The following is a 56703-nucleotide window of genomic DNA, read 5'->3' on the forward strand; positions in this document are numbered from 1 at the left end:
GCCAGCCCGCCAGCCCGCCAGCCCGCCAGCCCGCCAGCCCGCCAGCCCGCCAGCCCGCCAGCCCGCCAGCCCGCCAGCCCGCCAGAATTGCCGCATGCCGCCCTGTCAGGCCGCCAGCTCGGTGTCCTCGCCGCCCTGCCGCCCCGCCAGCTCGGTGTCCTCGCCGCACGCCGGCCCGCCCGGTTGGGGACCGCTGTCCGTGCGCCTCGCCGAACGCCGGTCCTACCGCCTCGCCGGACTACCTGTTGCGGGACGGAAGGGCTGTCATCCGGCGTACCGGAGCGGCGAGCATAGCATTCCTATCTGGTTACTAGGAATATCGATCGTGATGAAAGGCCCCCTGCTTTCAGGGTAGGTTCCTAGGATGCCTTAGGGGTTGTGGTGGGTGAACTAGGGGACGCGGGAGGGAAAGTACCGGACCCTGCGACCGCCCGATCCGTCCTATCGTCAGCGCATGCCATCGAAGAGCGTCACGGTGCGCCGCGCGGCGCCGGCCGCACCCTTGCTGCTGCTGGCCTACAGCCTGTTCCGGCTGTTCGACGGAGCGGATGGCGTGTCCGGCCCAGGCCCCGCCCAGCCCCTGGGGCACCTGGTCTTCGCCGGGGCGCTGCTGATGTTCGTGGCGCTGGCCGCCGCGGTCCACGCGTACGTCCCACGTCGCGGCCGTCACGTGGCCGCCACCGGCCTGGCCGCGACGATCTCCGGCGCCGCGTGCTTCCTCTGGACCGTCATCGACGTCCTGTCCCCGGCTCTGCGGGCGCCGCTGCCCACCCCGTTCGCGATCGCCGGCCCGCTGCTGTTCTCGCTCGGCATGTCGATCCTGCTCGGCCTGCTGGTGGCGGCGCGGCAGGCTCCGGTCTGGAGCCCGCTGCTGTTCGGCGCCGGTATCGCCACCGCCCTCATCGACATCGACTTCCTGCCGTTCGCGGCCCTGATCCTGCTGGCCGCCCTGGCCCCGCTCGCCCGCCCGGACCGGAACGTCACCGTCGAGCACGCGCTGTCGATCCCGAGCGTCGCCTACCGGCCGTCGCGCCCCCTGCTCACGGTCGGCGCCTCAAGTTACGACAGCTGACCCGCTGTCGTCGGCGGTTCCCGCTGCGGCGGCCGCGTTCCGGTGTGGGCGGGCGCGGTCAGCGGTCGAGGATGGTGGCGCGTTTGGCGGCGTACTCGGCGTCGGTCAGCAGGCCGGCGGCGTGCAGTTCGGCGAGTTTGTGCAGCAGAGCGGAGGTGTCGGGGGCTGCGGTGCGGCGCCGGTCGATGAGGTCGGCCAGGTAGGCGGCGGTGGGGCGGTCGGTGGTGAAGGAGACCATGTGGCCGCCGACGCCGATCTCCAGGGAGGAACGGAACAGCCGATCACGGGCGGTCACCGAGGTGATGTCGGTGAGGGGGATGCGTTCGCGGCCGGCGCCGGTGCGCATCAGGTTCCCGGTGCTGGCGAGTTCCAGACGGTCGGGGTAGACGAGCAGGTAGAGCTCGGCGCCGCCGTCGCGGGTGTGGGCGGCGGCCAGCGTCCCGGTGACGTCGAGGCCGTTGCGGCGGGCTTTGTCGAGGGCCCGTACGCAGTGATCGGGAAGCGTCATGCCGTCGTCGGAGGTCACAGCCGGTCACCGTAGCTCATCGACGGAAGTCCATCGGCTGCGTACGCTTGCCGCCGACGAGGAGAAGCCGACGACGAAGCCGACGAGGAAGCCATGGAGGAACGGGTCCTCACCGAACGCGGTGAGCTGGTTCTGCGGCGCCGGGACGGTCATTTCGAGCTGATCAGCAACGGTGTCTTCCTGATGGACACGCGGTCCGGCGAGTCGGAGCGGATGCTGATCCGGGCCGCGGTGGCCGCGTGCCGGCGAGAGCGGCCGCGTCTGCTGATCGGGGGCCTGGGTGTCGGGTTCTCGCTGGCGGAGGCGGTCCGCTCGGACGCCGGCGAGATCATCGTGGTGGAGATCGAGCCGGCGGTCGTCGACTGGCATCGCGGGGTGCTGCGGCCGTTCAGCGAGGGAGCCCTGGACGATCCGCGGGTACGGGTGGTGGTCGCCGACCTGGCGGCCTGGTGCACCGGGGTCAGCGACCGGTTCGACGCGATCTGCCTGGACGTGGACAACGGCCCGGGCTGGACGGTGTTCGACCACAACACCGGGCTGTACCGGCCGGCGGGACTGGCGATGCTGCGTGAGCATCTGCGGCCGGGCGGGGTGCTGGCGGTGTGGAGCGCCTCCCCGGAGCCGGGCTTCGCGGAGACTCTCCGCCGGCTGGTGGGGCCGGTGCGTACGGTCCGGATCCCGGTGCCGCGGGGCGGGCCGGATGTCGTCTACGTGGCTGCCCGCGCGGACGTGGGCCGCCCGTGAGGCAGTCGGTGTGTCCCGTACCCACCAGGAGCCCGGCTGATCGATGCCCGTCGCTGCATGTGACAGGGTCGCGCCGCTGACCATAATGGAGCGGGTGGAGCCCGCATCGATGCTGATGGTCGCCGCCAAGGCGATCCTGGTCCAGGCTGGTAAGGAACTCACGAAGACGTCGCTGAAGGGCGCCGCCGCGCGGATCGGTTCGGCGGCCGAGCGGAAGGCTCTGGCGGCGGCGCTGGGCCGGGCGTTCGCCGAGGTGGAGCGCAAGACCGACCACCGGTTCTCCGACTTCGACATCAACGCCGGGTTCTGGGAGCACGAGGGCGCGGCGGAGCTGGCCAAGGTGCTGATCCCGGGAGTGGACGCCTCGGCCGTGACCCTGGCCGGGGCGGCCGTCGACTCGCTGGGCAAGTGGCGGTCCGCGGACGCGCGGTTCGACCGGGTCACCGCGTTGCGGCCGGTGTTCGCGGTGCTGCTGGAGAGCCTCGCCGACGAGATCCGGTCGGAGCAGGCGCTGCGGGAGTTCCTGGGCCGTTCCGACGCGGCGGACACCGCGATCGCCGCGACCCGGCTGGCCCGGCATCTGGGCGCCGGAGCCGCCGGAGCCGACGACCGGTCGCACTATCTGAGCTGGATCATCGACCAGTCCCGCTATCTGAGGACCGCCGGGATGGTCCGCAACAAGACCGTGCCGCTGCGCCTCGCTGAAGTTTTCGTCGGCCTGCAGGCCGAACGTGACCGGAACCCCGGCGATCGGGCCCGCGACTGGTTCGAGCAGGAACGGGCCAGACTCGCCGCCCGTCTCGACGCCGGGGAACTCGACAGCACCCGCTTCGAGGCGGCGCTCGATCAGCTGCAGATCCGGTACGGCCGCAAGTTCGCCGCCGACCGGGACGGCTCCGCCGATCAGGTGCTGCCGGTGCTCGACGTCATCCGGGACACCGCGCACGTGCTGGTCCTCGGCGATCCGGGCAGCGGCAAGACCACCCTGCTGCACTATCTGGCCCTCACCAACGCCCGGGCGCTGCGCGAGGGCGAGCCGGGCCGGTTCCCGATCTACTTCCGGATCAGTGAGTACGCGCAGCACGGCTATCCCGGCACCGGGATCAGCGACTTCCTGCCGGCGTACCTGCGCCGGATGGAATGCCAGGCCGTCAACGGGGCCGACCTGCTGCGCGGTGAACTGGAGGCGGGCCGTTGCGTGGTGCTGCTCGACGGGCTCGACGAGGTGGCCTCCGCCGATCTGCGGCGCGGTGTGGTCGGGGCGGTGGTGCGCTTCGTCAACGCGTACGCCCGCTACGGCAACCGGTTCGTGGTGACCAGCCGGATCGCCGGCTACCAGGCGGCGCCGCTGCCCGAGCCGTTTCAGGCCGTGCGGCTGCGGGACATGGACGACGAGGCGATCACCCGGTTCCTCGACGTGTACTGCCGCGAGGTCGAACGGGCCGAGACGTCCGAGAAGGGCGAGGCGGCGATCAACCGGGCCGCCGCCGACGAGGCGGCGGCCATCGGCGAGGCCTTGCAGACCAATCCGGGGGTACGGCGGCTCGCGGCGAATCCTCTGCTGCTGACGGCGCTCGTGCTGGTGCACCGGGCCAGTGGCCGCCTGCCGCACCGGCGGATCGAGGCGTACGTGGAGGTGTGCAGCGCGCTCGGCCATACCTGGCGCAACGCCCAGGGTGTCGCCAAAGCGGACCTGCCGGACGAGCGGATCCTCCAGGAGTGGCTGAGCGCGCTCGGGCAGTGGCTGCACGCGAACCATCCCGAAGGCGCGGCCGGCAAGGTCGAGCTGCTGTCGGTGCTGGGGCCGCTGTGGGCCCGGCACGAGGGCCGGCCGTGGGATCCGGAGGTGCTGCGCAGCGCGGACCCGATGAGCAGCGACGCCGGGATCGCGGTCACCGAGTTCGTCGAGAAGGCGGACTACCACACGGGCCTGCTGGTGGAGAGAGCGCCGGGACGGTACGGGTTCGCGCATCTGACGTTCGAGGAGTTCTACACCGGGCAGGCGATCGCGCGGTTCGGCTCGGAAGCGGACCGGCTCGCGACGATCCGGCGGCACCTGCACGATCCGCGGTACGAGGAGCCGATCCTGCTGGCGCTCGGGTTGATCGGTTCGACCCAGTACGGGCAGATCGAGAACGTGGTCACGCAGGCGATCTGGCCGGCCACCGGAAACCCCAGCCCGTACGAGGAGATCCTCGGTCGCGACTTCCTGTTCATGCTGCGGGTCCTCGCCGACAATCCACCGCTCGCCGCCGGCATCATCAACGACGTCGTCGAGGCGGCGATCGACGAATTCCTGGCGCCGGAGACGAGCCGCTGCCGTTTCAGCGCCTATCGGGAGGCGCTGATCCAGCGCATCACCGGGCTGGCCGGGACCGAGGCCGGAAGACGTCTGCTGGCGGCGCTGGACGCTCGCGCGCCGGGGATCTCCGGCGCCGAGGTGCTGCCGTTCAGCGATCTGGTCAAGATTTCGGAGCCGATCGGGGAGCCGGGGCCCCACACCGTGTCGGCTCTGCTTGAGATCGTCGACAGCAATGATCCCACGCTGAGGATGGCGGCTGTGGAGGCGTTGCCGCTGAGCCTCTCCTCGTGCGAGGCGGTGACGGTCGCTGTCCTGAGGACTCTGGACTACGTGAGCGATGAGAACGTCTGGCACCGGGCGGTGAGGTTCGCGGTCCACAACGATCTCTTCACCGAGGCCACGAAGCTTGCCGTGGTTCGTACGGTGCTGGCACCGGAGCATCACGACGCCCTGTTCTCGGCGATGTATGACCTGGCGAGTGAGGACACGGCCACCGAGCCGGTGATCTCTCTGCTGGTCGCGGAGGCGACAGGTAACCCGGAGTCGGAAGCCCGGCTCCGGGCCATGGATGCGCTGCACGCTTTCCGGGGAGCCTCAGAGTCGGCCGAGGCGGCGATCCGCCGACTGGCGACCGAGTGTAAGGATCCGAAGGTGCGTGGGCGCGCATTGGCGTCCCTCACTGTGAACAGCGGACATACGGATCTGCTCGTCGCCGAGCTGACGCGGTTCCAGGAGAGCGGTCCGGTAGCCGGAGCCGACCCGGCGGAGCTCTTCACCTACATGGACGAGGCCGATGAATCCGTGAAGTCGATCGCGCTCTCGCTGGTGGTGATCGGGGAGGACGTCGACATGCGCATCCGTTTGGTGGAGACGATCACCTATAGATGGCCCTTCTCCGAGCAAGATTACGCCGCGCTGGCAGGGCTGGTGGCTAGCGACGACGACCCTCTTCTTCGGGCTCGGGTGGCCGGTGCGCTCCAGTACAACATCGCTCCGATCTCCGAGCCGGCTGCCGTTGTGCTGAGCCGGGTGGTGAACGGTGACGACGATGTCCAGGTCCGGGTTGCGGCGTTCGAGGCCTTGGCCCGGAGACGAGGAGGGCTCACCGGTGCGGCGCTCGCTGCGGCACTTCAGTTCGTGTCCAGTGACGAGGATGCCGCCATGCGGACGTCGGTGGTCGCATCGTTCGCCGCTGGCGTGGCGATCCCGGACCGCACGGCGGATACCCTGGCGCGCCTGACGACCGGCACAGACCACCCCCGGGTGCGTGCGGCGGCGGTTCAAGCCCTGGGGGTGGGTGGCAGGCTTTCCGCGGCCGTGGTGTCCGCCGCGATTGAGTTGGCCGAGCAGAGCGATGACGCCGAGGTGCGCGAGGCCGTGCTGGCAGGCCTGGTGACCCTGCCGGAGCCACCTGCGGCGGTGATCGCCATCGTGAAGAGATTGATCACCGAAAGCGCCAACTGGATCCTGCGGTGCGCCGCCGCGAGATGCCTGGGCCGGGCTGTTCCCGCGGCGGACGTCCTCGACTCACTGATCGGCCTTTTCCGCGATCCGGACAACGACGTCCGCCGTACCGTGGGGGAGGCCCTGGTGGAGATCGCACGCCGGGAGCCGTACCTGGCCGCGCGGATCCGGGACCGGCTTGCCGCGACGTGTGCCGATCCCGCGTTCGGCCTGCGAGACCAGTATGAGAAGAGACCCGGGTGGGATTACGCCTATGACGCGCTGAAGCTGCAGGTGGAGGTCACTGCGGAGGATGGGCCGGGATGGTGACCGGGGCGGGGCGCCAGGGGAGCAGGAGACAGCTGGCCAGGACGGCGACGCCGCAGAAGGCCAGTGCCGTGCGGACGTCGGTGAGGGCGGCGAGCACGCCGCCGAGGGCGATGCCGATCGGCTGGCAGACGCGGGACGAGATGCTCCAGGCGGAGATGACGCGGGCCAGGTAGCGGTCCTCGGTCTGTTCCAGGCGGTACGCGGCGAACGCCGGGTTGAACACACCGGTGCCGTACAGGGCGAAGAACTCGACGACGACGACCAGGATCAGGCCGGGGAGACCGGCGGGGGTGACGGCGAGGGCGCACAGCCACACCGCCCGCCACACGCCGAAGACGAGCAGGACGCGGCGCTGGCCGTACCGTCTGGTCAGTGGGGCCAAGGTCAGGGCGCCGAGGACGCCGCCGAGGCAGGGCAGGCCCCAGGCGAGGCCGTACTGCCAGGCGGGGAAAGAGAGTTCGTCGAGCATGAGGACGGCCAGCAGCGGCGACGACGCCATGATGCCGGAGCCGAACAGTTGCGCGTTGAGGAACATGGCGCGCAGGTCGCGGTGGGCGAACACGTACCGCCATCCGGCGGCGATTTCGGTCCACCGGTCGCCGGTGGGCGCCCGGACCGGTGGGGGCGGTTCGGGGCTGCGCAGCCGGCGGACGCCCGCGGCCGAGAGCAGGAAACTCAGCGCGTCCACGGCGATCGTCCAGGTCACGCCCACCCAGGAGGTCAGCGCCCCGCCGAGGGGTGGCCCGGCGCTGTAAGCGGTCCAGAACGTCGCCTCCATCCTCCCCATCGCCGCCGGCCGGTCGGCGGCGGGAACCAGAGCTTTGAGGTGGGCTCCGCCGGCGGCGGCGAACACGATCGCCGCGGTCGTCTGCACGGTCGCCACCGCGATCAGCTGGCCGTAGCCGAGCACCTCCAGCCACAGCGCCAGCGGCACGCTGAGCAGCGCGAACGCCCGTACCAGGTCGGCGCCGACCATGACCGGGCGTTTGTGCCGGAACTCCACCCACGGCCCGGCCGGCACCGCGATCGCTGCGGCGGCCAGCCCTGAGACGGTCGCCAGCATCGACACCTGCCAGGCCGGCGCGTCCAGGACCAGGATCGCGACCAGGGGGATCGCCCCGAAGCCGATGCCGGTTCCGGCCTCGCTCGCCGCGTACGCCAACCAGAGTCTGCGGAAGTCCGACCCGAGCGCCACCCGGCGCACCCTACCGGCGTACGCCCCACCCGTCCGCCCTCCGGCCGCGGTGCCGGCGGTCAGCGGCCCTGATGGGTGAACGCGGCCCTGGAGACCGGGTCGGTGGCGAGCGCCGTCGTCAGCCGCTCGATCTCCTCGTCGAGATCGGTCATCGGGGCACCGTGGTCAGCACGCCGAGGGTCGCGGTCGCCCACTCGTGGCCGTCCGGGCCCGCGTCGCGGGTCGACGTGCGGGGCTGGACCAGGGCTTCGTCCAGAGTGGGCTGCTCGAACGGCGTTGACGCGAACTCGTCGGTGGCCACGATCAGTTTCAGCCAGTCGTGGATGTGCGCGCCCGGCTCCGGCGGCCGGCCGGCCGGCAGGGTGAAGGCGATCCGGCGGCCGTCGGCCACCGCGGTGCGGTGCCGTGGCCCGACGAACGCGCCGGGCATCAGCCGGGCGTGGATCCGGTACCGGCCGGTGAGATCCAGCAGCGCGCAGTAGAGCGGCAGGTCGCCGGTGTTGTGCAGGCGCAGGAACACCTCCGGCGCCACCGGGCCGCCGGGCCCCGGCCGGTAGGCGAGCCGGATCAGGCCGTCGTCGTCCGGTTGCAGCGCGGGCCGGTCCGGCGGCATGATCCGTTCGCCGGGGTGCGCGGCGACGATCTCCAGCCGGATCAGGCCGGCCAGCGGCGACACCGGGTTGGCGAGCGTGCGGATGTGCCGCCAGCGGGCGATGTGCTCGCCGCCGCGGATCGCCAGCGTCGCCGCGGCCTCGTCGTCGGCGGCGGCCAGGTCGCCGGTGACCGGCAGGTGGTCGGAGCCGAGGATCCGGGCGCGGCCCGGCGCGGGTAGGTCCAGGCGCAGGTCGGGCACGGCCGGCTCGCCGGTCTCCGGCAGGCGCAGCCACGGCGAGCCGGCCAGCCGGTCGTGCAGCAGGTCCCGGTTGCGGTCACCGAGCGCGACGGTCAGCGCCGGGCGTGGCAGGGCGGTGAACACCACCGGGTACTGCACGGCCGGGTCGGGCGCCCAGCCCACCGGTTCCACGATCGACCGGCCGGTCAGCACCTCCACCACCCGGGCGGGGCGTTGCGGTCCCGGTCCGGCGACCGCCACCCGGACTGCGCCGGGCGACGGCACCCCGTGGCACAGGCCGGCGTCGATCTCCCACTGTCCGCGGTGGTGGCGCAGGGTGATGCCCGAGGCGGGGGTACGCAGCACGCCGCCCAGGAACACCCGGTCCGCCGGGTCGTCGCCGATCAGCTGGGGTGTCTGCTCGTACACCAGGTTCTCCACCTGGCAGCGGGCCGCAGCCAGCAGCTCCCGGTAGGTGGCGGCCGGTCCCAGCTGGTTCAGCGCCCCGAGCAGCGCCCAGCTGAACACGCCGTGCGGCCGCCCGCCGAGCGGCCGTTCCCGGGCCCGCTGATCGCTGCGGCAGGCGGCCAGCCCGGTGAGCCGGCTGTGGTCCGGCAGTGCCGCCCACCCGGACCGCAGCTCCGGGATCAGCAGTTCGGGGCGGGGCGCGGCGGCGGCCGGCGGCGCCCACCGGTCCCGGCCGGCGGGTTCCGGGATCTCACCGCGGACGGCGCCGGCGGCATGACAGCAGTCCAGCACGGTGACCACCCGGCAGCCGGTCGCGGCGACCCGGCCGAGCAGCACCGACAGTTCCTTGTCGTAGAGGTCGGGGACGTCGCCGAGCCGGGAGTCGGCGCAGATCAGGGTCTGCATGCGGCCGCTCGGCTCCAGGTGGGACAGCTCCGGCGGCAGGGGCGCCTGGGAGCCGTGCCCGGCGTACCAGAACAGGGCGGTGTCGCCGGTCCGGGCCCGGCCGAGATGGTGCCGGACGCCGTCGATCATCGCGTCGCGGGTGGCCTTGCCGTCGTGCAGCGCCAGCGGCCGCAGGGCGCCGCCGGCGCGGGACTCCAGGTACGCCTGGGCGGCGGTGACGTCGTTGACGCAGCCGCCCAGGCGGGGCGCCGCCTGGTACGCGTCGATGCCGGTGAACAGCGCGTAGACGGTGGTCATGCGTTCGGCTCGGGCGATTCATCCGTACGGGGAGAATCGCTCGGCCGGACGGTGGATTCGTCGTGCGTCAATTCCTCATCCCGTCCTGTTCGCGGCGGAGACGGCGCAGTCGCGGCATCGTCGCACGGCTCTCCTCCGGCCGACAAGAAAGCATTTCCGTTCCCATGATCGACCCGGTTTAGTGGAATTCCGCCTTACGACGGAATGTGCGCTGGTCGCGGCAGCATCGGCAAGATCAGCAGGCGGCACCCGTCCGGGGTACGCGACAACATCGCGACACGGCGACCTGGTGCCCGAGACAAATGCGCTGTTAGGCTCGCGTGCACCGAAGAGGAACTGATGAGAGAAACACTCCCGGGGGCGAAATGGAATTCGAGCGCCGGCGACGTGTGGAAACGCGCATAGAGGCGCGGGCGGTGGCCGCCGATAAAGATCGACAATTGTTCGGCCCGGCCGTCCGGCGCAGCCGCGGGCCCCGGCACGCCGGGCTGTTCGAGGCGGTCCGGCGGCTCGACGCGGGCCTCGACGCGGCCACCCGGGCGCAGCTGGCCGAGTGGATCCGCGCGGAGTACGCGAACGAGTTCGGCGACGTGCCGCTCGGCATGTTCGCCGTCTGCCACCTCGGCCCGCCGTTCGTGGACCACCGGCTCGACCTGTGGCAGTCCATCGTCGAGCACTACGCACCGGCCGACACCGTGCCGGAGCCGTTCGCCCGGGCCCGCATGATGGTCCGGTCCGGCGCCTACGAGTTCGTCGAGGTCTATGCGAGCGGCGAGCTCAAACCCGTCCTCAAAGACGGCACCGTCGTCGCCTGAAAGGTCACCGCATGCCGGAGCAGCACGATCAGCACCTGCGCGACCAGGTGGCGAAACTGGAGCGCATCGTGCTCCGGGTGGAGGAGGGCGTCGGCGACGTCGGCGTGCGGGTGGAGGGCGTCAGCCGGCGTGCCGAGGAGGTCAACGACCGTCTCCAGGCGCTCACCCGCGCCTTCGAGGACTACGTCCTGGTCGCCGCCCGGACCGCCAACGTGCAGCGGGCCGAGACCCGCATCGGTGTGGTGGAGGGCCGGCTCAACAGCGAGTTCGGCCACTACAAGGTGGTCCGCAACGTCGCCACCGGCATGCTGCAGGGCTTCGACACCGGCATCGTCTCCGACGACACCATGCGTGACGTCGGCGAAGAACTCATGATCAAGACGCCGCGGTACTGGCTGGCGCCCGTGCTGGTCGGGCTGCGCGCCTGGATCGCCGACGAGCCGGAGATCTGCGATCAGGCCCTCGGTGTCGCGTTCCAGCGGTCCCCGGACAAGACGTCGCTGTTCATGGCGCTGGTGCTGCGCCGGCAGGGCCGCGGCGAGGCGTCGCTGCGCTGGCTGCGGCACTATCTGATCGCTCTGGACCCGCTGGAGCTGGGCCGCGAGTTCGCGATGGTGCTGGAGAGCATCTCGCAGGGCGCTTTCGGCCCGGCCGGCGTCGCCATGGTGCAGGAACGCCTCGACGAGTGGCGGTCCCAGCTGCTGCGCGACGAGAGCCGGGAGCAGGCGCAGATCGACCGCTGGCGCGCCGAGCTGGAGCGGCATGTCGGCTCGTCGTCGGCCGACCGGTTCCCGCGGCTGGCCGCGATCTCCCCGCAGTGGCCACAGATGGACGAGGCCCTGGCCCGGGCCGCCGCGCACGGCTCGCTGATCGACGCGTACGCGACGATGGCCGGCGAGGTGCACGTCCCGCCCGCCCGCGTCGAGGACCACGTCGACGACATCCTCGACCAGCTGGTCCGCGGTTACGACGACGAGGAGCTGCCGCTGCGCCGCGAGCACGCCGAGCACCAGGCCGTGGTCGACAACGGCGGCGACCTCGACGCCGCCCGCCACGCGCTCGACACCGACCTGCTCGCCCTCGACCGGACCCACGACTACCTCACCATCCAGAGCGAGTCCGCGCTCAACCCCGGCAAGCTCGGCGTCAGCCGGGCCACCCAGCGGATGGCGGTCTCCTCCTGCCACGCCTGGTTCGACCGGGCACACGCCCTCTACACCCGCGACTACCGCGGCGGCGTGCCGGGCGACGTGCGGGCGGTCTTCGACCAGACGCACACCCTCGCCGGCGCCGTCTTCCGGCTGCCGTCCTGGACCGGATCGTTCGCCACCCCGATGGACGAGCTGGAACGTGACCTGGCCGCGCACTGGCGCCGCGCCGCCCAGCCGTTCCTCGCCAGTTTCGACTTCCCCTGGACCCGCCGGCTGATCCTGCCCGTCGCCGTCACCGCCGGGCTGGCCCTGTGCGCCTTCCAGCACCTCGGATTCCTGCTGGCCGCGGTCATCGTCGGCGGTGTCTGGGCACTGGTGCTGTGGTCGCAGTCGCAGACCGCCGAACAGCGCCGCGAGGCCGCCCGGAAACAGCTCCAGAGCGCCGAACAGGACTCGCTGCGGCAACTGCGCGGCGCCGGCGCCGAGGTCGTCGACTGGAGCACCGCGTTCCGCCAGGCCGACCAGCGCGAGCAGGAGGTCCGGGCGGTCATCGCCGATCTGGCCACCGCCGGCGTCCCCACCGCCGCCCACGAGCGGCGCCGCACCGAGACCGGCACGCCCGACAGGAGCTACACATGACGACGGAGTCCAACGGCCGGCGCCCACCGCAGATCCCGGCGCCCCGCGCCACCTTCCCGGACCGCGCCGAGGAGGACGTGCCGTGGGCCCGCCGCACCGACGGCCGACGGCCCGCCACCAGCCGCCAGCGCCGCATCGTCCGCGACCTGCCCGGCTGGGATCCGCTGCCGCCCGGCGAGAACCGGGTCCACCGCCGGGCCCGGGACTGACCGTGTGGGTCACCGGAGGAGCCTTCCAGACCTGGGCCGGCTTTCTGGACCGCTGGGCCGCCGGCGAGGCCGCCGACCCCGCCACGCTGCCCGCCCTGGACCCCGGCCACTTCGCCGGCGACAGCTGGGCCCGGCTCACCCAGCGGATCACCGCCGCCCTGGACCGGCGGCTCACCACCTGGTCGGCCACCCTGTCCCGCGAACTCAGCGCCGCCCGCGACGAGTTCACCGCCGCCCACGCCCTGCACCAGGCCCGCCGGCAACTCGCCCCGATCCGGGCGCTGGCCGCCGCGCCCGCCCTGCCCGAGGAGCTGCGCACCCGGCTCCCCGCCCTGATCGACAGCCGGATCCACAGTGTCCAGGACCAGCTGGAACAGCACGTCGACCGGATGCGCCGGGCCGGGATGCCGCACCGTGCCGTCGAAGCCCGGCGGCGCACCATCCGCGACAACCCGCTGACCGCCGCCCTCACCAGCCCGCCCGCACCCGGCCCCGGCGCCGGATGGGCGATCGACCCCGCCGCGGCGCCGCGGCGCCGGGTGACCCTCGACTGAACGGCCCGGGAGACCACCGATGTCCAACTACCACGAGGTCGTCAAGGACCTGGACAGCTACCTGTCCGCCCGGGTGCCGCTGATCGGCGTGCACAGTATCGAGCAGACCCGCGCGCTGCGCCTGATCAAACAGGTCGCCACCGACCCGCGCCGCGCCAATCAGGCGTTCTGGATCTACACCCGGGCGCTGGGCCTGCGCGACCTGCGCACCGGCACCCCGGCCCTGGACGACCACTCGCTGACCGGCGCGCTGGACTTCGCCGCCCAGCGGTTCAGCGCCCGCGCCCAGGCCACCGTCGTCTTCGTCGACCCCGACGACCTCAGTGACGACAACACCGCCAGCCGCCACGTCGCCGAGCTCGCCCGCCTCGCCGAGGCCAACTCCGGCAGCGTCGTCATCCTCACCGACACCCCGCTGTGGAACGGCCTGGAACGCCTCGGCATGAGCGTCACCCTGGACCTGCCCGACGCCGCCGAGATGTACGAGGCGATCTTCGACTTCCTCCGTGACCACCACGGCGTCGTCCCCATCGACTGGTCCGAGCAGGACGCCCGCCGCGCCGCGGAGTTCCTCGTCGGCGTCCCCGAGGGCACCGCGATCAACGTGATGGCCACCCTGGTCACCAAAGGTGCGGTGGAGAAGGCCGACGTCCAGCGGCTCGCCGCCTTCAAGGACAAACACTTCGGCGCCCTCGCCGGCCTGGAACGGGTCCGGCTCGGCCCCGGCGACACCGAGATCGGCGGGCTCACCAGCCTGCGCGCCTGGCTGCGCCGCAAACAACGGCTGATGACCGCCGACCTGCGCGGCACCCGGCTGCGGGCGCCGCGCGGCGTGTTGCTGGTCGGCGTCCCCGGATGCGGCAAGTCCCTGTCGGCGAAAGCCATCTCCACGGTGTGGGAGCTGCCGTTGTACCGCCTCGACCTGGCCGCGATCATGGGGATGTACGTGGGCCAGTCCGAAGCCCGGCTCCGCGAGGCGCTCGACACCGCCGACCGGCTCGCCCCCTGCATCCTCTGGATCGACGAGATCGAGAAGGGACTCGCCGGCCAGGACGACAGCACCGGCGTCAGCCGCCGTCTCATCGGGCAGTTCCTGTTCTGGCTGCAGGAGTCACAGCACCGCGTCTTCGTCGTCGCCACCAGCAACGACGTCCGTTCCCTACCCCCCGAGCTGCTGCGCAAGGGCCGCTTCGACGAACTGTTCTTCGTCGACCTGCCCGACGGCGACGACCGGCAGGAGATCATCGACATGTACTACCGCCGTTACGTCGACCAGGAGCCACCCGCCGAACTGCTCGACAAACTCGTCGGCCTCTCCGAGGGCTTCGCCGGATCCGACATCCAGGCGGCCCTGCACGAGGTCGGCGAACAGGTGTTCCTCAACGGGCCGGAGTCGCTGCGCCCCGACTTCGTGATCGACACGTTCACCAACACGTACCCGCTGAGCCGGACCAACCCGGAACAGATCGCGGAGATCCAGGCGTGGGGCCGCGACCGCGCCGTTCCCGCCGGGCGGGTCGCCGCCCGGGCCTCCGCCGACACCGGCCCGCAGCGCCGCCGCGTCGTGGTCTTCGGGGACTGATCACCATGACCGACGACGACCGGCCCCGCGGTGTCTGGGACCCGACCGCCCTCTTCCCCACGGAACCCACGGAACCCACGGAACCCACCGAGACCACCGAACTCACCCAGCCCGGCGAACCCGGCGCCGGCCGCCCCGCCGTGCCGCCCTCCTTCTTCCCGCCGCCCGCCTCGTCCACCCCGCCCGCCTCGTCCACCCCGCCCGGCCAGGAGCCCACCGCCCCCGCCGGCTTCCCGCCACCCGCCGTTCCCGGCTCGTACTTCACCTTCGATCAGCAGCCCGCCGCTCCCGGCCCGCCCTCTCCGGCCGACCACCAGCCCACCAGGCCGGTCAGCGGTCCCGCCTGGGGCGGTCCGCCGGCGGCGCCGAGCACCGGGCCACCGGCCTGGAGCGGCGAGCCGCCCACTGCTTTCGCCGGCCCGCCGGGGTACGCGGGACCCGCGCCCGAGAGCTGGCAACCGGCCGTCACCGGCAAGTCCAACCGGCTGCCGCTGATCATCCTGGCCGTCGCCCTGCTGCTCCTCGCCGGAACCGCCGGCGGCATCATGCTGCTGCGCCACCAGGACCGCACCGGCACTCAGGCCGCCGACCCCGGGAACCCGACGGTTCCCGACGACGCCCAGCCGGCCGACACCCTGCCGGCCGATGCGCAACCCACCGAGGCCTTCACCACCGAGCCCGGCCCGGCCACACCGGAGTCCACCGAAGCCGCCGACCCGCAGGCCGCCGCGCTGGCCCGGCTGGAGGAACAACGCCGGGAGGACGTCGCCACGGTCGTCCCGGCCGGCCAGTTCGTCGCCCAGATCGCCTCGAAACACCCCGGCATCCGGGACCCGCTGCAGACCGCCGCCGACGGCTCGCACATCTTCCAGGCCACCGACATCCTCACCGAACACGAGCAGCTCCGTGCCGAGCACGGCGACGCCGAACACCCGGTGATCCTGCTCAAGAGCACCGACTACGGCAAACGGCAGCTGATCAACGGCCAGCCGCTCTGGGTCACCTTCGCCACCGGTGACTTCCCCGACCGGCAGTCGGTGCTCGACTGGTGCTCCAACCAGTTCAGCGACCTCTCGGAAACCGAGCTGAAGAACCAGTGCGACGCCCGAACCCTCCGACCGGCCGGATGAGGCGACGACCCGATGACCGACGACCCACCCCCTCCATGGGCCGGCCCCCGCCCCGACCCGCTCCCGCCCGACGCCGATCAGCCGGACGCCGGTGGATCCGCCCCGAACCCGTCCGCACCCCGCGCGGCCGAGTCCCGGGCGGAGCCGGCAGCCGCTCCGGAACAGCCCCTGTTCGGCCACGACGACCGGCTCTTCCCCGCCGGTCCGGCGACCCGGCCGCGCCGGCCCTGGGCGACTCCACCCGGTGTTCGCCCCGGCCCGCCCGACCAGCCACGCACCCGCCGCGACCTGACCGGCAGCCGTGACCCGGGCGACACCGGCCGCGGCGAGCCACCGCCCGGGCGTCGCCCACCACCGGAACCCGCCCGGCAACCGTTCGGCCGTCACCCCGCGGGCCCGCCCGGACCGGACGGAGCCGCGTCCGGATGGCGGAGACCCGGACAGCCACGACAGGAGCCGCCGCCCGCGCGAAAACCCTCCGAACCCTCGGGGCCGGCGCCCGCGCGAGGTCCGTCCGGGCAGCCCGGAAGGGTGTCGCCGCCGCCCGGCGCGCCGGGCGAGGGGCCGGCACGGGATGAGGCGGATCCGCATGTCGGAGTGGTCGCGGGGCCGGTGCGGATCACGGCTGCGGCGTTGTCGAACCGGTCGGCTCCGGGAGTTCTGGCAGCGTCGGTGGCCGCGGGGATCAGCATCGCGGCCTGGACCGGCCGGTCGCTGGCCGGGGGCGTTGGCGGTGGCCTGGTCCTGACGGCCGTACTCGTACCGTTGTTGCTGGTCGTGATCCTGGCAGTCGCGCACCGGCTGCTTCCGGCGGGGGGCGGCTCCGCGGCTGTCTGGGAGTTCACCGTGCGGGCCGCGCACGGCGCCGGCCTGCGGGTGAGCATCCGCACCGGCGCGCCCCGCGACTCGCTGCGCCGCGGTGACCTGGTCCGCGTGGTGCCGGCCCGCCGTGCCCGCCTGCGGCGCAGAGCCCCGGACCGGCACGGGCCGCTCCGCGCGGTGGAGATCCTCACCGCCCTCGGCGGCCCGGTCGTGCGCCGTGTCGACGCCGACCCGTCCCTGCCTCCGGTCCAGATCGCCGGTCTGGCCCTCGCCGTCCTCCTGCTCGCCTCCGCCGCTGCCGCCGTGCTGCCGAGCTGACGGTTCCCGCAGTGCCCGGCTCGGGGAGGAACCGGGACGGCCCGCAAGTGCGCCTCCATCCAGTCGGCGATGTCCTTCGCCACGAGCCGGCGGCCGGGACGCAGCTCCGCGGACGGGATGGTCTCGCGCGGCCGCTCGCCCGAGCGGTTCCGAGTCGACGGGCCTTGGTATACAAGTCGGTACCACCGCAGGGGCGGGGCGGGCGTTTGAAATGTTTCAAGAGTCGTGATTGACTCATCGGGTGACTCTCCAGCCGCGCAACGGGCGCGCACCGTCGGTCAAGGACGTCGCCGCCGCCGCGGGCGTGTCCCTCGGCACCGTCTCCAACGTGCTCAACCGGCCCGCCGTCGTCAGCGCCACCACCCGTGAGCGGGTCGAGCGAGCGATGGCGGAGCTCGGTTTCGTGCGCAACGAGTCGGCCCGTCAGCTGCGTGCCGGGACCAGCCGTGCGCTCGCCTACGTGATGCTCGACGGGGGCAACCCGTTCTTCCACGACGTCGCCGAGGGCATCGAGACCGCCGCCGAGGACGCCGACCTGTCGCTGTTCGTCTGCAACTCCAGCGGCCGCTCCGAGCGCGAGGTCAAACACATCGACCGGCTCGTCCAGCAGCGCGTCCAGGGCATCCTGATCACCCCGGTCGACCCGGACGCGCCACACCTGCGCGACATCTCCCAGCGGGGCATCCCGTTCGTCATGGTCGACCGGTTCAGCCGGGACGGCGGGCACTGCTCGGTCGCCGTCGACGACGTGCTCGGCGGCCGGATCGCCGTCGAGCACCTGATCGACCGCGGCCACCGGCGGGTCGCGTTCGTCGGCGGGCCGGACAGCATCGGCCAGGTCCGCGAGCGGCTGCAGGGCGCGCGGGCGATCTGGGCCGAGTTCGGCATGCCCGAGGAGGACCTGATCCACCTGCCGACCGAGGCGCTGACCGTCGCCGAGGGCCGGTCGGCCGGTGAGCGGCTGGCCGGGCTGCCGACCCGGCGCCGGCCCACCGCCGCGTTCTGTGCCAACGACTTGCTCGCCCTCGGCCTGCTCCAGCACGCGGTCACCGCCGGCCTGCGTGTGCCCGACGACCTGGCGATCGTCGGTTTCGACGACATCGACTTCGCCGCGGCCGCGGCCGTGCCGCTCACCTCGGTGCGCCAGCCCCGGCAGGAGCTCGGGCGCACCGCCGCGCGCCTGGTGCTGGACGAGGCCACCAACCCGGATCACACCCACGAGCAGGCCACGTTCGTGCCGGCGCTGGTGGCGCGCGCCTCCACTGGTACCGTCCGGCGGTGATCCACGACCTGTACGAGGTCATTCACCGCCGCCGAGACGTCCGCGCCGAGTTCACCGGCGCGCCGGTCGATGCGGCGGTGCTCGACCGGGTGCTGACCGCCGCGCACGCCGCCCCGAGTGTCGGCCTGTCCCAGCCGTGGGACTTCGTGCTGGTCCGCTCGCAGCCGCTGCGCCACGCCTTCCACGAGCACGTCCAGACCGAGCGGGACACCTTCGCCGCGACCCTGGAGGGCGAGGCGGGCGAGCGGTTCGCCCGCATCAAGATCGACGGGGTGCGGGAGTCCAGCCTGTCGGTCGTGGTCACCTACGACCCGTCGCGGGGCGGGCCCGCGGTCCTCGGGCGGCACGCGATCGCCGACGCAGGGCTCTACTCGGTCTGCCTCGCCATCCAGAACCTGTGGCTGGCCGCCACCGCCGAGGGCCTCGGCGTCGGCTGGGTGTCGTTCTACCGCGAGGAGTTCCTGCGCGACCTGCTCGGCATCCCGGCGGGGATCCGGCCGGTCGCCTGGCTCTGCCTCGGGCCGGTCACCCACCTCGAAGAGGTCCCCGACCTGGAACGGCACGGCTGGCGCCGGCGGCGGCCGTTGAGCGAGGCGGTGCACGCCGACCGGTGGGGGTGCTGATGCGGCTGCACGTGGGGTGCGCGATGTGGCAGCTCAAGTCGTGGCAGGGCCGGTTCGTGCCGTCCTCGGGTGACCGGCTGCGGGCCTATGCGGGCTGGTGCAACGCGGTGGAGGGGAACACGACCTTCTACGCGACGCCGTCCCTGGACACGGTGCGGACCTGGGCCGAGCAGGCGCCCGCCGACTTCCGGTTCGTCCTGAAACTGCCCCGTGGGGTCACCCACGGCTCGCACCTCTCCGACGTCTCCGCCCTGCCGGAGTTCCTCCGGGTGATCGAGCCGCTCGGGGAACGCGTCCACGCCCTGTGGGTGCAACTGCCGGGATCCTTCGGACCCGGCGATCTGGCGGTCCTCGCACGGTTCCTGCGCCATCTGCCCGATCATTTCCGGTACGCCGTCGAAGTGCGCGATCCCGCCTTCTTCCACGACCCGCACCGGCTCGAGGACACCCTCGCCACGGTCGGCGCGGAGTGGATCCCGTTCGACACCACCGAGTTCTTCCGTACCCCGCCGACCAGCGACGCCGAACGCGACGCCTGGCTCAAGAAGCCCCGGATGCCGCTGCGTACCGCCGCCCTCACCGACCGGCCGATCGTCCGCTACCTGGGCCGCGACGCCGAGGACCGCACCGTCGAAGGCTGGCGCAAGTGGGTGCCGATCGTCGCGGACTGGCTGCGCGAGGGCCGGTCGCCGACGTTCTTCGTGCACACCCCCGACAACGCGGACGCCCCCGGGCTGTGCCGCCGCTTCCACGACGAGGTGCGCGCGCTCGTGCCGGCTCTCGCCCCGCTGCCCACCCCGCTGATCCCGGAGGACGACGGGCCGCCGACGCTGTTCTGACTGCGGTACCGTGCCGCCCATGACGCAGGCACACATCGAAGGACCGGGGAGCCCGGTGGCGTGGACGGCGCGGCATCCGGGCCGGGCGCTGACCGTCGTCCTGCCGGTGCTGCTCGCCATCCAGCTGATCGGCATGTTCGCGGCGCTGCTCACCGCGGCCGTCGAGACCGGTGACTACGCCGGGATCCTGGACCCGACGCTGGAGAGGTTCGGCGACCCGAAGGACTCGATCCCGCCGATCGGCCCGGCCGCGCTGTGGAACCCGCTGCTGTGGATCTTCGGAATCCCGCACTCGCTGGTCGTCCTGATCCCGCCGCTCCCGTTCCTGGGCGTTCTGCTCGGCGTCCTGTCGCTGGCGGCGGCCGGTGGGCGCTCGGTGCGGGCGGCGCTCTGGACGGCGGTGTTCGTGGGCCTGACCGTGCTGACCTACTCGTCGTACGGCGACGTCCTGCACGCCTGGCTGATCGACTAGGGTCCGGCCGCATGGGTGCCCTCTACGACTACTTCCGCGCCGCCGACCCCGCCGCCGTCGCCGGCCTGATGGACCGTAACGACGCCGCGTCGCCGGCGGACCTCGACGAGTGGCCCACCCCGGTGGTCGAGCTCAAGCAGATCGACCCGACCGTGGTCCTCGGGCAGCTGATCGGCTTCATCGACCCGTCGGCGCACGGCGGGACCGGTGACCGCCTGGTCTGGCCGGCCGGCGGCGAGCAGGACACCGACCACGAGGGTCCGTGGGTCACGCTCCTTCCCGACACCATGCGCGACACGCTGGCCGCGTTCGACCACGCCCGGCTGCCGGAGGTGGCGGACCGGTGGATCCGCGTCGAGGAGTTCGGCGACTACCGCGACGGCGACGACGAGTTCGCCGCCGACACCATCACCGAGCTGACCGGCCTGGCCCGCGCGGCCCGCGACGCCGGTGAGCACCTCTTCTGCTGGATGAGCCTGTGAACCGGTGACCGCCGGAAAGGGCCCGGCGATCGCCGGGCCCCTCGGTGCTGCGGGTGTCAGGAGTGCGGGCAGGTGGCGCGGTACTCCTGGATGGCCGAGCCGGACGGGGCCGGGCACAGGAACTGGTCGTAGCGCGTGTCGTTGTCGATGAACCGCTTGAGCCAGGACAGGCTGTACTTGGCCACGGTCACGCTGCCGCCCTGGGTGGGCGCCGAGTGGCTGGCGTTGTTCAGTTCCAGGTACGCCTTCTCCGGTGCGGCGCCCATGCTGGTGTAGAACGGCTCCGAGTGCGACGAGACGGGTGCGACGGTGTCGTTCTCCGCACCGATGATCATGGTGGGCACGCGGACCGTGGACCAGCTCTTGGTGCCGTGCCACGGGGTCATCGGAACCGCCGCCTGCAGCGCGGGCCGGGTGCGGGCCGCGGCCAGGCTGCCACCGCCGCCCATCGAGTGACCCATCACGCCGAGCCGGGTGGCGTCGATGCGGGTGCGCACCGAGCTGGTCGTGGTCAGGTAGTCCAGCGCGCCCAGCAGCTGGGTGCCGCGGCTGTCCGGCTGGTCGAGGGTGCTGCGGGTGTCGATGGTGATCACCACGAAGCCCTGGGAGGCCAGGCGCGGGCCGAGCCAGGCGATGCTGGACTGGGACGCGGTGAAGCCGGGGGAGATGGCGACCGCGCCGAACGTCCCGGCGCTGGTGTCGGTCGGGTAATAGATGGTGCCGCCGCCGAACGTGGAGACGCTGGACCGGCTGACGGTGGTCGAGGCGATCGCGAAGCTGCCGCGGGCGGCCTCGATGCTCGCGTTGGTCGGGGCGGGGCCGCGCTCGTACGGGTTGGCGGCGACGGCTGCCACGGGGGCCAGCGCGACGGCCGCTGCCGGGGTCAGGGCGAGGGCCGGCGTGGCGGGGGTCAGGGCGAGGGCGGCCGCGACGCCGGTGGCGGCCAGGAGCGAGCGGGTACGGGTGGGAACGGGCATCTGGAACTCCCTGGGTCGTGGGATTCCCCGAAATCGAACGATGTCGATTACTTAACCCGGCAGTAACAAAGCCGCGGTAATCCCACCGCCCTCCCTGTCGTCACGATATGTCCGGCCGCGGCGGTAAATCGGTTGCGGTGGTGCGCCGGGTCCGCGAGGGTGGTCGCCATGACGTACTGAGGCACTCTCCCGCGCATCCCACCGGCCCGCACCGACCGGCCGGCTCCTCCACCTCCGCGTGCTCCGCGCCGCGTCGAGGCCTCCGTCATGCGAAAGAAGACCCCGTTTTGTCTGAGCAGCACCCTGTCGTGCGGGAACCCGCCACCGTCGAGATCTTCGCCGCGCCCGGCAGCTGGATCGAGTCCGACGCCGTCGACCAGTGCCACCAGGTGGCCCGCCTGGACGGCATGATCCACGTCGCCGGGATGCCCGATCTGCACCCCGGCAAGGGCGCCCCGATCGGCGCCGCGATGACCTCGGCGATCCTCTACCCGTTCCTGGTCGGTTCGGACATCGGCTGCGGCATCGCCGTGTTCCCGTTCCGGATCAAGCGGGCCGTCCCGGAGAAGCTGGCCGCCCGCTTCCCCGACCTGGACCAGCCGGTCGACCCGGGCGACCTGCCCGGCATCGAGATCCCGGCCGGTTACACCGACCAGCTCGGCACCGTCGGCCGCGGCAACCACTTCGTCGAGCTGGCCAAGGTCGACGACGTGCTGGACCCCGGCCACGCCGGCCGGCTCGGGCTGGCCGCCGGCGACCTGGTCCTGATCGTGCACAGCGGTTCCCGCGGCCTCGGCGAGCGGATCCTGCGCGCGCACACCGAGACGCACGGCGCGGGCCCGGCCACCGACCCGCCCGCCTATCTCGCCGCCCACGACGACGCGGTCCGCTGGGGGCACCTGAACCGGCGGCTGATGGCCGAGCGGGTCGCCGTCGCCCTCGGCGCCGAGCTCGGCGAGCCGGTCACCGACGTCTGCCACAACTCCGTCGAGATCCGTGACGGCGCCTACCTGCACCGCAAGGGCGCGGCGCCCGGCGACGGCCACGACGTGCTGATCGCCGGCACCCGCGGCACGCACTCGTTCCTGGTGGCGGGGCACTCCGGGCATGCGGCCGGCTTCTCGGTCGCGCACGGCGCGGGGCGCAAGATGTCCCGGGCCGACGCGCTGCGCCGCGGCAAGGCCAAACACACCGTCGAGGAGCTGCGGCGTACGGCGGTCGGCTCCCTGGTCGTGTGCGGCGACCGGCAACTGCTCTTCGAGGAGGCGCCGACCGCCTACAAGAAGATCGAGCAGGTGATCGGGGACCTGGTCGTGCACCGGCTGGCCACCCCGGTCGTGAGCACGCTGCCGCTGGTCACCTACAAGACCGCCGATCTCGCTCCGCGCCGTGGCGGCCGCCGGTGAGCGTCCATCTGCTGGTGTCCGCCGGACGCGGACCGCAGGAATGCGCCTGGGCCCTGGCCATGCTGGTCCGCCGGCTGGAAGCCGACGCCGCGCGGGGGAGGATCACGACGCGGCGGGTGGAGAGCGTGCCGGGGGAGCGGCCCGGGACGTTCCGGTCGATGATCGTGGAGATCACCGGGGACGGCGCGGAGGAGTTCGCCGCGTCCTGGACCGGGACGCTGTGCTGGCAGGCGCCGAGTCCCTACCGGACCGGGCCGGGCCGCAAGAACTGGTACGTCACTGCGCAGCCGTGCCGGCTCGACGTGGCGGCCACCCCGTTCGACGAGCGGGACGTGGACATCGTCGGCTGCCGGACCGGCGGGCCGGGCGGGCAGCACCGCAACAAGGCCAGCACCGCCGTGCGCGCCACCCACCGCCCGACCGGGACGGTGGTGGTGGTCGACACCGAGCGCCAGTTCAGCCTGAACCGGAGTCTCGCGCTGCGGCAGTTGCGGGAGCGGCTGGAGGCCGGTGACCGGGCGGCGGGCCGGGCCGCCGAGACCACCCGGTGGCGGGTTCACGACGAGCTGGTCCGCGGCGATCCGGTCCGGGTCGAGCGGCCCTGACCGGGGACCGCGCCGAGCTGTTTGACGTGCCGTGACAGCGGGGCGGACTCGACCCGGTCGACACCGTCGAGCCCGTTGACCCGCGCGGTCAGATAGCGGTAGAAGGCGGCCATGTCCCGGCAGATCACCGTCGCCACCAGGTTCGTGGCGCCGGTGGTCGCGGCCGCGAACACCACCTCCTCGTGCTCGGTCAGCGCCGCGCCGACGGCGGCCAGCCGGGCCGGGGACACCGTCATCCAGAGCAGCACCGGCGCCCGGAAACCGAACACCGGCGGGTTCACCTCGACGTCGTAGTAGAGCGTGCCGGAACCGCGCAGCTCCCGCATCCGGCGCCGGACCGTCGACTCCGGCCGGCCGGTCGCCCCGGCCAGCTCGGTGTAACCGGCGCGGCCGTCACGGGCCAGCGCGTCCAGCAACGGACCGTCGCCGTCGGTGATCGGGGCCGGGTCGCCGGCGGACTCCGGCGGGGTCAGAGCGGCGATCTGGTCCGCGGTGAGGGCGTCGTCACGGCGGTCCGGGCCGACCGCGCCGCCGACGTAGTGGTGGATCAGGCAGTGCGCGCTCACCGACACCAGGTTCGGCGTCCGGGGCAGCTTCTGCAGCAGCAGGGCCTCCCGGTCGGCGTGCGCGGCGACCCGGACCGAGCAGGAGACCTCGGTGCCGCCGGAGAACAGGCTCACCCAGGTGGTGTCCGGGCGGCGGGCCAGCGCGCCGGCCAGCGGCGCGGCCGTGTCGGGGCGGGTGTGCAGGCGCAGCATCCAGGTCTCGTAGCCCAGCCGGATCGGGTTGATCAGCCCGACCACGCGGACCCCGGCGGTCTCGCGCAGCCGCCGGTAACGCCGGGCCACCGTCTGGTCGGAGACGCCGAGGACCGTGCCGATCTCGCGCCAGCCGGCCCGCCCGTCGATCCGCAGCGCGTGCACGACCGCCCGATCCAGATCGTCGATTTCCACTGGAGGACCGTATCCCGATGTCGAGATCCGCCGCATCGCCCGCGAATGGTGGTGCGATCTCCGGGATCGGCGGCAGAGTGCGCCACATGCGAAAACGGATGCCGCTGGTCGCCGTCTGTCTCGGCACCTTCCTGCTGCTCGTGGACGTCACCATCGTGGTGGTCGCGCTGCCCAGCATCGCCACCGATCTGCAGGCCGGGCCGCACGACCTGGCCTGGGTGCTGGACGGCTACGCCCTCGCCCTCGCCGCCCTGGTGCTGGGCGCCGGAGCGCTGGCCGACCGGTACGGGCGCCGCGCCACGTACCTCATCGGTCTCCTGATCTTCGCGGTGTCGTCGCTGCTCTGTGCCCTGGCGCCGACCGTGCCCGCGCTGATCGCCGCCCGTGCCCTGCAGGGCATCGGCGGCGCCGCCATGTTCGCCACCACCGTGGCGATCCTGAACGTCACCTACCGGGACCGCGACCGGGGCGCCGCGTTCGGCGTGTGGGGCGCCGTCAGCGGGGCGGCGACCGCGGCCGGGCCGCTCGCCGGCGGCCTGCTCACCGAACACCTCGGCTGGCGCTGGATCTTCCTGGTGAACCTGCCGATGTGCGTGGCCGCCGCCTGGTTCACGCTCCGTTCCGTCACCGAGTCCCGCACCGAGCGGGCCGGGCGGTTCGACGTCCCGGGCACGGTCACGTTCACCCTGGCCGCGACGGCGATCACGTACGGGCTGATCACCGCCGCGGACGACGGCTGGACGTCACCGTCCGTGCTCGGCCCGCTCGCCGCCGGGCTGGCCGGGGTGGCGCTGTTCGGGTACGTGGAACTGCGGTCGGCGGACCCGATGCTGGACCTCACCCTGTTCCGGCGGCCGGCGTTCACCGCGATGATCGTCGCGGCGTTCCTGTGCCACGCGGCCGCGTTCGCGTACCTGCCGTTCACCACCACCTGGCTGCAGTCCGTGCTCGGGCACGGCCCGGTCGACGCCGGGCTGCTCGGCGCGCTGCCGCTGAGCGGGGCCGCGCTGGTCGTCGGCGCGTTCGCCGGGCGGTGGCTGCAGAACGTCCGGCCCCGCATCGCCGTCGGGTCCGGCCTGCTGCTGATCGCCGCCGGCGACCTGGCCCAGTCGATCGTGGACGAGGGCAGCCGGGCGGCGGTGCTGATCCCCGGGCTGATCCTGGTCGGGCTGGGCGCCGGGGTGGTGCTGCCGGTGCTGTCGTCGGCGGTGCTGGTCGAGGTGCCACGCGAGCGCAGCGGCATGGCCGGTGGGGCGCTCAACACGTTCCGGCAACTCGGGTTCGCGTTCGGGGTGGCGATCTTCGGCGCGGTCGTCCAGGACCGGGCCGCCACCGAGGGATACGCGGCCGGGCTCCGCGGCGCGGTGCTCGTCGCGGCGGGGTTCGCGGTGGCCGCGGCGATCACGGTGTTCGCCCTGGCCGGCAGCCGGGCGCCGGCGGCCGGAACGGTCCGAACCGTGAAAAACGGGTGACATCCACTGGCGGCGGTGCGGCAGCATGGCCCCGTGGTGGATGCGCGCGGTCCCGTCCGGTACCTGTGGTGGCTGGTCCGGGAAGTGAAGGGGAAGGTCGCCCTCGGGGCGATCTACGGATCACTGTGGTTCGTCAGCCTGGCCGTCACGCCGTACCTCATCTCGCAAGCGATCGACCGCGGCCTCACGCCGCCCCGCCCCACCGCACTTCTCGCCTGGGCCGCGGTCGTCCTGGCCGTCGGCGTCGCCAGCGCCTGGCTCGGCATCATGCGGCACCGCAGCATGACCCGGCTGCGGCTGGCCGCCGCCCTGCGCACCGCCGACCTGGTGATGACGCACGCCACCCGGCTCGGCGCCGCCCTGCCCCGGCGGGTCACCGCCGGTGAGGTCGTCACCATCGGCATCTCCGACGTGTGGACGGTCGGCCGGGCGATGAACGTCGGCGGCGTCGGGGTCGCCGCGGTCGTCGCGTTCGCCGTGATCGCGGTGCTGCTCCAGCGGATCTCCGGCCTGCTCGCCGTCGTCGTCCTGGTGGGCGTTCCGGTGGTGGCGCTGACCATCGGCCCGCTGCTGCGCCGCACGCAGCGGGCCGCCGCCCGGTACCGCGAGCACCAGGGCGGCCTCAATTCCCGGCTGGTCGACATCGTCGGCGGCCTGCGGGTGCTCAACGGCCTCGGCGGCAAACAGGCCCACCAGGAGCACTACGAACGGGAATCGGCGAAACTGCGCGAGCAGGGCTACCGGGTCGGCGAGCCGTCCAGCTGGATCGGCGCGCTCGGCGAGGGCCTGCCGGTGGTCTACCTCGCCGTCGTCATCTGGCTGGCGGCGCGGCTCGCGGTGGGCGGCGGCCTCACGGCCGGTCAACTGGTGGCCGTGTACGGCTACACCGCCATGCTGGTCATCCCGGTCAACGTGATGATCTTCGTCGGGTTCGACGTGACCCGCGGAGTGGTCGCCGCCCGCCGGATCACCGACTTCCTGCGCCTGCCCGGGGACGACCCGGCAGGCGGCGCCGCACCGCCCGGCCCGGCCGTCCTGCACGACCCGGAGTCGGGCGTGTCCGCCGAGCCCGGCCGCTTCACCGCCCTGGCCGGCAACCTGCCCGCCGCATCCGCTCGCATCCTCGACCGGCTCGGCCGTTACCAGCCTGGCGACACCACCTGGGGCGGTCGGCCGCTCGCCGGCATCGCCCAGCCGGAGATCCGCTCCCGGATACTGGTCGCCGCCCACGACGCCGACCTGTTCGCCGGAACCCTCCGCGACGTCGTCGCGGGCCGCGCCGACCCCGACGACGACCGGGTCCGGCTCGCCCTGGACACCGCCGTCGCCCACGACGTCGGCGCCGACCTGGCGAGACCCGTCACCTGGGGCGGGCGCAACCTGTCCGGCGGGCAGCGGCAGCGGGTCCGCCTGGCCCGCGCCGTCTATACCGACCCGGAGATGCTGCTCGCCGCCGAACCCACCTCGGCCGTCGACGCGCACACCGAAGCCGCCATCGCCGACCGGCTCAGCGCCGCCCGCCGCGGCCGCGGCACCGTCCTGGCCACCACCTCGCCGGTGCTGCTGGACCGTGCCGACACCGTGCACTACCTGGTCGACGGCCGGGTCGCGGCCACCGGCACCCACCGCGGGCTGCTGGCCGCCGAACCCGGCTACCGGGCGCTCGTGGCCCGTGCCTTCGGAGAGGACTCCTTCGAAGGGGAGGGCGCATGACCAGCCCGCTGCCCATCGCCGACCGGCGCGAGGTCGCGCGCGCGGCCCGGCGGCTCGTCGCGGCCGACCGGCGGGCCGTCGCCGGGTTCCTCGCCCTCAGCTCCCTCGCCGCCCTCGCCGGGCTCGGCGGGCCGTGGCTGCTCGGCCGGGTCATCGACACCGTCGCCGCCGGTGGGGGAGCCGGCGACGTGGACCGGCTCGCCCTCGCCGTACTGCTCTGTGCGGTCGCCCAGACCGTGCTGGCCCGGTTCTCGCTGCGGGCCGCGTACCGCTTCGGGGAACGCACCGCCGCCCGGATCCGGGAGACCTTCCTGCGCCGGGTCCTCGGCCTGCCCGCCGCCGTCGTCGAACGCGTCCCCGCCGGCGACCTCGCCGCCCGCGGCGGCACCGACATCGACGCCGTCGCCGGCGCGCTGCGCGACCTGCTGCCCCCGATGTTCGTCGGCGCCGTCCAGATCCTCTATCTGATCTTCGCCGTCGTCGTCCTCGACCCGCTGCTCGGGATCGTCGGTGTCATCGGGTTCACCGGCATCTGGTTCGTCACCCGGTGGTACCTGCGCCGCGGCCGGGACGCGTACCTCATCGAAGGCGAGGCCAACTCCCGCCTCGCCGACGAACTCGCCGCCACCACCCAGGGCGCCCGCACCGTCGAAGCGTTCGGCCTGCACGAACGCCGCCTCGCCGCCGGGCACGCCGCGCTCGCCGAGACCCGGCGGACCCGCCTCGCCACCCTCCGGCTGCGCAGCGTCTACTTCCCGCTGGCCGAGACCTCGTACGCGGTCCCCGCCGTGCTCGTCCTCGTCCTCGGCGGGTTCCTCCACTTCGACGGCCGGGTCAGCGTCGGCACGGTCGCCGCCGCCGTGCTCTACCTGCGGCAGCTCGTCGGCCCCCTGGACAGCATCCTGATCTTCGTGGACCAGTTGCAGGCCGCCGGCGCGTCCTTCGCCCGCGTCGAAGGGCTCGGCGCCGTCCCCGCCCCGCCACCCGCCGACGACCGGGAACCCCGCGACGAACAGATCGAAGTGCGCGGCGTGCGGTACGCCTACGACACCGACCGCGACGTCCTGCACGACGTCGAACTGACCGTCCGCCCCGGCGAACGGCTCGCCGTCGTCGGCCTCTCCGGCGCCGGCAAATCCACCCTCGGCCGCCTCATCGCCGGCGTCGACCGGCCCACCGCCGGCAGCGTCACCGTCGGCGGCGTCCCCATCGCCGACCTGCCACCCGACCAGCTGCGCCGCCACGTCGTCCTGGTCACCCAGGAACACCACGTCTTCCGCGACACGCTCCGCGCCAACCTGATGGTCGACGCCCCCGACGACCGGCTGAGATCCGCGCTGCGCACCGTCGGCGCCGACTGGGCCGACGACCTGGACCGCGACCTCGCCGCCGATCCCCTCGACGGCGCCCAGGCCCAGCAGCTCGCCCTCGCCCGGGTCGTCCTCGCCGATCCGCACACCGTCATCCTCGACGAGGCGACCGCCCTGCTCGACCCCACCGCGGCCCGCACCGCCGAACGCGCCCTCGCCGCCGTCCTGCACGAACGCACCGTCATCGCCATCGCCCACCGCCTGCAGACAGCCCACGACGCCGACCGGGTCGCCGTCATGGACGACGGCCGGATCATCGAGTTCGGCACCCACGACGCCCTGGTCGCGGCGGGCGGCCCGTACGCGGCCCTGTGGCGCTCCTGGCACGGCGACGACAACGTCACCGTCCCGCGATGACCCTCCGCCGGCTCGTGGCGACGCCTGCCTACCGACCCGCTGCCGGGGTGTACTCGGCGCGGCGTTCGACCTCGCCCCTCCTGGAAGCCTCACCGTGGTCCCCGCCGGCGCCGGACGTCGCCCACATCATCGCCGCCACATCATCGCCGCGTAGCGGTGCCGGTGGCCGCCCGTGCCGGAGCCGGCGATGTCGTCGTCCGGTGCTGTCCCGGCCAGATTCCGGCCGGGACGACTGGCACGGTCACGTTCATCGCGGGGTGTACGCCCGGCTTCCGGCGCTGCCGCATTCCGGTACGGGCTAGCTCGCGATCGATGCGGCCGCGAGTCGTTCTGCCCGTTTGTGAGGTCCGGGCCGAATGGAGCGCCCGGCCGTCCGGAGGCTCGCATTCTGTCGTACGCCTGTTCGAACATGAGTGAATGCAAGAGACGATGCAGCAGCTCACCGACCTCACAGCCCAGTGCGCTGCCTGGCGTGTGAGCCCCCTGCCGGACGCCGACCTGCTCGAATTCCTCGACACGGTGCACCACGCCCAGCAGATGCTGCAGGCCGCCCTTCTGCACGCCGTCCACGAGGTCCGCCTGCGTGACATCCGGGCCGGCCGGCACGCCCCGTCCATCAAGATCTGGCTGCGGGACCGGTTGCGGATCAGCCCCCGCACCGCACATCAGTTAATCGTCCAGGCCGCCTCGGTCGACCGTCATGGCGACCTCGACGCCGCGCTCACCACCGGCAAGGTCAACGCCGAACAACTCGCCGTCATCAGCACCGCCCTGGCCACCCTCCCGAAAACCCTCGACCCGAGCATCCGCACCGACTCGGCCGCAACCCTGACCGGATGGGCGGCGCACCTGGACCCCGGCGGCCTGCGCAAAGCCGGGCAGCGCATCCTCGACCACGTCGCACCCGAAGTCGCCGACGCGATCGAACAACGTCGCCTGCGTGCCGCCGAACGCGACGCCCACCAGCAACGCCATGTCACCCTCACCGCGGTCGGTGACGGCCGCATCCGGCTGTCCGGCATCCTCGACAACGAAGCCGCCGCCATCGTCACCGCGGCCCTGGACCCTCTGTGCAAACCCGACACGGTCGCCGCCGAACTGGCCGCCACCGGCCAGGCCCGAACCCCCGGACAGCGGCGGGCGGATGCCCTGGTCGAGGTGTGCCGGCTGGTGCTCGCCGGCGGACCATTGCCCGACAACGGCGGCGACCGCCCTCAGATCGCCGTCACCGTGAGCTACGACCCCCTCCGCGCGGCCCTCGGCACCGGCATCCTGGACTCCGGCGAACCGGTATCCGCAGAAACCGTGCGCCGGCTCGGCTGCGACGCCCGGATCCTGCCGATCATCCTCAACGGCCCCGGCCAGATCCTCGATGCCGGCCGCACCCGCCGCACCGCCACCGGACCCCTCCGCCGGGCGCTGACCATCCGCGACAAAGGCTGCACCTTCCCCGGCTGCGACCGGCCCGCGCGCTGGTGCGACGCCCACCACCTGATGAACTGGGCCGACAACGGCCCTACCAACCTTGACAACCTCGCCCTACTCTGTGGCCACCACCACCGGATCATCCACACCGAGACCAGCAACGGTGATGGCTGGGAGATCCGCATCGCCGACGACGGACTCCCCGAATTCCTGCCACCGGCCTGGCTCGACCCCACCCGCCGGCCCCGCCGCAACCAATACCACCAGCCGACGTGAGGCCACCACAGCCACCCGAGCCGGACCCCGCGGTCCGCAACGGAGGTCCGCGGAGGGGTTCGTTTCGTTGGGCTTGGCGCGTTGGTGGTGTCGCATTCGTGCGGGGTCCGCCCCGCCGGGCCGCGGCGCGATGGCGGCGTTCCACATCGAACCCGGCGCCCACGACGCTCGGGCCCTCGTCACGCGGGCGGCCCACACTCGGCCCGGCAACGCTCCTGGCACTGCAGCGACACCGTTACAGTGCCCGGTGATCGACTGGGCTGCTCTGACACACGCCGACGGCACCGCCGAGGACCTTCCGGACCTGCTGCGAGCCGCCGACCTCGACACGATCACGGAACTGATCTTTCCGCAGGGGACGCTCTACCCGGCGACTGTCGCCGCCGTGCCGTTCCTGGCCGAGATCGTCCGCACCGGGCCTGCCGCCCGCGACGAAGCGGCCTGGCTTCTCGGTATGATCGCCGATCCCCGGCACGCCTACGGCGTTCTGCGCGAGCAGGCCCGTGCGGCACTCGCGGCAGAGCGGCTTCCCCTCGGCGACCCCGATCCGGCGGTGCGGACGGCGGTCGCCTACGCGACGGCCCAGGCGGGCGGCCCGGTCGCGGTTCTCGGGGACCGGTTCGCGATCGAGGACCATCCGGGGGTACGGGCATCGCTGCACCTCGCCCTCGGCCACCTCGATCCGGTGCAGGCGTCCGCCCGGTTCCCCTTCGACGGCCCCGCCGAGGAGCGTTACGCCGCCGGCCTGGCCCTGGCCCGCGCCGGCACCGTCCTGCCCGCCGGCGCCGCCATCGCGATCACCGCAGCCGTCGACGAGGGACCCGAACTCCACTATGCGTGGGCCCCCCGCGAGCCGGTCGAGGAACTGGTCCTGCCCATCCCCATGTCCCGCCTCCTCGGCGACGAACGCGACGCGCTCGTCCCGGCCACCGCGGCCCCGGCCGTCGTGCCCTCGCCTGTTGCGGCGTCGACTGCAGGACGCTCGGCTGTTGGGGCGTCGGCTGCCGCGGAGCCGCCTGTCGTCGCCCTGGTCACCGCGCTCGCTGCGAGTCCGGTGGCGGACACCCGGAGGGCCGCCGTCTTCGCTGTCGCGGAGCGCTCGCGGTGTGACCGATCCGCTCCGAAGATCCTGGTTCCACTGGTGGCGGCGTTGCTGGACGACCCGGATCCCGGTGTCCGCGACGAGGTGATCAGCACGCTGCGAGACTGCGGGCCGATCGCCGGCCGCTACCGGGAACGGATCGCCGCCATCGCCGCCCACTATCCGGCCCCCGTCCCGCCAGGGGCCACTCCCGGCCGATCCGGGGCTGCGGGCCGCACGGCGATCACCTCTGAACTGAGGGCTGTCGAGACGCTGCGGTGGCTCGGTGACCCCCGTTGGGTGGAGCTCGATCCGGAACCACGCCACTGGGATCCTCGATGGATTCCCTACACCCCGGAAGCGCTGGAGGCGGTCCGCCGCCGGTTGCCCAGCCACCACCACCTCGCTGACCTGATCGCCTCCTGGGGGCCCCGTGCTGCGGCGGCCGTACCCGATCTGATCGCTCTTCTTCCCGAAACCGGCTTCATCGCCGCGGCAGCCCTCGCCCGCCTCGGTCATGCCGCGCCCGAGGCCCTGCCGCACCTGTGGCGACTCGCCCACGACGGCGACATCGACGCGGCCGCCGCCGTACGCCGCCTCACCGGCGATCCACGGTTGCTCCTCAGCGCGCTGGTCAAGACCTTCCGGTCAGAAGACGGTCGAAGGCCGGGATCCGGGCTGGCCGCCATCCTGGCCGCGTCCCGTGAGCCGCTGGTACGCCCCACGACGACCGTCCGCCCTCCACTGCTGGACCCCGGCCCGGATCTGCTGCCGGCTGTCCCCGTCGCCCGGGCCCACCTCACCGGGGAGTGTTCACGCAGCCAGGCCGACCGGCAGCTCCAGATCCTGGCCGCCGTCGTCGTGACGGCCGCCACCGGCGACAGCACACCGGTCCTGCCCACCTTGCGCGCCCTGCTCGTACCGCGGTTCCCCGCCGTCGCCGACGCCGCCGAACTGCTTGCCGACCTGGCCGGCCCCGAGCGGCCCCTCCTGCAGCGCCTCGACGAGCTGCTGAACGGCGACCGCATCATCCGCTCCGGCTCGGCGTCCGATCTCATCTGGGTCGACGAGTCCATCCGCTCCCGCCTCGAAGCGGTCCGGCAGACGGTCCGGCGCTGACCGCCGCCCACTGGCCGCCGTCCAGCCGCTGGCCGCGCGACTGGCCACGCGGCTGACCACTGATGGGATGGGCCGCGAAGGAGCCCTTTTCACGGCATCGGGGCGTGCCGGAGGACCGGCGGTTCCAGGCCGACCGCTTCTGGATGTGTCCGCCGCTCACCGGATGACGCCAGCCGTGCAGATCCGCCGCTGCGCGGACAGTCGCATCGGGTGGCCGGAAGTCGTGAATCGGCGAGTCGGGTGGTTTCGTGGCCGGCTGGTGCTGCTCGAACTCGCGGGTGTGCCGAGGGTGAGGTGCGGTCGGGGAAGGGCGGAGTGGTGGGCGAAGGGGCGGTATGCCGGCCAGGGCGGATTGAAACGGTGTCGTTGGGCGGGGGTGGAAACCGGCTCGGATCCGGCCTTGACCTCGGGTGAGCGGCCGCCGTAATCTACCGGCAACTCTGAAACGTTTCACGCGTGAGCGACCTGACGAGCGACCTGACGAGCGGCCCGACAGGCCGCCTGACAGGCCGCCTGAACACACAGCCCGACCAGCGGCCTCCGCAGCAGCCCGACAAGCCTGAGAAGCACGCCGAAGAGAAGCGGATCCCCATGACCAACCCCGTAGTCTCCGAGCTCATCGCCCGCTCGAACCGCCTCGGTGCGGATCCGAAGACCACCAACTACGCCGGCGGCAACACCTCCGCCAAGGGCGCCGGCACCGACCCGGTCACCGGTGACGCGGTCGACCTGGTGTGGGTGAAGGGTTCCGGCGGCGATCTCGGCACGCTCACCGAGAAGGGCCTGGCCGTGCTGCGCCTGGACCGGCTGCGCGCGCTGCCGGCTGTCTATCCGGGGCTGGACCGTGAGGACGAGATGGTCGCCGCCTTCGACTACTGCCTGCACGGCCGGGGTGGCGCGGCTCCCAGCATCGACACCGCGATGCACGGCCTGGTCGACGCGCCGCACGTGGACCACCTGCACCCGGACGCGGGCATCGCGATCGCGACGGCCGCCGACGGCCCGGCCCTCACCAAGGAGATCTTCGGCGACCGGGTCCTCTGGGTCGACTGGCGCCGCCCGGGCTTCCAGCTGGGCCTCGACATCGCCGCCGTGTACAAGGCGAACCCGCAGGCGATCGGCGTGATCCTGGGTGGCCACGGCATCACCGCGTGGGGTGCGACAAGCGACGAGTGCGAGGCCAACTCCAACGAGATCATCGACACCGCCGCGGCGTACCTGGCGGAGCACGGCCGCAGCGCGCCTTTCGGTGCGACGGTGATTCGATCCCTGGCGGCAGACGTACGCCGTGAGCGTGCCGCTGCCCTCTTCCCGGTGATCCGCGGTCTCGTCTCGACCGACCGCCCGCAGGTCGGCCACTACGACGACAGCGATGTGGTCCTCGACTTCGCCAACAGCGAGCGCCTGGCCGAGCTGGCCGCGCTGGGCACGTCCTGCCCGGACCACTTCCTGCGGACCAAGGTCAAGCCGCTGGTCGTGGACACCGCCCCGGACGCCCCGCTGGACGAGGTGATCGCCCGGCTGACGGAGCTGCACGAGGCGTACCGGGCGGACTACCGCGGCTACTACGAGCGGCACGCGACCGCGGACAGCCCGGCGATCCGCGGCGCCGACCCGGCGATCGTGCTGGTCCCGGGGGTGGGCATGTTCTCGTTCGGGGCGAACAAGCAGACCGCCCGGGTCGCCGGCGAGTTCTACGTCAACGCGATCAACGTGATGCGCGGCGCCGAGTCGGTGTCCCGTTACGCCCCGATCGACGAGGCCGAGAAGTTCAAGATCGAGTATTGGGCGCTCGAGGAGGCGAAGCTGCAGCGGATGCCGAAGCCGAAGCCTCTGGCGACCCGGATCGCCCTGGTCACCGGCGCCGGTTCGGGCATCGGGCGGGCGATCGCGCTGCGCCTGGCCGCCGAGGGCGCCTGTGTCGTGGTCAGTGACCGGGACACCGAGGCGGCCGCGACCGTGGCCGCCGAGATCGGTGGGCCGGACGTCGCCGTGCCGGTGAGCCTCGACGTCACCGACGAGGCGGGCGTCGCGCAGGCCGTACAGCAAGCGGTCCTGGCCTTCGGCGGGGTTGATCTGGTGGTCAACAACGCCGGCCTGTCGCTGTCGAAGTCGCTGCTGGACACCACCGCCCGCGACTGGGACCTGCAGCACGACGTGATGGCCAAGGGCTCGTTCCTGGTGTCGCGGGAGACCGCGCGGGTGCTGATCGCCCAGGGCATGGGCGGCGACATCATCTACATCTCCAGCAAGAACTCGATCTTCGCCGGGCCGAACAACGTCGCCTACGGCGCCGCCAAAGCCGATCAGGCCCACCAGGTGCGCCTGCTCGCGGCAGAGCTCGGCCCGCACGGCATCCGGGTCAACGGCATCAACCCCGACGGCGTGGTACGAGGTTCCGGCATCTTCGCCGGAGGCTGGGGCGCCGACCGCGCGGCCGTTTACGGCGTGCCCGAGGAGAAGCTCGGCGAGTTCTACGCCCAGCGCACCCTGCTCAAGCGCGAGGTGCTGCCGGAGCACATCGCCAACGCGGTCTTCGCGATCACCGGCGGCGACCTGACCCACACGACCGGCCTGCACGTTCCCGTCGACGCGGGCGTCGCCGCGGCATTCCTCCGATGAGTGACGCGTTCGCCGCCGTCGATCTCGGCGCGTCGAGTGGGCGGGTCGTGGTCGGCCGGTTCCAGAACGGAAGACTGGACCTGCAGGTGGTGCACCGGTTCCCGAACGAGCCGGTGCGCGTCGGCGGCACCCTGCACTGGGACATCCTGGCGTTGTTCCGGGGCGTGGTCGAAGGCTTGCGCAAGGCCGGGCCGGTGCGCAGCATCGGCATCGACTCGTGGGCTGTCGACTACGGGCTGCTGGACTCCAGCGGGGCGCTGCTGGGCAACCCGGTGCACTACCGGGACTCGCGCACCGACGGGATCGCCGACCGGGTGCGGGACCTGTACGACGTGTGCGGGCTGCAGAGACTGCCGTTCAACACGGTGTACCAGCTGCTCGCCGCCGAACCGACGCCCCAGTACGCGGCCGCGCACCGGCTCCTGATGATCCCCGACCTGCTCGCGTACTGGCTGACCGGTGAGATCGGCGCGGAGTACACCAACGCGTCGACCACGGGACTGCTGGACGTACGTACCCGGGAATGGTCCTCGTCGTTGATCGTGGAATTGGGGTTGCGGGGCAGGCTGTTGCCGCCGGTGCGGCACCCGGGATCGCTGATCGGGCACTACGAGGGCACGCCGGTGATCGCCGTCGGGTCGCACGACACGGCCAGCGCGGTCGTCGCCGTGCCCGCCGAGGGGGACGACTTCGCGTATATCTCCTGCGGCACCTGGTCCCTCGTCGGCCTGGAACTCGACCAGCCGGTGCTGAGCGCGGAGTCCCGGGCGGCGAACTTCACCAACGAGGGCGGCGTCGACGGCACCATCCGCTACCTGCGCAACGTCATGGGCCTGTGGCCGCTGCAGGAGTGCCTGCGCGAATGGGGCTCCCCGGACCTGCCGGAGCTGCTGCGGGCGGCCGCCGCCGAACCCGCCCTGGCCCACGTCGTCGACCTCGACGACCCGCTGTTCCTGCCGCCCGGCGACATGGCGGCGCGGCTGCGCAAGGCGGCGAACCTGCCGGCTGACGCCGGACGGGCGACGATCGTCAGATGCGTCCTGGACAGCCTGGCGCTCGCGCACCGGCGCGCGGTGCGCCAGGCCCAGGAGCTCTCCGGGCGTACGGCGACCGTCGTGCACCTGGTCGGCGGCGGCGCCCTCAACGAACTGTTGTGCCGGCTGACCGCCGACGCCTGCGGGCTGCCGGTGCTGGCCGGCCCGGTGGAGGCGACGGCCATCGGCAACCTGCTCGTCCAGGCCCGCGCCGCCGGAGTCGTCACCGGGGGACTGGATGCGATGCGGGCGCTGGTGCGCGAGACTCAGGCGATCGTGCGCTACGAGCCGGCCGGCTCGACCGGAGCCTGGGACGACGCCGCCGCACGAGCAGGGAGGTGACCCGTGCGGATCGCGTTCTTCGCCACCTGCCTGGCCGACACCCTCTTCCCGGAGGCGGCCAAGGCCACGGTGCGGCTGCTGGAGCGGCTCGGCCACGAGGTGGTGTTCCCGCCTCAGCAGACCTGCTGCGGGCAGATGCACATCAACACCGGTTACCAGAAGGAGGCGTTACCGCTGATCAAGCGGTACGCGAAGACCTTCGATCCGTACGACGTGATCGTGGTGCCGAGCGGCTCGTGCGCCGGGTCGATCCGGCATCAGCACGCCATGGTCGCCTCGGCCCACGGCGAGCCGGGGCCGGCGGCGCGCAGCGAGTCGGTGGCCGCGCGCACCTACGAGCTGTCCGAGCTGCTCATCGACGTTCTCCAGGTGGAGGATGTGGGGGCCTACTATCCGCACCGGGTCACCTACCATCCGACCTGTCACTCCTTGCGGATGACGCGGGTCGGTGACAAACCGCTGCGGCTGCTGCGGCAGGTCCGCGGCATCGACCTGGTCGAGTTGCCGGCCGCCGAGCAGTGCTGCGGGTTCGGTGGCACGTTCGCCATCAAGAACGCCGAGACGTCCACGGCGATGCTCGCCGACAAGATGACCAGCATCGTCTCCACCGGCGCCGACGTGTGCACCGCCGGCGACACCTCGTGCCTGATGCACATCGGCGGCGGGCTGTCCCGGCTGCGGGCCGGCGTCCGCACCGTGCACCTCGCCGAGATCCTGGCCTCGACGGAGTACTCATGAGCACCTTCCTCGGCATGCCGGTCACCGCCCCGCGCGGTGTCGGTCATCTGCGCGGCGACCAGTCGTTCCCGGACGCTGCCCGGGAGGCACTGGGAAACGCGCAACTCCGGCGGAACCTCCGGCACGCGACGACCACGATCCGCGGCAAGTCGGGCCGGGTGATCGCCGAACTGCCCGACTGGCAGGAACTGCGTGACGCCGGCTCGGCGATCAAGGCGGACGCCATGGCCCGGCTGCCCGAGCTGCTGGAACAGCTCGAGACGCGGGTCGCCGAGGCGGGCGGCGTGGTGCACTGGGCGGCCGACGCCAACGAGGCCAACGCCATCGTCACCGATCTGGTGCGGCGGACCGGCTCGGACCGGGTCATCAAGGTCAAGTCGATGGCGACCCAGGAGATCGGGCTCAACGAGGCCCTGGAAGCCGCCGGGATCACCCCGGTCGAGACCGACCTGGCCGAACTGATCGTGCAGTTGGGCGACGACAAACCCAGCCACATCCTGGTCCCGGCCATCCACCGGAACCGGTCCGAGATCCGGGAGATCTTCCTCAGGGCGATGCCGGGCGTGGACCCGGCGCTGACCGACGATCCGCCGGTGCTGGCCGCCGCCGCCCGCCGGTACCTGCGGGAGACGTTCCTGTCGACGAAGGTCGCGGTCAGCGGCGCCAACTTCGCCATCGCCGACACCGGGACGCTCGGCGTCGTCGAGTCCGAGGGCAACGGGCGGATGTGCCTCACCCTGCCGGACACCCTGATCACCGTGATGGGCATCGAGAAGGTGCTGCCGACCTGGCAGGACCTGGAGGTGTTCCTGCAACTGCTGCCGCGGGCGTCCACCGGGGAGCGGATGAACCCGTACACCACCATGTGGACCGGGGTCACCCCCGGCGACGGGCCGCAGAACTTCCATCTGGTGCTGCTCGACAACGGCCGCAGCGCGGTCCTGTCCGATCCGGCCGGGCGGTCGGCGCTGCACTGCATCCGCTGCTCGGCGTGCCTCAACGTGTGCCCGGTGTACGAGCGGACCGGTGGGCACTCGTACGGCTCGGTCTATCCCGGGCCGATCGGCGCGGTCCTGTCGCCGCAGCTCACCGGGGTCGCCGACAACGCCTCCCTGCCGTACGCGTCGTCACTCTGCGGCGCCTGCTTCGACGCCTGCCCGGTGAAGATCGACATCCCGTCGATGCTGGTGCACCTGCGCAACAAGGTGCCGCACGGGCGGGCCGAGAGAGCGGCGATGGCCGCCGCCGCGTACACCATGGACCGCCCGAAGCTGTACGCGTCCGCGCAGCGCGCCGCCAAACTGGCCCGGATCCTCGGGCGCCGCGGACGTGGCCTGCCCCCGCCGCTGTCCGGCTGGACCGCCGGCCGGGACCTGCCCGAGTTCCCGAAACAGACCTTCCGCGATTGGTGGGCCCAGCGTGAGCAGCCGTGACCTGATCCTCGGCCGGGTACGGGCCGCGCTGCGCGACGCCCCGGTGGTTCCCGTGGCGCCGCGCGACTACCGGCCCGCCGGCACGAACCGGGCCGACCTGGACGTGCTGATCGACCGCCTCGTCGACTACAAGGCCGAGGTCTACCGGGTGCCGTCGGCCGAGGTGGCGGCGACGGCGGCACGGCTGGCCGGGGACGGTGCGGTCCTCGTACCCCCCGGTCTGCCCGAGGAATGGCGCCCGGCGGGCGCCTACGCCGACGACCACCTGACAGCGGACCGCATCGCCGAGGCCGGCGCCGTCCTCACCGCCGCGGCCGTCGCCGTCGCCGAGACCGGCACCATCGTCCTGGACGCGTCGCCCGACCAGGGCCGGCGCGTCATCACCCTGCTCCCCGACGTGCACGTCTGCGTGCTGCGCCCGGCCCAGGTCGTCGCCTCGGTGCCGGACGCGATCGCCCGTCTCGACCCATGCCGCCCGCTGACCTGGATCAGCGGCCCCTCCGCCACCAGCGACATCGAACTGAACCGGGTCGAGGGCGTCCACGGCCCCCGCCACCTGCACGTTCTCATCCTGACCGACTGAGCTGGCGGGACAGGGCCTCCATCGTGCCGCTCACCTCGCCGGCGCGGTCGTGCAGGTCGCGCAGCACCTCCGGGGAGTCCTCCGGATGGTGCTGGGCGCGGTCCTCCAGGTCGGCGCAGAGGGCGGCGAACTGGTTCGCTCCCAAGGTGGCCGACGACGCTTTCAGGGCGTGCGCGAGACGGGCCAGGTTGCGGGTGTCACCGGTGGCGGCGGCCTCGTCCATGCGGTCCAGCAGGCCGGGCAGCCGGTCGGCGTAATTGTGCAGGATGTGGGCCAGCCGCCGCCGTTCGGCGGGTTCGGCGTCCGGGCCGGCGATCACGTCGACGCAGGCCCGGATGGTGGCCGGCTCGCTGTCGTCCGGGCCCGGCAGCGGGCCGAGACCGGCCAGGCGGACGTCGGCGTACGCGGCGGCGGTCGCCAGCACCACGTCCAGGTCGTCCGCGTCGACCGGCCGGGCCAGCACCCCGTCCACTCCGGCGCGGGCGAAGTCCTCCAGCTCGTCGGCGTCCGAGCAGACCGCGATGATCCGCGGCGCGCCGTGCGACGGCGGGTCGGCCCGGATCAGCCGGACCGCGGTGGGGCCGTCCAGCACGAGCAGGCCGGAACCCATCAGCAGCAGGTCGTAGCGGTCCCGCAGCGCCGCCTCGACCGCCGCCTCCCCGTCGGCGACGGTCAGCACCCGGTGGCCGCGCCGCTCCAGCATGCGCCGGGTCAGCCGCTGATCCACCGGATCGTCCTCGGCCACCAGGACCAGCAGCGCCTGCTTGCGGCCGTCCACCCGGCGTTGCAGGCGTCCCGGCTGGGCGGCCTCCTCGGCCCGCAGCGTGACGGTGACCGTGGTGCCGTGACCGGGCCGGCTCTCCGCGGTCACGGCGCCACCCATCGACCCGGCCAGCCGCCGGCACAGCAGCATCCCCGGATCACCGGGCCGGTCGACGGGCACGCCCAGGCCGGTGTCCCGGACCGAGAACCGCACCTCCAGGCCGTCGTCGCGGGGCCGGGCCGACGCGCTGACCGTGACCGCGCCGTGGTCGGTGTGCGCCACCGCCTGCCGCAGGATCGCCGACAGGATCCGGCGGACCCGTTTCTCGTCGCCGCGGATCCGCTCCGGGCAGCCGGACGCCAGGTGCCCGGACAGGTGCAGGCCCTTCGTCTCGGCGGCGGCCGCGACCGGGTCCATCGCCCGGCGCATGCAGCCGCGCAGCGAGAACGGCCGCCGGTCCAGGGTCAGGCCACCCGCCTCGATCCGGGCCAGGTCGAGCAGGTCGTCGACGGCGGCGAGCAGCGCGGTGCCGCTCGCGTGCACGGTCTCGGTCAGCTCACGCTGCCGGTCGTCGAGCGGGGTGTCCCGCAGCAATGCCGTCATGCCGGTGACGGCGGTCATCGGGGTGCGGATCTCCTGGCTCATCGCTCCCAGGAAGGCCGCCCCGGCGGCGGTGGCGGCGTCCGCGTTGTTCCGGGCGGTGGCGGTGGTGGCCATCGACTCGTTCAGCACGGTGGCGACGTCGGCGAGTTCGCGCGGGGAGCGTACCGCCGCGGGGGTGGTCCAATCGCCGCGCCGGACCCGCCGGACGGCGGCCGAGATCTCGCGGGACGCCGCGCTGAAACGGCGTTCCAGCAGTCGGCCGCCGGCCAGCATCAGCAGCAGCGCCACCACGGACACCCAGACGATCAGCCACCGGCTGGTCCGGGCGGTGGCGCCCGCCTCGCCGAGCCGCCGGTCCAGCACGGTCTCCTCGTGCCGCCGCATCCCCTCGGCCGCGGCCCGCAGTTCGGTGACCCCGGCGGACGGGTCGAGCCGGTCCAGGTAGTCCCGGTGCACCGGATCCGATCCGGTCAGCCGCGCGGCCTCGGCGGTCTTGTGCCGAAGCGTGCCGGCATCGACCGGTTCCGTCCCGAGGACCGCCTGCACCTCGCCGATCCGGGACAGCGTCACAGCCGACTCGCGCAGCGTCGCCTGCCGGGCCAGGGTCTCGTGGTTGCGCACGTGAGCGATCGCCCCGACCGTGGCGACGGCCACCAGCGCGCCGGCCACGCCCGCCCTGAGCAGGCCCCCCACGGTCCAGATCCGGTCACCGAGTCGCGGCACGCCCATTACTGTATGGATTGATCAAGGAGGTCGGGGTGGCTTCGGTACTAGCGGTCGACGATGATCCGACCCTGCTGCGCATCGTCGAGACGGTGCTCAAGCCGGCCGGTTTCGACGTCACGTCCCGCAACACCGGGCAAGCCGCGCTGCGGGCCGCCGCCGCCCGACCGCCGGACTGCGTCGTGCTGTCGGCCTCCCTCGACCCGGCCGGGCACGACCTGGACGCGGCAGCCGTCTGCGGCGCCCTGCGTGCCGACCCGGCCACCGCGGGCGTGCCGGTCCTGCTGCTCACCGCCCGCGGATCCTGGCTGGACGCGGCGGCGGCGTTCGACGTCGGCGCCGACGACTACCTGCCGAAACCGTTCGCCGCCCAGGACCTGCTGAGCCGTGTCCAGGACCTGACCGCGATCGGCGAGGCGCCGGTCTCAGTGCCGGTCTCAATGCCGGGCGCCGTCGGCGCCCAGCAGCTCCCGTAACCGTGCCAGCGCCCGCATGCTGCGCATCTTCACCACCGAGGTGGAGACGCCGAGGATCTCGGCGACCGTCTCCACGCTGTGGCCAGGGTCGCCGTCGCGTTCCGCCCGGTCCCGGCGCCACAGGCTCACCGCCGGGTCTCTGCATGACCGCCGGACCATCGGATCGGTCACGCGGAATCCGGAATCCGGCGAATCCGCCAGCGCAAACCGTGACAATCTACGATCGTGAGCAGCGGAATGGGGCAAACTGCAGGTAAACGGCGCATCCGGTGGATCGGCGCCACGATCGTCGTGCTGGGCGCCGTGGCCGGAGGCGTGATCCTAGCGCTCGACCAGGACGAGAAGTCCCGGCCGGCCGCCCTGGTGGTGGCCGCGGCCGACCGGGGCGCGGTCACCGTCGACGTGGCCACCACCGGCACCGTCGAACCCGCGACCACCCGCAGCCTCGCCTTCGCGGTGAGCGGCACGGTCGAGTCGGTGACGGTCCGGGCCGGCAACAAGGTCACCAAGGGGCAGACCCTGGCCCGAATCGACGACGCGGACGCGGCCGACGACGTCAGCGACGCCGAGGCCAAGCTCGCCGAGGCCCGCCGGCGGCTCGACGACGCGACGGCCGTCGTCGCCGAGGCCACGGCCGTCGCCACCGCCTGCGCCGTGACCGCGACCCGGGGCCCACAGCTACTCGCCGGGGGAGAGGCCCTCGGCGGCGGCGAGGCGCTCGGCGGCGAGCAGGCCGCGGCGGCCGCCGCCTGCCCCACCCGCGGTCACCCGGACACCGGCAGCGACCCGGTGCTCACCGCCGAGCAGCAGGTCCACCAGGCGACCCGCGCCGTCGAGGTGGCGCGGAAGGCCCTGGACGGTGCGACCATCACCGCCCCGATCGCCGGGACCGTCGTCGCCGTCGCCGGCAGCGTCGGCGACCAGGTGCCGAGCGGGGCCACCTTCATCAGCCTGGCCGACACCTACACCATGCAGGTCCGGGCGGACTTCCCGGAGGCGGACGCGGGCGCGCTCACCGTCGGCCAGCGCGCCGAGATCACCCTGGCCCGCTCCGACGACATCCTGACCGGCGAGGTGGCGCAGGTCGACCCGGCCGGCACCTCGGACGGCACCCTGGTCCGCTACGGCGTGGTGGTCGCCTTCGCGGACTCCCCAGCCGATCTGCTCGTCGGACAGAGCGCGCAGGTCAAGGTACGCACCGGCGAGGTCGCCGACGTGGTCCGGATCCCGTCGACGGCGGTACACGACGTCTCCGGCGGATCAGGCACCGTCCTGGTTCGCAGCGGAAACGAGCGGATTCAGCGCACCGTGGCGGTCGGGCTCCGCGGGGACCTGTACACCGAGATAACCGACGGACTGTCCGAGGGCGATCAGGTCGTACGTTCCTGGTGATCGGCAGATGTTCCGATTGCGGGCGGGACGAACCGCCCGGAAGGCATGATGACGGTGTGAAAGCGCTTCGTCGTCCCAGCACGGCGGTCAACGCCCTGCTGGCCCTGCTGATCGTCGGCGCCGGGTTCTGGGGATGGACCCTGCTGCGGGACACCTCGCAGACCACCCAGGCGAGCGCGTCGGGGATCCGCACCGTCACCGCCACCGAGGGCGACGTGATCCGTACGCTGTCCGCCGCCGGCGCCGTGGCCAGCGCGTCGACCGCCACCGCCACGTTCGCCACCGCCGGCACGGTGACCCAGATCAAGGTGAAGGTCGGGCAGGAGGTCCGATCCGGCGCCCTGCTCGCCCAGGTCGACCCCACCGACGCCCAGCGCGACCTGGCCCTGGCCCGGGCGAACCTGGAGGCCGCCGAGGACGCCCGGGACCGGGCCACCGCCGCCGGTACGGACACCGACAACGCGGCCAACGCGATCACCCAGGCCGAGCTGGCCGTGGACGAGGCGGAGGCCGCCGTCGCCGGGACCCGCCTGACCGCCCCGATGGGCGGCACGGTCACCGCGGTCAACGGCACCCTCGGCGGATCGTCCACCAGCGGCTCCGCCGGTGACACCGGTGGCGCCGGCGGGTTCGTCGACATCGCGGATCTGAAGAAGCTCCAGATCACGGCCGCGTTCTCCGAGGCGGACGCGACCGAGCTCAAGGCGGGCCAGAGCGCGACGATCGTCTGGAACGCGCTGCGGGGCGCCGAGACGACGGGCGAGGTGGTGGCCGTCGACCCGACCGCCACCAGCGAGGACGGCGTGGTCACCTACGGCGTGACGGTCAGCCTGCCGAACCCGCCGGACGGCGCCAAGCCGGGCCAGACCGTCACCGTCTCGGTCGTCACCGGCAGCGTCGAGAAGGCCGTCATGGTCAACTCGGCGGCCGTCAGCGCGGCCGGCAACCGGCGCACCGTCACCGTCGTGGACGGCACCGGCCGGCAGGAGGTCCGCCAGGTGAAGGTCGGCCTGGAAGGCGACGACGCCACCCAGATCACCTCGGGCCTGGCCGTCGGCGAACGGCTCGTGCTGCCCACCACCTCCACGACCACGACCGGCGCCACCGGCGGCACCATGCGGATGGGCGGCACCGGGTTCACCGGCGGCGGGGCGCCGCCGGGCGGCGGAACGGGCGGGCGCTGATCATGCATCCGGTCCTGGACGTCCGGGAGATCACCAAGGTGTACGGCGAGAGCGACACCGAGGTACGCGCTCTCGACGGCGTGAGCCTGCGGGTCGACAGGGGCGAGTACGTGGCCGTGATGGGCCCGTCCGGTTCCGGCAAGTCGACGCTGATGAACATCCTCGGCTGCCTGGACGTGCCGACCAGCGGGGCCTACCTGCTGGACGGCGTGGAGGTCAGCCGGCTCAGCGACGAGCAGCTGGCCCTGGCCCGGAACCGGCTGATCGGGTTCGTCTTCCAGGCGTTCAACCTGATCCCGCGGACCAGCGCCGTGGCGAACGTTGAGCTGCCGCTGGCGTACTCCGGGATGAAGGCCGCCGAACGCCACCGCCGCGCCATGTTCTCCCTGGATCTCGTGGGTCTCGCCGACCGGGCCGACCATGAGCCCCATCAGCTCTCCGGGGGCCAGCAGCAGCGGGTCGCGGTGGCCCGCGCGCTGGTCACCGAGCCGGCCCTGCTGCTGGCCGACGAGCCCACCGGCAACCTGGACAGTCACGCCACCGAGGAGGTGCTCGCCGTGTTCGACGATCTCAACGCGGCCGGCCGCACCATCGTGATCATCACGCACGAGGACGAGGTGGGAGCCCGTGCGGACCGGCTGATCAGGCTCTTCGACGGCCGGCTCACCAGCGACACGCGCCAGGAGCCGACCGGCCGGCACGCTCTGGCGCTGCATGCGGCAGGCGAGAAATCATGAACTTCCCTGAGATCGTACGATTCGCCCTGCGCGGGGTCGGCGCCAACAAACTCCGGTCCGTCCTCACCATGCTCGGCATCCTGATCGGCGTCGCCGCCGTCATCCTCCTCGTCGCCGTCGGCAACGGGTCGGCCCAGGCGATCGCCACCCGGATCGAGGCGCTCGGCACCAACACCCTGACCGTGCTGAGCACCGGCCGCGCCGCCGGCGGCCTCACCATGAAGGTCGCCGACGCCCTCGACGACCCGGTGCTCGCCCCCGGCGTCCGCTCCGTCACGCCCGTGGTCAGCGCCTCGGCCACCCTCACCCACGAGGGCGCCGAGCACCGGATCAGCTCGTTCGTCGGCACCACGCCGTCCTGGTTCACCGCGTCGAACTTCCCGGTGGAGACCGGCGCGATCTTCACCGACGACGACGAGGCCCAGGCCCGCCGGGTCGTGGTGATCGGGCAGACCGTCGCCGAGGAGCTGTTCTCCGGTGTCGACCCGGTCGGCCGCCAGGTCACCGCCGGCGGCGCGCTGTTCACCGTCACCGGGGTCCTCGAGGAGAAGAGCTCCGCGGGCTTCCAGGACGTCGACGACATCGCCGTCGCGCCGATCAGCGCGGTCCGGCAGGTCCTCGCCGGGTACGGCCCGCTGACCTCGATCCTGGTCGAGGCCGACGACTCGTCCCAGGTCGATCTGGTCCAGTCCGAGATCGGCGCCATCCTGAACCGGAAGATCCCGGCGGGCAGCGACGGCGCCGCCGCGTACCGCATCCAGAACGCCTCCCAGCTGCTGGCGACCCAGACCGAGACCGCCGGCACGTTCACCACGCTGCTCGGTGCGGTCGCCGCGATCAGCCTGCTGGTCGGCGGCATCGGCATCACCAACATCATGCTGGTGACGGTCACCGAACGGACCCGCGAGATCGGCATCCGCAAGGCCCTCGGCGCGCCCCGGCGGGTGATCCTCACCCAGTTCCTCGTCGAGGCGACCCTGCTCAGTGTCATCGGTGGAGGTCTGGGCGTCGCGGCCGCCGTACTCGGCAGCCGTTTCCCGATCGTCGGGGTGCAGCCGGTGATCGTGCCCAGTTCCATCGCGCTCGCCCTGGGCGTGTCCGTGCTGATCGGCCTGTTCTTCGGTGGCCTGCCCGCCGCCCGTGCCGCCCGCCTCCGCCCGATCGACGCCCTCCGCTACGAGTGAGGACCACCTTGTCTCCCAGGAACCAGGCTCCGCACACCGAGACGTCCCCCGACCAGGCGCACGACCCGTCCCACGACCAGGCGCCCGGTAACCGCGACACCGAGGTCATCCCCCGGGCCGAGGCGCCCTCCGATCTGAACCAGGCGCTCGCCGCGGCCGGCCCGCGCCGCTGGTGGAACCGGACCACCATCGGGCTGCTCGGCGTGGTCCTGCTGGTCGGCGGCTTCCTCGGCGGGGTGCAGGCGCACGAACGGTGGGGCGTCCCGGCATCGTCCGGGACCAGCGGCATGGCCGGCGGGTTCGGCGGCGGTGGCCGGGGTGGCGCGTCCGTGGCTCCCGGTGACGCCGGGACCGCCGGTCAGGGCACCACCGGCACGGTGAAGCTCGTCGACGGCACCACCCTCTACGTGCAGACCGCGAGCGGCGAGACGGTCACCGTCCGGACCAGCGACAGGACGGCGGTGAAGGTCAGCCAGACCGCCAGCCTGGCCAGTCTCACCTCCGGCCTGGCCGTCACCGTCCAGGGCGTCCCCGACTCCGAGGGCATCATCTCCGCCACCGCGGTCACCGCGGGCTAGCTTCCGGAGTGTGGCGTGCGGCGGCTCGGGTGCCGGTGGCGGCGGATCAGCACCACCGCGACGGCGACCAGGAACAGATCCAGCACGACGATCAGCCCCGCCCAGCTGAACAGCAGCATCACCGGGGGGACCAGGATGAACAGGGCGGCGCAGAGCACCGCGAGGGCGGGGAAGCGGGCCGGCCCGCAACGGTCGGCCATCCGCGCCGCGAACTCCGGATCGCTGAGGTGGACGCGGCTCTCCAGATCGGCGAGCACCCGCCGGTCGTCATCGCTCAACATCGATGCCCTCCTCGCGAGGTGAGCGCTCAGTGCTACCCGGGATCCGGCAGGCCTAAACCACCTGTTCCGGGGAACCCGGCTGTCATGGCGAAAGAGCAGCACGAACAGGAGACGCGGGAACAGCCCGGAACGGTGAGCCCGGCACGGATGCCGCGCCATCCCGCGTCCCGTCCGCGGGCCGAGGCCGACCGCGAACTCGTTCCACCCGACGCCGACCTGCAATCCGGCTGGACGGAACCCACCCGGGAGCCGTGACCCCGGCGGGGCCGGCGGTGGGTCAGCCGGTCAGGCCGGTCAGGAGAGCGGTGAGGAGGGCGGTGCGCGAGGCGAGGCCGGAAGCGGAGACCCATTCGGTACGGGCGTGCGCGCCGCCGCCGGGCGGGGCCAGCCCGTCGACGGTGGGATGGCCGAGGGAGCCGGTCGTGTTGGTGTCGGCGGCGCCGTCGGCGGGACGGCCGTCGACGGTCTGGCCGATCGACGTGGCGATCGAGCGGATCTGTTCCAGCAGGGCCGTGCCCGCGGGGGACGGGCGCCAGGTGGGCCGGTGGGAGAGCAGCCGGGTGGACACCGTGGCTTTCGGGTGGCCCGGGCGCAGGTCGTGCAGCGCGGTGAGGACGGCGTCCTCGTCGTCCGGGTCGGTGAAGCGCAGGCCCAGCTCGGCGTAGGCCTGGCCGGCGACCACGTTGGTGCGGCCACCCCCGGCGATGGTGCCGGTGTTCAGCAGGACCGGGCGGGACGCGACGAGCGACCGGATCCGGATCAACTGGTCGACCAGTTCGTCGATGGCGCTGGCGCCGGCGTCCGGGTCGAGGGCGGCGTGCGCCTCCACGCCGGTCACCTCGACGCGGGCGCGGGTGCTGCCCCGGCGGCCGGTCTTCAGGTCGCCGCCGGGGTGCGGTGGTTCCAGGCCGAGCACGGCACGGGAGCGGGCGGCCTCCGAGCGCACCAGGTCACCGGCGGTGGGGGAGCCGATCTCCTCGTCGGCGACGACGATCACCCGTACCTCGGGATGTGGGGGAACCGGCCCCGGGCCGTCGGTGAGCGAGGAGACCGCCGTGAGCAGGGCGGCGATCCCGGCCTTGGTGTCGTAGACGCCGGGGCCGCGGATCACGTCACCGTCGACCGACCACGGCATCCCGGCGAGCGTGCCGGCCGGCCACACCGTGTCGTAGTGGCTGAGCAGCAGGATCGGCGGGCCCGGGACACCGCGGGCGGGCAGCGTCCAGATCAGGTGGTCGCCCGTCGGGTGCGTCTCGCGGGCGGTGCGGAGACCGGCGCGGCCGGCGTCGGCCTCGAGGACCTCGGCCAGGGCGGCGAGGGCCTTCCGATCCCCGGTGGGTGACTCGAGCATCGTGTACCGGTGCAGCGCCTCGAACGCGGCTGACGACATATGCGAACGCTAAGTTGCCATCTCGGCGTTGTCAACGAGCGATGATGTTGCCAGGATGACGGTTATACGTTTCGTATCCTTGCCAGGGGGGCGCCATGGAAGTCCGCGAACTCGTGCGCCCGGCGGATCTGCTCGCGGCGGCGGCGCTCTATCGGTCGGTCTTCGGCTACACCCAGCCGGAATACGGGGTGAGCCCCCGCCTGCTCGCCGCGCTCCGGGAGAACTCCGGCTCGGTGATCGGCGCGTTCGACCCGGCCGGCCGGGTGGTCGGCTTCTGCTACGGGTTCACCGGCGTGGACGGCGGTGAGCTCTACCACTACTCGCAGGCGGCGGTGGTCGCCCCCGAGGCGCAGGGGTGCGGCGTGGGGCGGCTGCTGAAGCAGGCGCAGGCGGAGGTCGCCCGGGCGACGGGGGCGCGGACCATGCGGTGGACCTTCGATCCGTACGCGCTCCGCAACGCCCATTTCAACTTCGCCGTCCTCGGCGCGGCCGGGATCAGGTTCCTGCCCGACTACTACGGCGACGACACCGACCGGGTCCTGGTCAGCTGGGATCTGTGGCACGCCCGCAAGCACGGCACCCCGGCGCCCGGCGTGGCAGCCCCCGCGACGGACCGGCTCGCCGCGCCGTCGCGGTCCGACCGCGCGGTCCTGCGGGCCCGGCTGGCCGAGCGGTTCGCCGCCGGCGCCCGGCTGACCGGCGTCACCCGTGCCGCGGACGGCGCAGACCGGGTGGTCTACACGTTCGAGAACGACGACACGATCGAGAATGAAGCGTGACGACCCACCGATCCACCCCGTCCGAGCGGTTCGACCGCAACGTGCAGCGCCGCTCCGCCCAGGTTCTCAAGCAGCGGGTCCTGGAGCAGCAGCGCACCGAGTTCGAGAAGGCCCTCGCCTGGGCCGCCGAACAGGACGCGATCGAGCGTGCCGCCGCCCTGATCGTCTCGGCTCGCCGGCGTCACCTGCTGGGGTACGGCAAATCGCTCGCCTACGCGTCGATGCTGGCCACCGACCTGAGCGCCGGCCTGTCCGGGGTGCAGCTGATCGGTGACGGCTCGCTGCGGGCCCTGGACGTGCTCAGCGACATCCGTCAGGGCGACCTGATGGTGGCCGTGTCGATGTCCCGCTACCGCCGGGAGACCGTCGAGGTCGCCGGCGCCTACGCCCGGCGCGGCGGCGACCTGGTGCTGATCACCGACGCCGACGACACCCCCCTGTCGCACCTGGCCACGACCAGCATCGTGATCGGTGCGGACAGCGCCTCGTACGCGAACTCGCCCACCTCGGTCGTGCTCGCCCTGCACCTGCTCGCCACCCTGACCATCGCCAGCTCGAAGGGCGCCGGCCGGCGTCTGCGCGACCGTGACGCCCTCGCGTCCGAGCTGCGGATATACGCGGAGACCGATGATCGAGATCAGTAGGATCGAGCTGCGCCGGGTGCGGCTGCCGCTCGTCCGCCAGTTCCGGACCAGCTCGCACGCCAAACGCGAACTGGAGCACATCCTGGTCACGCTGACCGGCGCGGACGGGACCGTCGGCTGGGGCGAGATCGCCTCACCGTCCGGGCCGTTCTACGCGGCCGAGACGGTGGACAGCTGCTGGGCGGTGGCCCGGTCGTTCCTCGCCCCGATCGTGCGCAAGACCGCCTGGGAGCATCCGTCGGAGCTGGCGGCGGCGCTGGCGACGGTGCGCGGGAACCAGTTCGCGCGGGCCGGGTTCGACATGGCGGCGTGGTCGCTGTGGTCGGCCGTCGCGGGTGTGCCCCTGGCGCAAGCCCTCGGTGGACAGCGGGCGAAGGTCGAAGCCGGGGTGTCGCTGGGCATCGAGCCCACCATCGACGACCTGCTCGGCCAGGTGGGGCTGCGGGTCGCCGAGGGTTACCGGCGGGTCAAGCTGAAGATCGCCCCGGGATGGGATGTCGAGCCGGTGCGAGCGGTCCGGGCGGCCTTCCCGGAGACGCCGTTGCACGTCGACGCCAACGGGGCCTATCCGGTGAACGAGACGGCCGTCTTCCGGCGGCTCGACGGCCTCGGCCTGATGATGATCGAGCAGCCCTACGCGCCCCGCGCCCTGGTCGCCCACGCGGCGCTCCAGACGAGACTGGCCACACCCCTCTGCCTCGACGAGTCGGTGGAGGAGGTGGACGACCTGATCACCGCGGTGCAGCTGAAGGCCGGGCGGATCCTCAACATCAAGGTCTCCCGCATGGGCGGGCTGACCCAGGCGGTCCGTGCCCACGATCTCGCCCGGGCGGAGGGTGTCCCCGTCTGGTGCGGCGGCATGCACGAGTTCGGCATCGGCCGGGCCGCCAACGTGGCCCTCAGCTCCCTGCCCGGCTTCACCCTGCCGTCCGACGTGTCCGGATCCGACAAGTACTACGCGCGCGACGTCACCACCGAGCCGATCGTCTGCACCGGCGGCTTCGTCGAGGTCCCCACCGTGCCGGGCCTGGGCCGGGAGGCGGACGCCGGTTTCCTCGACGAGCGGACCGGGGACCGTTTCACCCTGTGATGCCGTGGACCGCCGCGGCCTCCACGGTGCGTGCGGTGGGCGTACCCCCGAGAATGATCCTCCGAAGTGCGGTGTTGTCGGTGGCGCACAGCTCGGCGAGACGCCCGTCCGGGTCGGCGGTGACCTCGAGGTGGTAGATGCCGTTCGGCAGGTCCGTGATGTCGAACGTCCGGGTGGTGGTGGCGCCGTTGCCGATGTCCAGGACCGTGCACGTGCTCTCCGGGCGCCACCGCGCGCCCGGGATCGTGTAGTCGACGGCGTCCGTGCCGGCCAGGCAGAACGCCTCCGCGCGGCCGCGTGCGACGACGTTCCGTTCGGCATCGAGCAGAGCGTGCCCCGCGAGGCCGGTGGCGTCACCGGCCGGACGGGACCCGAACGGCCGGCCCCGGGAGTCGAAGAGCAGCTGGTAGGGCCCGTCCATCACCAGCGGGGACGTGCCCGCGTTCCAGATCGTCGCGCGGAAGCTCAAGAGCCACCGGCCGTCCTTGCGCGACGCGGAGACATGCCAGGCCGGCAGCGAGCGCAGATCCGGTCGCGGGCCGTCCTTCGGGGTGCTGTCGAGGACCGGCGGGCGGGCCGACGGCGCCGGGGGAGCGGCCGGCGCGGGCCGGGTCACCGGCGCCGGGGGAGCGGCGTCGACCACGGTCACGGCGACCGTCGCGGTGGCGTTCCGCTCCGGGATCCCGAACGCCTTCCGATATCTCGGCGCCAGGGTGGCCGTGGCCGTGTACCGCCCGGCCGCCAGCTTCAGCGCGGATCCCGGCTGGTCCGGGACGGCGGCGCTCCAGCCGGCCGGCACCCCCCAGACCGCGCCGAGGGCGAACGGGTTCTCCCCACCGCAGCGGATCGGGTACGGGTTGGCCGCCGCCGCGTCCCGCCGGCTCGGCGCCGACACCTCCGCGTTGCCGCAGAACACCGTCCGGTATTGCGCCACGATCCGCCCGGAGCCGTCGGTGAAGGTGATCGTGGTGAAGCCGTCCAGGCCACGCAGACCGGTGACCATGCCGGCGGGCAGCTGCACGCGGGTCCTCTCGCCGTCCACGTCGACGATCCGGTAGGCGAGGACCGGCTTGTCGTAACCGGCGCGCCGGGCCCGCACCTCGAACGGCTCCCGGCCCGCGACGACACGCAGACCCAGGTCGAAGCGGACCACACCGCCGGAGTGGCGTTCCGCGGTCACCGTCGTCCCGGCCGCCACCAGCGCCAGAGGCGGTGGGGGCGCCGCCGTGTCGGCCGCGCCCACCCCGATACCGGCGATGACGAGCATCACCGCCGCGGCCCGTGCACCCGTCCCCATCCTGGCCATACCGGCCATCCCAACCGGAAAGCTGTGAACCGCCTGGGAGGGCCGAGGGGGTTGGCACGAACCGGGGATCAGCCCCCGAAGGCCGCCGTCACCTCGGCCGGGGTCAGGCCCCGCGCGCGGTAACCGGCGGTGCCGGTGTCCAGCAGCTCCCGCGCGGCGTCGCGCAGCGCCCCGTACGCCGCCCAGGCCAGCGAGCCACCCACCGACACCCGCCGGACCCCGGCCCGCGCCAGCTCCGGCACACTCGGCACCCCCGGCAGCAGCAACACGTTGACCGGCGCCCGCACCGCCGTGACGAACCCCGCGATGTCGTCCTGGAGACCGGGGGCGAAGAGCACGCCGGCGCCCGCGTCCCGGTACGCCACCAGCCGGGTGATCACGTCGTCCCGGTCGCCCTGCCCGTACAGCAGGCCCTCGGCCCGCGCGGTCAGCACCAGCCCGTGCCGCCGCGCCGCCTCGGCCGCCACACCCACCCGCTCGACCGCCGCGGCGAGCGGCTCGACACTGCCGGTCGCCGGGTCGTAGTCCTCGATGGACACGCCCGCCGCGCCCGCCTCCGCGAGCAGCTCCACCGTCTCGGCCGGGTCGTCGAACAACCGCTCCGAATCCACGCTGAGCGGCACGGTGATCGCTCTCGCCATCGCCGCCACCTGCGTGACCAGCTCGTCCCGCGTCACCTGTTGATCCAGTTTGCCCAGGGCGGCGGCGAGCCCGGACGAGGTGGTGGCGACCGCCGGGAAACCGGCCGTCTCCAGCAGACGGGCCGAGCCGGCGTCCCAGGCGTTGGGGATGACGAACGTGCCGGCCGCGTGCAGGTCGTGAAATCGCTGACTCATGGCGGCCAGCCTTTCACGCTGGGGAAGAATGGACATGTGGGTGATCTTCGAGTCGCGGTGGCGGTCGTCGGGGCAGGATTGACGGGTACGGCCACCGCGTGGGCCCTGGCCCGCCGCGGAATCTCCGTCGCGCTCCTCGAGGCGTACACGATCGGGCACGCCAACGGCAGTTCGCACGGCTCGTCCCGGATCGTGCGGCGCGCCTACCCCGACCCGTTCTATCTGCGGCTCACCGGGCAAGCGAACGAAGCCTGGGCCCGGGCCTCCGAGGACACCGGCGTTCCGCTCGTCCGGTGGACCGGCGCCGTGGACCACGGCGCCACCCGCGACCCGGCCGGCCTGGCGGAGAGGTTCACCGCCGAGGGCCTGGCGTGTTCCCTGCTCACCGCCGGGGAGGCGGCCGAACGCTGGCCGGGCATGCGGTTCGCCGGCCCGGTCCTGTACCACCCCGAGTCCGGCTACCTGAACGCCGACGCCGCCGTCCACGCCTTCGCCCGCCGCGCCGCCGGGCTCGGCACGACAGTCCTGGAGAACACCCGGGTCACCGCGATCACCCCGGTCCCGTCCGGAGCGCTGGTCCGCACCGGCGACGGCCCGGCCGTCGCCGCGGACACCGTGGTGGTGGCCGCCGGCCCGTGGCTGCCCGAACTCGGCGCGGTCGTGCCGGCGCCGCTGCCACCGCTGACCGTCACCCAGCAGCAGGTCTTCCACTTCCCGTTCCGGGACCCGTCCACCGCCTGGCCCACCTCGATCCACATGGGCGAGGTGCAGGTGTACGCGCTGCCGTCCGGGTCGGACGGCGGGGCGCGGCCCGCGTACAAGGTGGCCCAGCACGACGGCGGCGTCCCGACCACGGCCACCACCCGCGACCGCCGGATCGACCCGGCCTCCCGCGACCTGATCGTCCGGTACGTCCGCGACTTCCTGCCCGGCCTGGAACCGGAACCGGTCGCCGCGGCGAGCTGCCTCTACACCAGCACCCCCGACGAGGACTTCGTCCTGGACCGGGTCGGCCCGGTCGTCCTCGCCTCCCCGTGCTCCGGCCACGGCGCCAAGTTCGCGGCGATCATCGGCGAGATGACCGCCGCGCTGGCCCTCGGTGACGCGGCACCCGAACCGCGCTTCTCGCTGGGCCGTTTCTGATCGCTCAGTCTCTGCTTTCTCAGTCGAAGATCGAGACCCGGGTGCGGTGGTGACGCGGGCTCTCGATCTCGTCCACCACCGCCACGGCCAGGTCGGCGTAGGACAGGGTGCTGCCCGCTACGACGTCGCCGCCGGTCCGGTAGCGGCCGGTCCGCGGCGCCGTCGCGTCCAGCTGGGCGGGCGGCGTCAGCACCAGCCAGTCCACGTCGGTGGTCACCGAGCGCAGCCGGTCCAGGCCGGCCGTGTGCGCCACGGCGAAATGCCGGAACTGCTGCGGCAGCTGGGCCGGATCGTCCAGCAGCAGGTTCCCGCTTGCGTCGGTGAGATTCGCGAAAAGACCGATCACGATCAGCCGGGGTACGCCCACCGACTCCAGTCCGTGCAGCAGCGCGTCGGCCGCCAGCACGTAATACTTCTCGTCGAGAGCGCCGAGCTCCGCCAAGGACTCCGGGCCGGAGGCCGGCGACACCGCATTGATCACGGCGTCGTGTCCCGCGACGAGATCCGGGATCGCCCCGGCGTCCAGGAGGTCGCCGCGAACCGTCCGGTCGGCGGTCAGGTCGTGGTGCTTGGCGGGATCGCGGACGACGCCGGTCACCGAGACGCCGCGGCGCTGGGCCTCGGCGGTCACTGCGCGGCCGGCCCGGCCGCCCGCTCCGAAGATGACGATGCTGGTCATGGCGCGGACGTTAATCGACAGGGGTCCGGTTACCGCAACGATACCGGCGCATATAGGTGCGGATCCGGCCGGGTCTGCGGCCCACCGGCGCCGGCGCTAACCTGGGCCTCGTGACCGCCCTCGAACCGGACATGTTCGCTCCCCAATGCCCGGCCCGGCAGGTGCCGTTCCAGGTCGGCGACAAGTGGACGTCGATGATCGTGCTGTGCCTGGAGCACGGCCCACGCCGGTTCAGCGAGCTGCTCGTCCCGCTGCGCTCCATCACCCGCAAAGTGCTCACCGAGACGCTGCGGGCGATGGAGCGCGACGGCATGGTGACCCGCACCGAGTTCCCCGCCAACCCGCCCCACGTCGAGTACGCGCTGACCCCGCTCGGCCGCAGCCTGCTCACCCTGATCGACGCCGCCCGCGACTGGTGCCGCGAACACCTGCCCGAGCTGATCGAGGCCCGCTCAGCGGCGCGGCCGGCGGCGGACCGGCAGAGGTAGACGTGCGGGAAGTCCTCCAGGCCGCCCAGGAATCCCTCACTTCTCCGTGGTCCGCAGAACGGTGACCGTCTTCCCCCGTCCGTCCGTCACATACAGCCGCAGCCCGTCCGGGGAGATCGCGTTCACCCGCGGGCTGTCCCCGACCGCGACCGTCGACACCACCTTGCCGGTGTTCAGATCGATCACCGACAGGTTGTCGGAACCCTCGTTCACCACGTACGCGTGCCTGCCGTCCGACGAGATCGTCACGGCCTGCGGCTCCCGGCCCACATTCACCTTGTGGATCAGCCGCTGGTCGCCGGTGTCATAGATCTCCACCGTGTCCAGGTCGTAATTCGTCACCGCCAGCTTCTCGCCGTCCGGCGTCACCGCCAGCGCATGCGGCGACT

General features: G+C 72.9%; 52 protein-coding genes (1 of these 52 only partly in view). 39 read left to right on the forward strand and 13 right to left on the reverse strand.

The genetic code is table 11. The features are described from left to right. The first annotated feature begins 454 nt into the window (after window positions 1–454). A complete protein-coding gene (locus tag Aut01nite_RS14975) occupies window positions 455–1072 on the forward strand; it encodes a hypothetical protein (protein WP_043523485.1) in 618 nt (205 codons plus the stop codon). 58 nt (window positions 1073–1130) lie between these two features. Here Aut01nite_RS14975 and Aut01nite_RS14980 read toward each other — a convergent pair whose 3' ends face one another. Further along, window positions 1131–1598: an SHOCT domain-containing protein gene (locus Aut01nite_RS14980; protein ID WP_043523486.1), complete on the reverse strand. Its 468-nt coding sequence runs from the start codon at window positions 1596–1598 to the stop codon at window positions 1131–1133. Window positions 1599–1691: 93 nt separating this feature from the next. Between Aut01nite_RS14980 and Aut01nite_RS14985 the strand changes: the two genes are divergently transcribed. After that, window positions 1692–2342, forward strand: coding sequence for a spermidine synthase (locus tag Aut01nite_RS14985; RefSeq protein ID WP_043523487.1), 651 nt, complete (start codon window positions 1692–1694; stop codon window positions 2340–2342). A 43-nt stretch (window positions 2343–2385) separates the two neighbouring features. Then, complete coding sequence (locus tag Aut01nite_RS14990; RefSeq protein ID WP_152628546.1) at window positions 2386–6417, forward strand: HEAT repeat domain-containing protein; 4032 nt, start codon at window positions 2386–2388, stop codon at window positions 6415–6417. Here the strand turns inward: Aut01nite_RS14990 and Aut01nite_RS14995 are convergent. Together Aut01nite_RS14995 and Aut01nite_RS15000 are read right to left on the reverse strand one after the other, a co-directional pair. Continuing rightward, on the reverse strand, window positions 6389–7612 hold the full coding sequence (locus Aut01nite_RS14995) for an MFS transporter (RefSeq protein ID WP_201775460.1): 1224 nt from the start codon (window positions 7610–7612) through the stop codon (window positions 6389–6391). The two genes, Aut01nite_RS14990 and Aut01nite_RS14995, sit on opposite strands and share 29 nt — an antisense overlap. 148 nt (window positions 7613–7760) lie before the next feature. Next, complete coding sequence (locus Aut01nite_RS15000; RefSeq protein WP_043523489.1) at window positions 7761–9614, reverse strand: caspase family protein; 1854 nt, start codon at window positions 9612–9614, stop codon at window positions 7761–7763. Between the two features lie 440 nt (window positions 9615–10054). Here Aut01nite_RS15000 and Aut01nite_RS15005 point away from each other — a divergent pair, with 440 nt between their 5' ends. From Aut01nite_RS15005 to Aut01nite_RS15060, 12 genes are all read left to right on the forward strand, one after another. Continuing rightward, entirely contained in the window at window positions 10055–10429 is a 375-nt protein-coding gene (locus Aut01nite_RS15005) for a hypothetical protein (protein ID WP_043523490.1), read from the forward strand. Between the two features lie 11 nt (window positions 10430–10440). Then, window positions 10441–12219, forward strand: a complete 1779-nt coding sequence (locus Aut01nite_RS15010; protein ID WP_043523491.1) for a hypothetical protein — start codon at window positions 10441–10443, stop codon at window positions 12217–12219. Further along, window positions 12216–12428, forward strand: a complete 213-nt coding sequence (locus tag Aut01nite_RS15015; RefSeq protein ID WP_052163368.1) for a hypothetical protein — start codon at window positions 12216–12218, stop codon at window positions 12426–12428. Before Aut01nite_RS15010 ends, Aut01nite_RS15015 begins: the two co-directional genes overlap by 4 nt. A 2-nt stretch (window positions 12429–12430) precedes the next feature. After that, window positions 12431–12982: a hypothetical protein gene (locus tag Aut01nite_RS15020; protein ID WP_052163369.1), complete on the forward strand. Its 552-nt coding sequence runs from the start codon at window positions 12431–12433 to the stop codon at window positions 12980–12982. Between the two features lie 19 nt (window positions 12983–13001). Then, window positions 13002–14564, forward strand: coding sequence for an AAA family ATPase (locus Aut01nite_RS15025; RefSeq protein WP_043523492.1), 1563 nt, complete (start codon window positions 13002–13004; stop codon window positions 14562–14564). 5 nt (window positions 14565–14569) lie between these two features. Continuing rightward, on the forward strand, window positions 14570–15694 hold the full coding sequence (locus Aut01nite_RS15030; RefSeq protein ID WP_043523493.1) for a hypothetical protein: 1125 nt from the start codon (window positions 14570–14572) through the stop codon (window positions 15692–15694). Between the two features lie 672 nt (window positions 15695–16366). Next, window positions 16367–16834, forward strand: a complete 468-nt coding sequence (locus Aut01nite_RS15035; protein WP_043523494.1) for a hypothetical protein — start codon at window positions 16367–16369, stop codon at window positions 16832–16834. Window positions 16835–17075: 241 nt separating this feature from the next. Further along, window positions 17076–18116: a LacI family DNA-binding transcriptional regulator gene (locus Aut01nite_RS15040; protein ID WP_043523495.1), complete on the forward strand. Its 1041-nt coding sequence runs from the start codon at window positions 17076–17078 to the stop codon at window positions 18114–18116. Then, complete coding sequence (gene bluB / locus Aut01nite_RS15045) at window positions 18116–18739, forward strand: 5,6-dimethylbenzimidazole synthase (RefSeq protein WP_043523569.1); 624 nt, start codon at window positions 18116–18118, stop codon at window positions 18737–18739. Before Aut01nite_RS15040 ends, bluB begins: the two co-directional genes overlap by 1 nt. Continuing rightward, entirely contained in the window at window positions 18739–19578 is an 840-nt protein-coding gene (locus Aut01nite_RS15050; RefSeq protein WP_043523570.1) for a DUF72 domain-containing protein, read from the forward strand. The genes bluB and Aut01nite_RS15050 overlap by 1 nt, the downstream gene beginning before the upstream one ends. Before the next feature lie 19 nt (window positions 19579–19597). After that, window positions 19598–20050: a hypothetical protein gene (locus Aut01nite_RS15055; protein ID WP_152628548.1), complete on the forward strand. Its 453-nt coding sequence runs from the start codon at window positions 19598–19600 to the stop codon at window positions 20048–20050. A gap of 11 nt (window positions 20051–20061) precedes the next feature. Further along, complete coding sequence (locus tag Aut01nite_RS15060; RefSeq protein ID WP_043523497.1) at window positions 20062–20532, forward strand: hypothetical protein; 471 nt, start codon at window positions 20062–20064, stop codon at window positions 20530–20532. A gap of 56 nt (window positions 20533–20588) precedes the next feature. Here Aut01nite_RS15060 and Aut01nite_RS15065 read toward each other — a convergent pair whose 3' ends face one another. Next, window positions 20589–21509 (reverse strand): poly(ethylene terephthalate) hydrolase family protein, encoded by a 921-nt coding sequence (locus Aut01nite_RS15065; RefSeq protein ID WP_043523498.1) that lies wholly within the window; start codon window positions 21507–21509, stop codon window positions 20589–20591. Window positions 21510–21796: 287 nt separating this feature from the next. On the opposite strand from Aut01nite_RS15065, the gene Aut01nite_RS15070 reads away from it, so the two are divergent. Both Aut01nite_RS15070 and prfH read left to right on the forward strand, forming a co-directional pair. Continuing rightward, on the forward strand, window positions 21797–22915 hold the full coding sequence (locus Aut01nite_RS15070; protein ID WP_043523499.1) for an RNA ligase RtcB family protein: 1119 nt from the start codon (window positions 21797–21799) through the stop codon (window positions 22913–22915). Next, window positions 22912–23520 (forward strand): peptide chain release factor H, encoded by a 609-nt coding sequence (gene prfH, locus Aut01nite_RS15075; protein WP_043523500.1) that lies wholly within the window; start codon window positions 22912–22914, stop codon window positions 23518–23520. The genes Aut01nite_RS15070 and prfH overlap by 4 nt, the downstream gene beginning before the upstream one ends. Here the strand turns inward: prfH and Aut01nite_RS15080 are convergent. Next, the gene (locus Aut01nite_RS15080; protein ID WP_043523501.1) at window positions 23472–24473 is read right to left on the reverse strand and encodes an Lrp/AsnC family transcriptional regulator; all 1002 of its coding nucleotides are present in this window, start codon (window positions 24471–24473) and stop codon (window positions 23472–23474) included. The genes prfH and Aut01nite_RS15080 overlap by 49 nt on opposite strands. 86 nt (window positions 24474–24559) lie before the next feature. On the opposite strand from Aut01nite_RS15080, the gene Aut01nite_RS15085 reads away from it, so the two are divergent. The 10 genes from Aut01nite_RS15085 to Aut01nite_RS15130 all read left to right on the forward strand — a co-directional run bounded on the left by Aut01nite_RS15085 (window position 24560) and on the right by Aut01nite_RS15130 (window position 40038). After that, on the forward strand, window positions 24560–25945 hold the full coding sequence (locus Aut01nite_RS15085; protein ID WP_052163371.1) for an MFS transporter: 1386 nt from the start codon (window positions 24560–24562) through the stop codon (window positions 25943–25945). A gap of 36 nt (window positions 25946–25981) precedes the next feature. Further along, entirely contained in the window at window positions 25982–27658 is a 1677-nt protein-coding gene (locus Aut01nite_RS15090; RefSeq protein ID WP_236642595.1) for an ABC transporter transmembrane domain-containing protein, read from the forward strand. Continuing rightward, window positions 27655–29385 (forward strand): ABC transporter ATP-binding protein, encoded by a 1731-nt coding sequence (locus Aut01nite_RS15095; protein WP_043523503.1) that lies wholly within the window; start codon window positions 27655–27657, stop codon window positions 29383–29385. The genes Aut01nite_RS15090 and Aut01nite_RS15095 overlap by 4 nt, the downstream gene beginning before the upstream one ends. 417 nt (window positions 29386–29802) lie before the next feature. Then, complete coding sequence (locus Aut01nite_RS15100; RefSeq protein ID WP_083998589.1) at window positions 29803–31086, forward strand: HNH endonuclease signature motif containing protein; 1284 nt, start codon at window positions 29803–29805, stop codon at window positions 31084–31086. A 247-nt stretch (window positions 31087–31333) separates the two neighbouring features. Then, window positions 31334–33286 (forward strand): amino acid adenylation domain-containing protein, encoded by a 1953-nt coding sequence (locus tag Aut01nite_RS15105; protein ID WP_043523504.1) that lies wholly within the window; start codon window positions 31334–31336, stop codon window positions 33284–33286. A 591-nt stretch (window positions 33287–33877) separates the two neighbouring features. Beyond that, complete coding sequence (locus Aut01nite_RS15110) at window positions 33878–35908, forward strand: bifunctional rhamnulose-1-phosphate aldolase/short-chain dehydrogenase (protein ID WP_043523573.1); 2031 nt, start codon at window positions 33878–33880, stop codon at window positions 35906–35908. Next, window positions 35905–37284 carry a rhamnulokinase gene (locus tag Aut01nite_RS15115; protein WP_043523505.1) on the forward strand — a complete coding sequence of 460 codons (1380 nt, stop codon included), beginning with the start codon at window positions 35905–35907 and terminating at the stop codon, window positions 37282–37284. The genes Aut01nite_RS15110 and Aut01nite_RS15115 overlap by 4 nt, the downstream gene beginning before the upstream one ends. 3 nt (window positions 37285–37287) lie before the next feature. After that, window positions 37288–38022 (forward strand): (Fe-S)-binding protein, encoded by a 735-nt coding sequence (locus Aut01nite_RS15120; protein WP_043523506.1) that lies wholly within the window; start codon window positions 37288–37290, stop codon window positions 38020–38022. Continuing rightward, window positions 38019–39455, forward strand: a complete 1437-nt coding sequence (locus Aut01nite_RS15125; protein WP_043523507.1) for a LutB/LldF family L-lactate oxidation iron-sulfur protein — start codon at window positions 38019–38021, stop codon at window positions 39453–39455. The genes Aut01nite_RS15120 and Aut01nite_RS15125 overlap by 4 nt, the downstream gene beginning before the upstream one ends. Beyond that, window positions 39442–40038: a LutC/YkgG family protein gene (locus tag Aut01nite_RS15130; RefSeq protein WP_043523508.1), complete on the forward strand. Its 597-nt coding sequence runs from the start codon at window positions 39442–39444 to the stop codon at window positions 40036–40038. Before Aut01nite_RS15125 ends, Aut01nite_RS15130 begins: the two co-directional genes overlap by 14 nt. On the opposite strand, the gene Aut01nite_RS15135 is transcribed toward Aut01nite_RS15130, so the two are convergent. Further along, a complete protein-coding gene (locus tag Aut01nite_RS15135) occupies window positions 40022–42127 on the reverse strand; it encodes a histidine kinase dimerization/phospho-acceptor domain-containing protein (protein WP_236642583.1) in 2106 nt (701 codons plus the stop codon). The two genes, Aut01nite_RS15130 and Aut01nite_RS15135, sit on opposite strands and share 17 nt — an antisense overlap. Window positions 42128–42162: 35 nt before the next feature. Between Aut01nite_RS15135 and Aut01nite_RS15140 the strand changes: the two genes are divergently transcribed. Beyond that, window positions 42163–42603 carry a response regulator transcription factor gene (locus Aut01nite_RS15140; RefSeq protein WP_083998600.1) on the forward strand — a complete coding sequence of 147 codons (441 nt, stop codon included), beginning with the start codon at window positions 42163–42165 and terminating at the stop codon, window positions 42601–42603. Here Aut01nite_RS15140 and Aut01nite_RS15145 read toward each other — a convergent pair. Further along, window positions 42565–42732: a sigma factor-like helix-turn-helix DNA-binding protein gene (locus tag Aut01nite_RS15145; protein ID WP_236642584.1), complete on the reverse strand. Its 168-nt coding sequence runs from the start codon at window positions 42730–42732 to the stop codon at window positions 42565–42567. The two genes, Aut01nite_RS15140 and Aut01nite_RS15145, sit on opposite strands and share 39 nt — an antisense overlap. Window positions 42733–42828: 96 nt before the next feature. Between Aut01nite_RS15145 and Aut01nite_RS15150 the strand changes: the two genes are divergently transcribed. From Aut01nite_RS15150 to Aut01nite_RS15170, 5 genes are read left to right on the forward strand one after another with little or no spacing between them, the layout of a single operon-like run. Continuing rightward, window positions 42829–43995 (forward strand): efflux RND transporter periplasmic adaptor subunit, encoded by a 1167-nt coding sequence (locus Aut01nite_RS15150; RefSeq protein ID WP_052163374.1) that lies wholly within the window; start codon window positions 42829–42831, stop codon window positions 43993–43995. A 56-nt stretch (window positions 43996–44051) separates the two neighbouring features. Further along, a complete protein-coding gene (locus tag Aut01nite_RS15155) occupies window positions 44052–45179 on the forward strand; it encodes an efflux RND transporter periplasmic adaptor subunit (protein ID WP_043523510.1) in 1128 nt (375 codons plus the stop codon). Between the two features lie 2 nt (window positions 45180–45181). After that, complete coding sequence (locus Aut01nite_RS15160; protein ID WP_043523511.1) at window positions 45182–45916, forward strand: ABC transporter ATP-binding protein; 735 nt, start codon at window positions 45182–45184, stop codon at window positions 45914–45916. Then, window positions 45913–47100, forward strand: coding sequence for an ABC transporter permease (locus Aut01nite_RS15165; protein ID WP_043523512.1), 1188 nt, complete (start codon window positions 45913–45915; stop codon window positions 47098–47100). Before Aut01nite_RS15160 ends, Aut01nite_RS15165 begins: the two co-directional genes overlap by 4 nt. A gap of 8 nt (window positions 47101–47108) precedes the next feature. Next, complete coding sequence (locus tag Aut01nite_RS15170) at window positions 47109–47678, forward strand: hypothetical protein (RefSeq protein ID WP_236642585.1); 570 nt, start codon at window positions 47109–47111, stop codon at window positions 47676–47678. On the opposite strand, the gene Aut01nite_RS15175 is transcribed toward Aut01nite_RS15170, so the two are convergent. Further along, complete coding sequence (locus Aut01nite_RS15175) at window positions 47675–47959, reverse strand: DUF3040 domain-containing protein (RefSeq protein WP_063958731.1); 285 nt, start codon at window positions 47957–47959, stop codon at window positions 47675–47677. The two genes, Aut01nite_RS15170 and Aut01nite_RS15175, sit on opposite strands and share 4 nt — an antisense overlap. 84 nt (window positions 47960–48043) lie before the next feature. Between Aut01nite_RS15175 and Aut01nite_RS15180 the strand changes: the two genes are divergently transcribed. After that, window positions 48044–48214, forward strand: a complete 171-nt coding sequence (locus Aut01nite_RS15180; RefSeq protein WP_161790595.1) for a hypothetical protein — start codon at window positions 48044–48046, stop codon at window positions 48212–48214. Between the two features lie 22 nt (window positions 48215–48236). On the opposite strand, the gene Aut01nite_RS15185 is transcribed toward Aut01nite_RS15180, so the two are convergent. After that, window positions 48237–49349 (reverse strand): M20/M25/M40 family metallo-hydrolase, encoded by a 1113-nt coding sequence (locus Aut01nite_RS15185; RefSeq protein WP_043523513.1) that lies wholly within the window; start codon window positions 49347–49349, stop codon window positions 48237–48239. A gap of 95 nt (window positions 49350–49444) precedes the next feature. Between Aut01nite_RS15185 and Aut01nite_RS15190 the strand changes: the two genes are divergently transcribed. The 3 genes from Aut01nite_RS15190 to menC are packed head-to-tail and all read left to right on the forward strand — an operon-like array spanning window position 49445 to window position 51862. Then, window positions 49445–50128, forward strand: coding sequence for a GNAT family N-acetyltransferase (locus Aut01nite_RS15190; RefSeq protein ID WP_043523514.1), 684 nt, complete (start codon window positions 49445–49447; stop codon window positions 50126–50128). Continuing rightward, entirely contained in the window at window positions 50125–50772 is a 648-nt protein-coding gene (locus Aut01nite_RS15195; protein WP_043523515.1) for a MurR/RpiR family transcriptional regulator, read from the forward strand. The genes Aut01nite_RS15190 and Aut01nite_RS15195 overlap by 4 nt, the downstream gene beginning before the upstream one ends. Further along, window positions 50756–51862, forward strand: a complete 1107-nt coding sequence (menC, locus tag Aut01nite_RS15200) for an o-succinylbenzoate synthase (protein ID WP_043523516.1) — start codon at window positions 50756–50758, stop codon at window positions 51860–51862. Before Aut01nite_RS15195 ends, menC begins: the two co-directional genes overlap by 17 nt. Here menC and Aut01nite_RS15205 read toward each other — a convergent pair. After that, a complete protein-coding gene (locus tag Aut01nite_RS15205) occupies window positions 51852–53159 on the reverse strand; it encodes a lysyl oxidase family protein (RefSeq protein WP_236642586.1) in 1308 nt (435 codons plus the stop codon). The two genes, menC and Aut01nite_RS15205, sit on opposite strands and share 11 nt — an antisense overlap. A gap of 77 nt (window positions 53160–53236) precedes the next feature. Continuing rightward, entirely contained in the window at window positions 53237–54004 is a 768-nt protein-coding gene (locus Aut01nite_RS15210) for an isocitrate lyase/PEP mutase family protein (protein WP_043523518.1), read from the reverse strand. A gap of 36 nt (window positions 54005–54040) precedes the next feature. Between Aut01nite_RS15210 and Aut01nite_RS15215 the strand changes: the two genes are divergently transcribed. Next, window positions 54041–55147: an FAD-dependent oxidoreductase gene (locus tag Aut01nite_RS15215; protein ID WP_043523519.1), complete on the forward strand. Its 1107-nt coding sequence runs from the start codon at window positions 54041–54043 to the stop codon at window positions 55145–55147. A gap of 19 nt (window positions 55148–55166) precedes the next feature. Here the strand turns inward: Aut01nite_RS15215 and Aut01nite_RS15220 are convergent, their stop codons facing one another. Next, complete coding sequence (locus Aut01nite_RS15220; protein WP_043523520.1) at window positions 55167–55826, reverse strand: NAD(P)-dependent oxidoreductase; 660 nt, start codon at window positions 55824–55826, stop codon at window positions 55167–55169. A gap of 110 nt (window positions 55827–55936) precedes the next feature. Between Aut01nite_RS15220 and Aut01nite_RS15225 the strand changes: the two genes are divergently transcribed. After that, on the forward strand, window positions 55937–56314 hold the full coding sequence (locus tag Aut01nite_RS15225; protein WP_236642587.1) for a winged helix-turn-helix transcriptional regulator: 378 nt from the start codon (window positions 55937–55939) through the stop codon (window positions 56312–56314). A gap of 36 nt (window positions 56315–56350) precedes the next feature. Here the strand turns inward: Aut01nite_RS15225 and Aut01nite_RS15230 are convergent, their stop codons facing one another. Continuing rightward, window positions 56351–56703: the end of a YncE family protein gene (locus tag Aut01nite_RS15230; RefSeq protein WP_052163377.1), read on the reverse strand. It continues 697 nt past the right edge of the window; the window shows 353 of its 1050 coding nt (coding positions 698–1050); the start codon falls outside the window, past its right edge; its stop codon occupies window positions 56351–56353.

The sequence above is a fragment of the Actinoplanes utahensis genome, assembly GCF_016862455.1.
GTDB lineage: Bacteria > Actinomycetota > Actinomycetes > Mycobacteriales > Micromonosporaceae > Actinoplanes > Actinoplanes utahensis.

What these genes read in the sequence shown, in the direction of transcription:
- Aut01nite_RS15030 (WP_043523493.1), top strand. Translation starts at nt 14,570, where the DNA reads ATGACCGACGACGACCGGCCCCGCGGTGTCTGGGACCCGACCGCCCTC.
- menC (WP_043523516.1), top strand. Translation starts at nt 50,756, where the DNA reads ATGATCGAGATCAGTAGGATCGAGCTGCGCCGGGTGCGGCTGCCGCTC.
- Aut01nite_RS15100 (WP_083998589.1), top strand. Translation starts at nt 29,803, where the DNA reads ATGCAAGAGACGATGCAGCAGCTCACCGACCTCACAGCCCAGTGCGCT.
- Aut01nite_RS14985 (WP_043523487.1), top strand. Translation starts at nt 1,692, where the DNA reads ATGGAGGAACGGGTCCTCACCGAACGCGGTGAGCTGGTTCTGCGGCGC.
- Aut01nite_RS15085 (WP_052163371.1), top strand. Translation starts at nt 24,560, where the DNA reads ATGCGAAAACGGATGCCGCTGGTCGCCGTCTGTCTCGGCACCTTCCTG.
- Aut01nite_RS15010 (WP_043523491.1), top strand. Translation starts at nt 10,441, where the DNA reads ATGCCGGAGCAGCACGATCAGCACCTGCGCGACCAGGTGGCGAAACTG.
- Aut01nite_RS15175 (WP_063958731.1), bottom strand. Translation starts at nt 47,959, where the DNA reads ATGTTGAGCGATGACGACCGGCGGGTGCTCGCCGATCTGGAGAGCCGC.
- Aut01nite_RS15050 (WP_043523570.1), top strand. Translation starts at nt 18,739, where the DNA reads ATGCGGCTGCACGTGGGGTGCGCGATGTGGCAGCTCAAGTCGTGGCAG.
- Aut01nite_RS14975 (WP_043523485.1), top strand. Translation starts at nt 455, where the DNA reads ATGCCATCGAAGAGCGTCACGGTGCGCCGCGCGGCGCCGGCCGCACCC.
- Aut01nite_RS15180 (WP_161790595.1), top strand. Translation starts at nt 48,044, where the DNA reads ATGGCGAAAGAGCAGCACGAACAGGAGACGCGGGAACAGCCCGGAACG.
- Aut01nite_RS15055 (WP_152628548.1), top strand. Translation starts at nt 19,598, where the DNA reads ATGACGCAGGCACACATCGAAGGACCGGGGAGCCCGGTGGCGTGGACG.
- Aut01nite_RS15190 (WP_043523514.1), top strand. Translation starts at nt 49,445, where the DNA reads ATGGAAGTCCGCGAACTCGTGCGCCCGGCGGATCTGCTCGCGGCGGCG.
- Aut01nite_RS15000 (WP_043523489.1), bottom strand. Translation starts at nt 9,614, where the DNA reads ATGACCACCGTCTACGCGCTGTTCACCGGCATCGACGCGTACCAGGCG.
- Aut01nite_RS15115 (WP_043523505.1), top strand. Translation starts at nt 35,905, where the DNA reads ATGAGTGACGCGTTCGCCGCCGTCGATCTCGGCGCGTCGAGTGGGCGG.
- Aut01nite_RS14990 (WP_152628546.1), top strand. Translation starts at nt 2,386, where the DNA reads ATGCCCGTCGCTGCATGTGACAGGGTCGCGCCGCTGACCATAATGGAG.
- Aut01nite_RS15210 (WP_043523518.1), bottom strand. Translation starts at nt 54,004, where the DNA reads ATGAGTCAGCGATTTCACGACCTGCACGCGGCCGGCACGTTCGTCATC.
- Aut01nite_RS15185 (WP_043523513.1), bottom strand. Translation starts at nt 49,349, where the DNA reads ATGTCGTCAGCCGCGTTCGAGGCGCTGCACCGGTACACGATGCTCGAG.
- Aut01nite_RS15095 (WP_043523503.1), top strand. Translation starts at nt 27,655, where the DNA reads ATGACCAGCCCGCTGCCCATCGCCGACCGGCGCGAGGTCGCGCGCGCG.
- Aut01nite_RS15025 (WP_043523492.1), top strand. Translation starts at nt 13,002, where the DNA reads ATGTCCAACTACCACGAGGTCGTCAAGGACCTGGACAGCTACCTGTCC.
- Aut01nite_RS15110 (WP_043523573.1), top strand. Translation starts at nt 33,878, where the DNA reads ATGACCAACCCCGTAGTCTCCGAGCTCATCGCCCGCTCGAACCGCCTC.
- Aut01nite_RS15165 (WP_043523512.1), top strand. Translation starts at nt 45,913, where the DNA reads ATGAACTTCCCTGAGATCGTACGATTCGCCCTGCGCGGGGTCGGCGCC.
- Aut01nite_RS15015 (WP_052163368.1), top strand. Translation starts at nt 12,216, where the DNA reads ATGACGACGGAGTCCAACGGCCGGCGCCCACCGCAGATCCCGGCGCCC.
- Aut01nite_RS15060 (WP_043523497.1), top strand. Translation starts at nt 20,062, where the DNA reads ATGGGTGCCCTCTACGACTACTTCCGCGCCGCCGACCCCGCCGCCGTC.
- Aut01nite_RS15220 (WP_043523520.1), bottom strand. Translation starts at nt 55,826, where the DNA reads ATGACCAGCATCGTCATCTTCGGAGCGGGCGGCCGGGCCGGCCGCGCA.
- Aut01nite_RS15125 (WP_043523507.1), top strand. Translation starts at nt 38,019, where the DNA reads ATGAGCACCTTCCTCGGCATGCCGGTCACCGCCCCGCGCGGTGTCGGT.
- Aut01nite_RS15160 (WP_043523511.1), top strand. Translation starts at nt 45,182, where the DNA reads ATGCATCCGGTCCTGGACGTCCGGGAGATCACCAAGGTGTACGGCGAG.
- Aut01nite_RS15065 (WP_043523498.1), bottom strand. Translation starts at nt 21,509, where the DNA reads ATGCCCGTTCCCACCCGTACCCGCTCGCTCCTGGCCGCCACCGGCGTC.
- Aut01nite_RS15205 (WP_236642586.1), bottom strand. Translation starts at nt 53,159, where the DNA reads ATGGGGACGGGTGCACGGGCCGCGGCGGTGATGCTCGTCATCGCCGGT.